The sequence below is a fragment of the Paenibacillus kobensis NBRC 15729 genome (assembly GCF_004000825.1).
Taxonomy (GTDB): Bacteria; Bacillota; Bacilli; order Paenibacillales; family Paenibacillaceae; genus Paenibacillus_T; species Paenibacillus_T kobensis.
On sequence record NZ_BILZ01000005.1, the window covers coordinates 115,344 to 173,014 of the forward strand.

At 49.8% G+C, this 57,671-nt stretch carries 45 protein-coding genes (2 of these 45 cut by a window edge); 13 read left to right on the forward strand and 32 right to left on the reverse strand.

From position 1 onward, the window contains the following. From PKO01S_RS05245 to PKO01S_RS05260, 4 genes are all read right to left on the reverse strand, one after another. Positions 1–924, reverse strand: partial view of a hypothetical protein gene (locus PKO01S_RS05245; RefSeq protein ID WP_127530261.1) — the 5' portion only. 147 nt of this gene lie to the left of the window's left edge; 924 of the gene's 1,071 nt are visible here — the first part of the coding sequence; the start codon lies at positions 922–924; the stop codon falls past the left edge of the window. A gap of 886 nt (positions 925–1,810) precedes the next feature. Next, positions 1,811–3,151 (reverse strand): ABC transporter substrate-binding protein, encoded by a 1,341-nt coding sequence (locus PKO01S_RS05250; RefSeq protein ID WP_127530262.1) that lies wholly within the window; start codon positions 3,149–3,151, stop codon positions 1,811–1,813. Positions 3,152–3,199: 48 nt separating this feature from the next. After that, the gene (locus PKO01S_RS05255) at positions 3,200–3,997 is read right to left on the reverse strand and encodes a carbohydrate ABC transporter permease (RefSeq protein WP_127530338.1); all 798 of its coding nucleotides are present in this window, start codon (positions 3,995–3,997) and stop codon (positions 3,200–3,202) included. 35 nt (positions 3,998–4,032) lie between these two features. Further along, positions 4,033–4,986 carry a carbohydrate ABC transporter permease gene (locus PKO01S_RS05260; protein WP_127530263.1) on the reverse strand — a complete coding sequence of 318 codons (954 nt, stop codon included), beginning with the start codon at positions 4,984–4,986 and terminating at the stop codon, positions 4,033–4,035. Positions 4,987–5,250: 264 nt separating this feature from the next. On the opposite strand from PKO01S_RS05260, the gene PKO01S_RS05265 reads away from it, so the two are divergent. Continuing rightward, positions 5,251–6,360 carry a cysteine peptidase family C39 domain-containing protein gene (locus tag PKO01S_RS05265; protein WP_127530264.1) on the forward strand — a complete coding sequence of 370 codons (1,110 nt, stop codon included), beginning with the start codon at positions 5,251–5,253 and terminating at the stop codon, positions 6,358–6,360. 90 nt (positions 6,361–6,450) lie between these two features. Here PKO01S_RS05265 and PKO01S_RS05270 read toward each other — a convergent pair whose 3' ends face one another. The 3 genes from PKO01S_RS05270 to PKO01S_RS05280 all read right to left on the reverse strand — a co-directional run bounded on the left by PKO01S_RS05270 (position 6,451) and on the right by PKO01S_RS05280 (position 9,366). Further along, positions 6,451–7,455 (reverse strand): mannonate dehydratase, encoded by a 1,005-nt coding sequence (locus tag PKO01S_RS05270; RefSeq protein WP_127530265.1) that lies wholly within the window; start codon positions 7,453–7,455, stop codon positions 6,451–6,453. Between the two features lie 81 nt (positions 7,456–7,536). After that, the gene (locus PKO01S_RS05275; protein WP_164779487.1) at positions 7,537–8,685 is read right to left on the reverse strand and encodes a helix-turn-helix domain-containing protein; all 1,149 of its coding nucleotides are present in this window, start codon (positions 8,683–8,685) and stop codon (positions 7,537–7,539) included. A 51-nt stretch (positions 8,686–8,736) separates the two neighbouring features. Next, the gene (locus PKO01S_RS05280) at positions 8,737–9,366 is read right to left on the reverse strand and encodes a GntR family transcriptional regulator (protein WP_281278833.1); all 630 of its coding nucleotides are present in this window, start codon (positions 9,364–9,366) and stop codon (positions 8,737–8,739) included. Between the two features lie 276 nt (positions 9,367–9,642). Here PKO01S_RS05280 and PKO01S_RS05285 point away from each other — a divergent pair, with 276 nt between their 5' ends. The 6 genes from PKO01S_RS05285 (at position 9,643) to PKO01S_RS05310 (ending at position 15,576) form a co-directional block, all read left to right on the forward strand. Then, positions 9,643–10,437: an SDR family NAD(P)-dependent oxidoreductase gene (locus tag PKO01S_RS05285; RefSeq protein ID WP_127530268.1), complete on the forward strand. Its 795-nt coding sequence runs from the start codon at positions 9,643–9,645 to the stop codon at positions 10,435–10,437. Next, complete coding sequence (locus PKO01S_RS05290) at positions 10,437–11,180, forward strand: SDR family NAD(P)-dependent oxidoreductase (RefSeq protein ID WP_127530269.1); 744 nt, start codon at positions 10,437–10,439, stop codon at positions 11,178–11,180. The genes PKO01S_RS05285 and PKO01S_RS05290 overlap by 1 nt, the downstream gene beginning before the upstream one ends. Before the next feature lie 46 nt (positions 11,181–11,226). Then, positions 11,227–12,612 carry a mandelate racemase/muconate lactonizing enzyme family protein gene (locus PKO01S_RS05295; protein WP_127530270.1) on the forward strand — a complete coding sequence of 462 codons (1,386 nt, stop codon included), beginning with the start codon at positions 11,227–11,229 and terminating at the stop codon, positions 12,610–12,612. A gap of 32 nt (positions 12,613–12,644) precedes the next feature. Next, positions 12,645–13,550: an RraA family protein gene (locus tag PKO01S_RS05300; RefSeq protein ID WP_127530271.1), complete on the forward strand. Its 906-nt coding sequence runs from the start codon at positions 12,645–12,647 to the stop codon at positions 13,548–13,550. Positions 13,551–13,662: 112 nt separating this feature from the next. After that, positions 13,663–14,571, forward strand: coding sequence for an aldo/keto reductase (locus PKO01S_RS05305; RefSeq protein ID WP_127530272.1), 909 nt, complete (start codon positions 13,663–13,665; stop codon positions 14,569–14,571). A gap of 231 nt (positions 14,572–14,802) precedes the next feature. Next, positions 14,803–15,576: a helix-turn-helix domain-containing protein gene (locus PKO01S_RS05310; protein WP_127530273.1), complete on the forward strand. Its 774-nt coding sequence runs from the start codon at positions 14,803–14,805 to the stop codon at positions 15,574–15,576. A gap of 11 nt (positions 15,577–15,587) precedes the next feature. Here the strand turns inward: PKO01S_RS05310 and PKO01S_RS05315 are convergent, their stop codons facing one another. Next, the gene (locus PKO01S_RS05315; RefSeq protein WP_127530274.1) at positions 15,588–17,111 is read right to left on the reverse strand and encodes a carboxylesterase/lipase family protein; all 1,524 of its coding nucleotides are present in this window, start codon (positions 17,109–17,111) and stop codon (positions 15,588–15,590) included. Positions 17,112–17,360: 249 nt separating this feature from the next. Between PKO01S_RS05315 and PKO01S_RS05320 the strand changes: the two genes are divergently transcribed. Next, positions 17,361–19,211, forward strand: coding sequence for a substrate-binding and GGDEF domain-containing protein (locus PKO01S_RS05320; protein WP_127530275.1), 1,851 nt, complete (start codon positions 17,361–17,363; stop codon positions 19,209–19,211). Positions 19,212–19,372: 161 nt separating this feature from the next. Here PKO01S_RS05320 and PKO01S_RS05325 read toward each other — a convergent pair whose 3' ends face one another. Together PKO01S_RS05325 and PKO01S_RS05330 are read right to left on the reverse strand one after the other, a co-directional pair. Further along, positions 19,373–20,263, reverse strand: coding sequence for an alpha/beta fold hydrolase (locus tag PKO01S_RS05325; protein ID WP_127530276.1), 891 nt, complete (start codon positions 20,261–20,263; stop codon positions 19,373–19,375). A gap of 19 nt (positions 20,264–20,282) precedes the next feature. Continuing rightward, positions 20,283–20,894, reverse strand: a complete 612-nt coding sequence (locus PKO01S_RS05330) for a DUF2239 family protein (RefSeq protein WP_127530277.1) — start codon at positions 20,892–20,894, stop codon at positions 20,283–20,285. A gap of 769 nt (positions 20,895–21,663) precedes the next feature. On the opposite strand from PKO01S_RS05330, the gene PKO01S_RS05335 reads away from it, so the two are divergent. Continuing rightward, the gene (locus tag PKO01S_RS05335) at positions 21,664–22,260 is read left to right on the forward strand and encodes a hypothetical protein (protein WP_127530278.1); all 597 of its coding nucleotides are present in this window, start codon (positions 21,664–21,666) and stop codon (positions 22,258–22,260) included. 692 nt (positions 22,261–22,952) lie between these two features. On the opposite strand, the gene PKO01S_RS05340 is transcribed toward PKO01S_RS05335, so the two are convergent. The 20 genes from PKO01S_RS05340 to PKO01S_RS05430 form a co-directional block, all read right to left on the reverse strand. Next, entirely contained in the window at positions 22,953–24,431 is a 1,479-nt protein-coding gene (locus PKO01S_RS05340; RefSeq protein ID WP_127530279.1) for a chymotrypsin family serine protease, read from the reverse strand. 609 nt (positions 24,432–25,040) lie between these two features. Continuing rightward, complete coding sequence (locus PKO01S_RS05345) at positions 25,041–25,919, reverse strand: SDR family oxidoreductase (RefSeq protein ID WP_127530280.1); 879 nt, start codon at positions 25,917–25,919, stop codon at positions 25,041–25,043. Next, positions 25,916–26,077, reverse strand: a complete 162-nt coding sequence (locus PKO01S_RS28680) for a hypothetical protein (protein ID WP_164779488.1) — start codon at positions 26,075–26,077, stop codon at positions 25,916–25,918. The genes PKO01S_RS05345 and PKO01S_RS28680 overlap by 4 nt, the downstream gene beginning before the upstream one ends. An 81-nt stretch (positions 26,078–26,158) precedes the next feature. Next, a complete protein-coding gene (locus PKO01S_RS05350) occupies positions 26,159–26,614 on the reverse strand; it encodes a MarR family winged helix-turn-helix transcriptional regulator (protein ID WP_127530281.1) in 456 nt (151 codons plus the stop codon). A 181-nt stretch (positions 26,615–26,795) separates the two neighbouring features. Beyond that, positions 26,796–27,233, reverse strand: coding sequence for a hypothetical protein (locus PKO01S_RS05355; protein ID WP_218031463.1), 438 nt, complete (start codon positions 27,231–27,233; stop codon positions 26,796–26,798). 9 nt (positions 27,234–27,242) lie between these two features. Then, positions 27,243–27,923, reverse strand: a complete 681-nt coding sequence (locus PKO01S_RS05360; RefSeq protein ID WP_307719819.1) for an ATP-binding cassette domain-containing protein — start codon at positions 27,921–27,923, stop codon at positions 27,243–27,245. Positions 27,924–27,933: 10 nt separating this feature from the next. Continuing rightward, positions 27,934–28,311, reverse strand: coding sequence for a GntR family transcriptional regulator (locus PKO01S_RS05365; RefSeq protein ID WP_127530283.1), 378 nt, complete (start codon positions 28,309–28,311; stop codon positions 27,934–27,936). A 2-nt stretch (positions 28,312–28,313) separates the two neighbouring features. Beyond that, positions 28,314–29,054 (reverse strand): hypothetical protein, encoded by a 741-nt coding sequence (locus PKO01S_RS05370; protein WP_127530284.1) that lies wholly within the window; start codon positions 29,052–29,054, stop codon positions 28,314–28,316. A gap of 200 nt (positions 29,055–29,254) precedes the next feature. Further along, positions 29,255–30,160, reverse strand: coding sequence for an ACP S-malonyltransferase (locus tag PKO01S_RS05375; protein ID WP_127530285.1), 906 nt, complete (start codon positions 30,158–30,160; stop codon positions 29,255–29,257). 2 nt (positions 30,161–30,162) lie between these two features. Beyond that, on the reverse strand, positions 30,163–32,007 hold the full coding sequence (locus tag PKO01S_RS05380) for an ABC transporter ATP-binding protein (RefSeq protein ID WP_127530286.1): 1,845 nt from the start codon (positions 32,005–32,007) through the stop codon (positions 30,163–30,165). A gap of 39 nt (positions 32,008–32,046) precedes the next feature. Beyond that, a complete protein-coding gene (locus tag PKO01S_RS05385) occupies positions 32,047–33,837 on the reverse strand; it encodes an ABC transporter ATP-binding protein (RefSeq protein WP_246070448.1) in 1,791 nt (596 codons plus the stop codon). An 89-nt stretch (positions 33,838–33,926) separates the two neighbouring features. Next, positions 33,927–43,355: an SDR family NAD(P)-dependent oxidoreductase gene (locus tag PKO01S_RS05390; protein WP_127530288.1), complete on the reverse strand. Its 9,429-nt coding sequence runs from the start codon at positions 43,353–43,355 to the stop codon at positions 33,927–33,929. Next, complete coding sequence (locus PKO01S_RS05395; protein WP_127530289.1) at positions 43,352–44,074, reverse strand: thioesterase II family protein; 723 nt, start codon at positions 44,072–44,074, stop codon at positions 43,352–43,354. Before PKO01S_RS05395 ends, PKO01S_RS05390 begins: the two co-directional genes overlap by 4 nt. Positions 44,075–44,086: 12 nt before the next feature. After that, the gene (locus tag PKO01S_RS05400) at positions 44,087–45,340 is read right to left on the reverse strand and encodes an ACP S-malonyltransferase (protein WP_127530290.1); all 1,254 of its coding nucleotides are present in this window, start codon (positions 45,338–45,340) and stop codon (positions 44,087–44,089) included. 21 nt (positions 45,341–45,361) lie between these two features. Continuing rightward, entirely contained in the window at positions 45,362–46,417 is a 1,056-nt protein-coding gene (locus PKO01S_RS05405) for an HAD-IIIC family phosphatase (RefSeq protein WP_127530291.1), read from the reverse strand. Between the two features lie 28 nt (positions 46,418–46,445). Then, on the reverse strand, positions 46,446–47,585 hold the full coding sequence (locus PKO01S_RS05410; RefSeq protein ID WP_246070443.1) for an acyl-CoA dehydrogenase family protein: 1,140 nt from the start codon (positions 47,583–47,585) through the stop codon (positions 46,446–46,448). After that, positions 47,585–47,821, reverse strand: a complete 237-nt coding sequence (locus tag PKO01S_RS05415; RefSeq protein WP_127530292.1) for an acyl carrier protein — start codon at positions 47,819–47,821, stop codon at positions 47,585–47,587. The genes PKO01S_RS05410 and PKO01S_RS05415 overlap by 1 nt, the downstream gene beginning before the upstream one ends. A gap of 56 nt (positions 47,822–47,877) precedes the next feature. Further along, positions 47,878–48,726, reverse strand: coding sequence for a 3-hydroxyacyl-CoA dehydrogenase family protein (locus PKO01S_RS05420; protein WP_281278832.1), 849 nt, complete (start codon positions 48,724–48,726; stop codon positions 47,878–47,880). A 27-nt stretch (positions 48,727–48,753) separates the two neighbouring features. Further along, positions 48,754–49,014 carry an acyl carrier protein gene (locus tag PKO01S_RS05425; protein ID WP_164779491.1) on the reverse strand — a complete coding sequence of 87 codons (261 nt, stop codon included), beginning with the start codon at positions 49,012–49,014 and terminating at the stop codon, positions 48,754–48,756. After that, positions 49,011–50,153 (reverse strand): class-II aminoacyl-tRNA synthetase family protein, encoded by a 1,143-nt coding sequence (locus PKO01S_RS05430; protein WP_127530295.1) that lies wholly within the window; start codon positions 50,151–50,153, stop codon positions 49,011–49,013. The genes PKO01S_RS05425 and PKO01S_RS05430 overlap by 4 nt, the downstream gene beginning before the upstream one ends. 394 nt (positions 50,154–50,547) lie before the next feature. Here PKO01S_RS05430 and PKO01S_RS05435 point away from each other — a divergent pair, with 394 nt between their 5' ends. Both PKO01S_RS05435 and PKO01S_RS05440 read left to right on the forward strand, forming a co-directional pair. After that, positions 50,548–51,291 carry a helix-turn-helix domain-containing protein gene (locus tag PKO01S_RS05435; protein ID WP_164779492.1) on the forward strand — a complete coding sequence of 248 codons (744 nt, stop codon included), beginning with the start codon at positions 50,548–50,550 and terminating at the stop codon, positions 51,289–51,291. A gap of 28 nt (positions 51,292–51,319) precedes the next feature. Continuing rightward, the gene (locus PKO01S_RS05440) at positions 51,320–52,324 is read left to right on the forward strand and encodes a hypothetical protein (protein ID WP_127530297.1); all 1,005 of its coding nucleotides are present in this window, start codon (positions 51,320–51,322) and stop codon (positions 52,322–52,324) included. Between the two features lie 72 nt (positions 52,325–52,396). Here the strand turns inward: PKO01S_RS05440 and PKO01S_RS05445 are convergent, their stop codons facing one another. Further along, positions 52,397–53,428 carry a LacI family DNA-binding transcriptional regulator gene (locus tag PKO01S_RS05445; protein ID WP_127530298.1) on the reverse strand — a complete coding sequence of 344 codons (1,032 nt, stop codon included), beginning with the start codon at positions 53,426–53,428 and terminating at the stop codon, positions 52,397–52,399. Positions 53,429–53,621: 193 nt separating this feature from the next. On the opposite strand from PKO01S_RS05445, the gene PKO01S_RS05450 reads away from it, so the two are divergent. Beyond that, positions 53,622–54,866, forward strand: a complete 1,245-nt coding sequence (locus PKO01S_RS05450) for an MFS transporter (RefSeq protein WP_164779493.1) — start codon at positions 53,622–53,624, stop codon at positions 54,864–54,866. Between the two features lie 217 nt (positions 54,867–55,083). Continuing rightward, positions 55,084–57,126, forward strand: coding sequence for a sugar-binding protein (locus PKO01S_RS05455; protein ID WP_174818548.1), 2,043 nt, complete (start codon positions 55,084–55,086; stop codon positions 57,124–57,126). A 143-nt stretch (positions 57,127–57,269) separates the two neighbouring features. Here PKO01S_RS05455 and PKO01S_RS05460 read toward each other — a convergent pair whose 3' ends face one another. Then, a protein-coding gene (locus tag PKO01S_RS05460) for an SF0329 family protein (RefSeq protein WP_127530300.1) crosses the window boundary here: on the reverse strand, positions 57,270–57,671 show its 3' portion. Its footprint extends 168 nt past the window's final position; 402 of the gene's 570 nt are visible here — the last part of the coding sequence; the start codon falls outside the window, past its right edge; its stop codon occupies positions 57,270–57,272.

Sequence of the window (57,671 nt, forward strand, 5' to 3'; positions counted from 1 at the left end):
TGCGTTTTTATACTTAGTAGACAGCATATAATCTGTCAGTTGCTTTTCATATCCCTTTTTCAAATATGAACTACTTGCTCTTTTAATTTCAATTAATACTTTTTCATCTTCATTTTTATTTCTATACAGTTTAAAATCTACTTTACCATTCCCTAATAAAGCTTCTCTAGTAATATCAATTTCTTCATTATAAAAATACGCATCCATAATATTCTCTAGAATTAATTGTATTCGATCCTCTAAAACTGGCGTATTATTTTCCCAAAATAATTTATATAAATTGCTATAATTTAATCTGTGTTCAATATAATCAAGCATTGTAGAGACTTCACCTGAAAGCGTCATATGGCTGGTTCTATATTCATTCTGAATATCTAATGGTAAAATGTTGTAATAAAAGTCAATATTGATACCTAGAAGATCTTCAAATTTAGTATTACCAAGCTTGCGTCTATTATATAATTTATCAATTAATAAAAAGTCGGTATCTTCGAATAAATCATCTGAATAATAAAAAAGATTATAGTAATTATCCTTATGCTCTTCCAAAGACATATCATTATATTCGTTAAAGTCTAATTGACTAGCTTCCTTAATTAATGAATGACATTTATCATCAAAATAAATATTATTAAATTCCTCCATATCCTCTTTCATATTTGCTAAATACTCAATAAAACTATACAAAGCTAACTCGTGAAATGCACTCATCTCGTGATAAAACTTATCTTCTGTCCATCTATATAATTCCTCAAAGATTTTGATGCATTTATGATATTGTTCTCTGAATAAATATTTAGGTAGTATTAATTCAAGTTTATCTCCAATCTCTTCGTCTTCATCTCCATTGAAAATCTCCGTTTCTAAAAAATGATGAACAATATAGTTATAAACCTCTAAACGATTGTTATTAAATAATATCATTTTAGCCCCCCTTAATTAACCAAACACACATCTATGTATGCACTAGATGTGAAAAGCCTGTAATGATAAAATTATAGACTACTGTAAATCAAACACAAAAGTCCCAATGGCCGCATTTACAGCTATGAACATCAAAAAATATATTAACTCTTTTAGCGAGGTGTGCAGCTATACTTAATTATGGTGAGGAACTAGTATATTGGTATTTAAGATTTAATGGATTCTTTATTATAGACAACTTTGTGCTTCATTCATCTCAACTCAACGAAGATAGAACTTCAGATTCAGATCTTCTCGGCATTAGACTTCCGCATGTGTACGAGGAAGTTGGAGGACAGCCATCTGACTGGGACGAAACTAACATTTTTAAGTATCTGGATAAGAATAGCCGTATCGCGGTTATTTGCGAAGTCAAGACTGGAAGCTTCTCACCAAACCGGATTTTTAATCAAAATCATATCGAAAAGGCTTTGGCTCGGTTTGGAATTACCAATAATCTCACAGACTATGTAACACAGATTCAAAATAATCCAGTGACACAGGTCGAGGACTTTCTTGTAGCTAAAGTATTATTTTCAAGAAGAAAAGAACCCCCCCGTAATGATTGCCTTCATATTAAGCTGGTTGATGCGAACAAGTTTATTAAGCGAAGGTTAAGAAAATACATAGACCGAAAATTCAATGATAGGATGTTCTTCCCTTCATCTCTCTTACAGTATCTAGCCTGGGAAGAATCGAAGAAGTCTCAAAGGGACTAGCTGCATCTGCTTCAGCATCTTAGCTCTCTAAATTTACTATTACCCCAAACAATTTAGTGCTCTCGATACACAGATTAAAAAAGCGGCAAACCCAGTCAGGTTTGCCGCCTTTTAATGAACCTATCAATTTACTTCCCGCCCTGCTTCTCCGCAATCGCATTCCCCGCTTTAGAAATCTCATTATAAGCCGCTTCAATCGACTTCTGCCCGAACATCACGGCATCCATCGTTTTCTTGTAGTTGTCCACCCACTCCGTCCAGCCTGCTGCAGCCGGGTAGAACGGCAGCGCCTTATCCAGCGCCGTATCGTACAACGCTTTGCCGAGCTTATCCTTCGGCTGCAAGGTAGGCTCGAGCGCTGTGTAGATCTCGTCGTAGATCGGGATGCCGAAGTTCAGGCCGTACGTTTCGCCGGCTTCCTTCTCCGTCACGAACCATTTGATGAAGGCTTTCGCCTCTTCCTTATGCTTGGAATCGGTGCTTACGCTCAGGAAGATGGTCGGCTGTGCCCATCCGCCTCCTGCAGGTCCGACCGGAATGTTGACGACGTCTACTTTCCCCGGCAATAACTGCTCCAACGCGCCCACCGATCCGACTGTCGCACCGCGCGTCATGACTTTGCCGCTTGCCATAGGGTCCGCTTGCGGATCGTTCTCCTTGAATGCGCTGACCATGTCCGCAGGAGGAACGATTTTTTCTTTCCTGAAATCCGCATAGATGCCGTAGTACTTCATGAACAGCTCTTTGTCCAGATTAAACTTCTTGCCGTCCTCTTGAATGATTGGACCTTTGCCGTTCGCCGTCTGATAGTACTGATAGAAGTCCCACGTGTCCGAATCGCTGATCGGATAGACGTCTGCCGGAAGCTTGGCGCGAGCATTTCTCGCAAAGTTGAAATAGTCGTCCCACGTCCAATCTTTCTTCGGCAGCTCGATGCCGGCAGCCGTGAGCGCTTCCTTATTGAACGCTATGCCTTGCGCATTGCGGCTGATCGGAATGCCGTACAGCTTGCCGTCTATTTTCAAATTCTCCAACACCTTATCGTCAATGACGCCGGTGAGATCGATATCGGATAGATCCTCCAAGGTGCCTCTAGTCGCATATTCTTGAATATACGCCCCGTCCATATGAAGGACATCCGGCATCGAATGGGATGCGGCCAATGTCGGAAGCTTCTTCCAATAATCGTCCCATGCCATGTATTCAGGCGAGAACGTAATCGATGGGTTCTTACTCGTATACACTTCCTGGGTTTTCAGCATCGCCTGATGCCGGATATCCGATCCTTGCCACATGATTTTGAGCTTCACCGCAGCAGCTTTGGAATTGCTCTTGCCGCTATCGGTCGAAGTACTCGAAGTGCTCGACTCTTCCTTGTCCGAACCGCCGCTGCCGCAAGCCGTCAATGCTACCATCGCCGCAAGCATCAATACCGTAAATCCTTTGGTAAGACTCTTTGTTTGCTTCATTCTCTTGTCCCCTTTACCTTATATTTGGAGGCTGGAATTGCCATGTTGTTATCCTTTTAATCCGGTCGTTGCGATTCCCTCGACGAAATGCTTCTGGGCGAAGAAGAACAATATTGTGGACGGCACAACCGAGAGCAGCGACATTGCGAGCAGCCTGCCCCATTGGATTTCGAACTGATCCACGTACATGCGCAAAGCCAGACCGACCGTAAATTTGCTGACCGAGTTCAAGTACAGCATTTGCGCGAAGAAGTCGTCCCAGCTCCAGATGAACGTGAAGATCGCTACGGTCACCAATGCGGGCTTGATTAGGGGCAAGACGATCCGGAAGAAAATGCCGTATACGGACGCTCCGTCGATCTTCGCCGCTTCATCTAGCTCCCGTGGGATGCCCCGAATGAATTGTACGAGCAAGAAGATGAAGAAGGCGCCGCCGCCGAAGAAATGCGGGAGAACTAAAGGAATGTAGCTGTCCATCAGGTGCAGCTTATTGTAGAGAATATACTGCGGAACGATGGTCACCTGCCCCGGCAGCATCATCGTCAGCAATAGAATCGAGAACCACATCCCGCGAAGCTTGAATTTCAGACGGGCAAAGCCGTATGCGACGATCGCGCTAGTGAGAACGCCGCCCAGCACGTTCCAGAATTCCATCGTGAGCGTATTGAGGAAGAACCGTCCGAAAGTGAATTCCGGCGAGAACTGCCAGCCCTTGGAGAAGTTCTCCCACATTGGTGTGGAAGGCCAGATGGCAGGCGAGCTCATCTCGGCCGTCGTCTTAAGCGAAGCGCCCACCCACCAGATGACCGGATACAGCATGAGGAGGGAGAACACAATGAGCAGCATATGGTTAGCGACGGGATTTTTGTTAAGCGATTTGTTCACTTGGACTTCCCTCCATCGGTCTCGTAGAATACCCAGTAGCGCGATACGAGGAAGTTAATGGCCGTCATAAGCGCTACGATAACGAGAAGAATCCAGGCGAGCGCGGACGCGTACCCCATCTGATAATGCTTGAACGCCTTATCGTAGAGGAACAACGCATACATATAGGTCGAGTTGATCGGACCGCCCTGCGTAATGATGAAGGCGGAGGTGAACATTTGGAAGGAACCGATAATGCCGAGCACCAAGTTGAAGAACATAACCGGCGATAGCATCGGAAGCGTAATGTGAAAGAACTTTCGCACCTTCGAAGCGCCGTCGACCGACGCCGATTCATACAGCTCGTTAGGAATCTGCTTCAGACCGGCCAGGAAGATGACCATCGTAGAGCCGAATTGCCACGTATTGAGCAGAATCAGCGTACCGAGCGAGGTATGAGGATTCGTAATCCATCCCATGCCCTCGATGCCGAACCATTCCAGCACGTGATTGAAATACCCATTCCGATTGAACATATTGCGCCACAGCGCGGATACCGCGATGCTCCCGCCAATGAGAGAAGGGAAGTAGATGGCCGTCCGGTACAGATTCATGCCCTTCACATTCTTGTTCAACAGAATCGCAACCATCAAGGAGAAGAACAGCTTAAGCGGGACGGAGAACAACACGAACATAAAGGTGACCTTGAGCGATGTCCGGAATTCGTTATCGTTCGTGAAGATGTTGACGTAATTGTCGGTTCCGGTCCAGATCGGCGCTTCGAGCAGCGAATACTCCGTAAAGGATAAATAAAACGACTGGATGATCGGCCATGCCGTCAGCAGCAGAAAACCGAGCAGCCAAGGCGATATGAATAGGTAGCCTGCCAGATTGTTCTCGTTCGCGCCTCTGAGCTTCTTCATCAACCGCGGCTTCGTTGCCGCAGGCTTATACACGGCTTCAGCCTTCATTTCACGTTTGTCCCCCCTCGCAGCATCTATATGGCTCATTTTATTGAAATCGCTTACACGTGTACATGCGGGAGAATTTAGAAATGGTTTGTTTTTTTACGGTCTTGATGCACTGTCTATTTGGCGCAACCCCTACCTATGTAGTAAAAAAGTAGCTTGTTGACATCCAATAATTAGCCTTACGGATAGTTTCGACTGCCTGGTCCATTAACGTACAATTAGGAAGAGATGGAATTATCCAACTAGTGGAGGGGTTTTTTACGAATGACAAGCAGAAAAATACTGCCTTTGGCCGAACCTTGTATTTACTCTTATTCTTCACATGCAACTGCCCTAGCTATTTTATCCAGTAATGAGGATTACTTGCCCTGGTTCCACAGTAACTACATTCAACTTTGCGGTCTCAAGGACTATAGAGTGGGTTATGATTTGCCTTTGGATTTCTATATGGGTCCGCGCAAAGATTCTAATTACTATGTCAATACCAACTGGTTAACGTTCCTGAGCACGGAAAGGCAAATAGTGGAAAGCACCTGCGGAGATATTATTAAATATGTCATAGCGTGCATTGACCAGAATCATTATGTAGCCTTGCATCTGGATGAGTTTTATATGGAAGACCGTTGGGCTTATCAAAGCACCAAATGGGATCATGAGAATTTAATCTATGGCTACGACCTGGAGAGACAAATTTTCCTCATCGCCGGTTTTAAGGGAACCAATCGTAAGTTTGAAGCATCTGAAATCCGTTTTGAAGCATTTAAAGAAGCCTACGATCAATGTGACGCCCAGAATCTTAACAGCTGGAGAAGTCAGATTATGTTGATCCGTAAAGTGGACAAAGCCGTCGATCCTTTCAAAGGAAACTATGTCTTTGATCTCGACTTGGTGATTGAATCCATAGAGGAATATCTGGAATCCAGAGATGCCTCTAAGAAATTTAGTATGTTCCAGAATCGTCTAGCTCATTTCGTTTTTGGTTTGGACGTTTACCAATCGATCATAACGAATTTGCCCGACTTCTCGAATGACTATAGACCGCTGCATGTGCTGCTAGAGCATAAAAGCTGTATGGTGGAGAGGATCCAATACTTGAGAAACAACGGGTATCTGGCTGAAGAGGATTATACTTATTTACATGAATCTTATCGTGCGATGGTTCACACCTGCATGGTCATGAGGAATACGCAGTTAAAATACATGTTTTCACGGGAGCGAGCGGCAGACCACCGCCTGCTTGACCGCATCATCACAGAGCTGGACCAGCTCGCTGTGTTCGAGCAAGAAGTTCTGGGGCATATGCTGGTTGTTCTGAAACAATCTCAAGGCAGGCAGGCCCATATGGAGAAAACCACCGTTGAAGTGCGTTCTTAACGCTTCGACGGTGGTCGGTGGAGAATGCCGTTAGTTAATTGGCCCGTTGTAGATAAAAAGCTATGCAGCCGCAGCATGCATAGCTTCGTTCTATTGAACCGCTATCCCGTCCAAGCTCCCGGCAGACGCCTTCTGTTCCGCCGCGGCGGCCTCCATCAACCCTTTGATATACCCTACGCCATATAGACGTCCGAGCGTCTCGTACCCGGGGTTCGTATTGTCTTCCCCTTTCATGGTCGGCACATGGTCGGGTCTTGCCGGACCGTCGAATCCGACCTCGACATACACTTTCATCGCCTCATACATGTCCGTCTTCCCGTCATCATGGAACGTCTCTTGGAATTTCTCCGGCGTTCCGACAACGTCGCGGAAATGCACGAAAAACAACTTGTTCTGACTCGCAAAATGGCGGATGACATCCGGAATAGGCTCGCCTGCTGTCGCAAGCGTACCCTGGCAAAGGGTAATGCCGCTGTATTCACTCGGTACGAGATCGATCGCGCGCTGCAGCGCATCTGCGTTGCGAAGAATGCGCGATACGCCGCGAATCGGGCTTATCGGAGGATCGTCGGGATGCAGAGCGAGTCTGACCTTCGCCTTCTCGGCAATCGGCACAATTCTCTCCAAGTAATAACGCATATTGTCCCACAATTGATCTTCCGTCACGATGCCTGCTTCCGTAAGCGGCGCGTTCTGCATTAAGGCATGATCGTAGCTGGACACGAGCGCTCCGCCCCTCGTGCGCGTCGTCGTCGACGTGCGGAACCAATTGAATTGCGCCATGAAGTTATAGCATAAGACCGGAATGCCGAGCGCGCCCATATTCGAGACGAGCTCCCCCATCCATTCAATCTCTTCGTCGCGTCCCGGCAGACCTAGCTTGATCTTATTCGTCGGCGGCGCCGATTCGACGACTTGCAGTTCGATCCCATGATCCTCGTAGCGCTGCTTCATATGAAGCAAATTCATATAATCCCAAGACTTCATGCCGTTCTCTTCTCTCGGCAGCGGACCGACGGCATAATCGACGCCCATCTGCTTCGCGAGATGCCATAGCTGGTTCGGATGCGAAGTGAAAAACTCAGCTAGTTTCATGACAGAACACGCTCCTTGATCGTCGTTAATAACCCCCGCAATTGTTTAATTGGTATCGTTCATTTCGATGTGATTGCTTCATTAATTAGCGTCCCGGAACCCGCTTGGCGACAAACCTACCTTCTTTTTGAAAATTTGACTGAAGTAACGCGAATCGTGATAACCGACCCGCTTCGCGACCTCATAGTTTTTCAGATGCGTATGCTTGAGCAATTTTTTGGCGTTGGAAATTCGGATGCGGGTCAGATGCTCGATAAAGGTGACACCCATTTCCGATTTGAATAAGGAGCTTAAGTAGGCAGGTGTAAGGAATACCTTCTCGGCGACATAATGCAGTGATACCCGATCATATTCTTCCTCCATCAATGTAACCGCTTTCTTAATTAGGCCGCGATTGAGGGTGTCGGAGGCGTGAGACGTCCCCCCCATTCCTTTAATCGCATCGCACACCGCGTCTTTCAGTTCATCCAGCGTGTGCAGCTGCATTAGCGCCGTAATGTTGGGCGTACGGCATAGATGGGGCTGCCCAAGTGCGGATTTGATCCGAAGCTGCAGACTGACCAGAAGCTGAAGCGTCGCGTCGACGATTTTTTTGACCGGCAATGAACCGTTCCGTGTTAACGCCTCGTAGAAGCGATTCACCGCTTGCCGGGTTGCTCTGGATTCGGTGATCGAATCGCTGGTCAGGAGATACAGGAGCTCATCCTCCACCTCTTGGGGATATTCGGCGTCGCTTGCGTACTCGGACATGCTGTTGTAGTAAATCGGCTGTGAATGGTTTTGGTAGAATCGGTGTTGCATGGCGAGGAGGGCTTGTTCGTATCCATGATGCAGATCCGACAGATGCAGATAAGGGTTGCTAATGCCAAGCGAGATCAATTGAGGGTTGAAGCTATGCTCTTCGTTGCAAATGCTGTTGTACAGCTCCGTTATGGATTCGCGGTCATCCCATGAGAAAATGACTCCGACATGCCCCTTGTCATCCGGTAGGACCGCGGTGTTGCTTGGCCCATGACGCTTGATAACGGCATACAGTTCTTCTACAGCGAATCTTCGGGACCATAAGTCCGCCTCTGCCGTACTAATGCTGAACAGAGCCAGAGCCGGGTAAGCGTAATAAGCGTGAAGCCCGTTCTCTTCCAGGCTCCTCTTCCTATCTCCGGCGGCCAAGCTGCTGCAGGTAAGCAGATCGTTCAGCGTTCGGACACGAACCATTAATCCTTGCTTCATCATCAGCACTCCTCTCTTGAGAAAGGATGAATAAGTTAAGACGGCTCCCGGCTAATCCCCGATGTAATTTTTATAGAAATCGAATCCCCTTACCAACTTCGTTTCCGTAAGTTCGACGTCGCCTAATTTGATCAGATCCAGAATTTCAGTATGCGAATCCGGAATCGAGTAGCCGGGGTGATCCTGGTTCGTTACCGTAATAAAGCGCATGATTTTCGTTTTGATGCTGTTCCAGATGTCGTATAGCAGCGCATTCCCGCTCCGCAAATAAAAGTAGCCGTGAAAGAGCATATCCAGCTCGACTAACCGGTACGGGTCCTCTCGATCGATCGCTTCCCGCATGCCGTCAATGACGCCTTCAAGGTAAGCAATATCCTTATCCTCCAGCACCTTCATCGTTGCGCGCAGCGCTTGGCCCTCGACCATCTGCCGCAGCTCATAAATATCTCGTATTTCCTGAGCCGTAATTTCGGAAACGGCCGAGCCTTTATTCATTTTGCCGACAATGAGACCTTCTTGCTTCAGCCTCTCGAGCGCTTCTCTCACAGGTGCTTGACTGACGCTGAATTGTTTCGCAATATCCAGAACGATCATGCGGTGCCCTGGCAGCAGTTCACCCTTCATAATCTGCCTCTTCAAGGTGATATAGACATGTTCGCTAAGAGAAATTGGACTTTGCACGGACGGGGCTGATTCGATGGACAAATGCTCCCACCACCTTGAATTTTGGTCATTTTTATTGGATTATCGATAATCGATAATTTGATGCTAGCCCCTTCAATCCGGAATGTCAAGATAAAAATGAAGCGCTTTAATTCCAACTCATCCACCGTAAAAAAACAAACAAAATCATAATTTTACGGCATCGCTTTTCGTTTCAATCGCTCGGTAAGATGGTCATGTAACGAGTCCCGGACATCGATGGGAATCCATGGTTCATAAGGAGGTGCACACGGTGTGCCCAGGAAAGTAGTCTTTATCGCGGATGCCGACAGCCCGTCTGGCGAGGGCCTTATCGCACGATTCAGCCAAGGCGGTTGGGATCTGATTCTGAACAGCAGCCAAGACGATAAGGAATGGGAAGACGTGATCCTTTTCTGCAAAGTCGCAGGCTCCAAGGTACTCATTACTCATGCCGATCTATGCAGCAGCCGCGACTTAACGACTATGCTGGATCAGGCCCAGGAGCTGCTTGGCCCGGTCGACGTCATGATTCACAATTGCTGCGTGATAAGACCAGCCGCTGTCGAAAGCTGCGAGGAAGCGGAATTTGTCGATATCATGCATCGAAATGCCAAATCCGCCTTCTTCTGTACGCAAGCCATCGGCCAACGAATGGCGGATAGAGGCAGCGGCAGCATCATCTTCGTCAGCTCCATTCATAGCGAGAAACCGACCGGAGCAGCCTTCGCTTACAGCACCTCTCAAGGTGCGGTGAAGATGCTGGCCCACGAAGCGGCGTTGTTTCTTGGCCGGTCCGGTATCCGCGTCAATGTCATTGAGATGGGCCCTGTCGAAGGGATGGACGTTGTTTTTCAAAGTCCTATTTCGGGACTTTATAACGACTTCCGGTACAAAATTCCCGGTACGAAGCTCGGAACAGCCAACGATCTGGCCGACCTTGCCTTCTTCCTTGCGGGAGATGAAGCCGGCTATTTGAACGGAGCAGACATCCGACTGGACGGCGGCTTCCTCTTGCATTATATGGATCATCGCATGAACAAACCTGCCGAGGGGGAGACGCGATCGTAATGAGTCAAAGCTTGACAGGGAAATCGGCACTCGTCACCGGCGCGGGAACCGGCATCGGCCAAGGCATTGCCGTCGAGCTAGCAAGACGCGGTGCCAAGGTTGCCATCCACTATAATTCCAGCAATGCCGGAGCCAAAGAAACTCAGCAGCGAATCGAGGGATTCGGCGGCCAGTGCATGACCGTGCAAGCCGACGTCGCCGATCGCGAACAGATTGTCCGCATGGTCGATGCGGCTGCGGCCGCGCTTGGCGGCATCGACATTCTCGTCAATAACGCTGCTCTGCAGCTTAATATCCATTGGTTCGAATATACGGAAGAACTGTATGACCGCGTCATGAACATCAATCTGAAGGGGTACTGGCAATGCATGCAGGCGGTTATTCCTTATATGAAGCAGCGGAATTCCGGCCGCATTATTAACATTTCCTCGGTCCATGGCAAAAGACCGACCGATTTCGACGCGGTCTACTGCATGTCGAAAGGCGGCATCAAAATGCTCGGCAGGGAAAGCGCCATCGAGCTCGCGCGGTATGGCATCACCGTCAATACGATCGCGCCCGGCGCGGTCGACGTGGGCAAGTTCAAACCATCGCATCAAGAGCCTGACCGGTTAAAATTTCCGCTTGGACGCGTCGGACTGCCTGCGGACGTCGCTTCGCTAGCCTGTTACATCGCTTCAGACGAAACCTCGTTTATGACCGGCTCCACCATTCGTCTGGATGGTGCCGGCATGTTAATGTAACGCATGTTCAAGTCCACTCCCTATACGTAAAGGAGCTATGCCCGTGATGACTCAACAGGAAAACTATGAAAGCACGTTATCCTACGTCAACACCTTCTCCAAACCTTCGGAGCTGCGCATCACCGACATTCGGTTTGCCGATATCGCTGGCGCTCCCATGCATTGCAGCTTGATCAAAGTGTACACGAACCAAGGCATCGTCGGTTTCGGCGAAGTGCGCGACGGCGCCGACAAGCAGTACGCCCTTCAGCTCAAAAGCAGACTGCTAGGCGAGAATCCGTGCAATATCGATAAGCTGTTCCGCAGAATCAAGCAATTCGGCGGACAATCCCGGCAAGGCGGCGGCGTGAGCGGCATTGAGATCGCCCTGTGGGATATCGCCGGCAAAGCCTACGGCATGCCGATCTATCAGATGCTGGGCGGCAAATTCCGCGACCGAATCCGCATGTATTGCGATACCGACGTCGACGGGAAAGATACGGGGACGGCGATGGGCTTAGCGCTGCAGAAGCGGATGGAAAAAGGTTTCACCTTCCTGAAGATGGATCTCGGCATCAATCAAATCATTCATGAGCCAGGAACGCTCAGCGCCCCGCTTGGTTTCCTTGAAGAAATGAAAACGCTTTCCAAGTCGTGGTATTCCCGCAAACATTCGAACTACTCGGAGCATGAGCTGCGGGAAATACGCAGCCGCCACTACGATATCTATAATATCGCGCATCCGTTCACAGGCATTCATGTAACGGAGAAGGGGCTCGACATGCTGGAGCAATACGTCGCCGACGTTCGTGCGGTCGTCGGCCACGAGGTCCCTCTTGCCGTCGACCATTTCGGACATATCGGCTTGCAGGATTGCATCAAGCTGGGCCGGCGCATCGACAAATACAATCTCGCTTGGATGGAAGACATGATCCCGTGGCAATACACGAAGCAGTACGCCCAGCTCGCAAGCAGCGTGACGACTCCGATCTGCACCGGCGAGGATATCTATCTGAAGGAGAACTTCAGACCGCTGCTGGAATCCGGAGGCGTATCCGTCATCCATCCCGATGTGCTGACGACCGGCGGCATTCTGGAAACGAAAAAAATCGGCGACATGGCCCAGGAATACGGCGTCGCGATGGCCATCCATATGGCGGAAAGCCCGATCGCCTGCCTGGCAGCCGTCCATGCTGCAGCCGCCACGGAAAACTTCCTGGCGCTTGAATACCATTCCGTCGATGTCGAATGGTGGGACGATCTGATCGTCAGCAAGCTGCCGAAGCCGCTCGTCCAGAACGGATTCATCCACGTGCCGGATGCGCCGGGTCTTGGCATCGAAGAGCTTAACGACGAGGTCATCGCACAGCATCTGCACCCGGAAATTCCTGGACTGTGGCTTCCGACCGAAGAATGGAACGGCTATTATTCGAACGACCGTCTCTGGAGCTAAAATTAAAAGAAAACATGGGAGAGGTGTCTATTATGAAATTTAATAATGCCGAGGATACGATCCAGCTGTCACCGCTGTGGGAAGGCGAACGTTTCCCGGACGGCCGTCCCAAAGTGCCGTCCAGCGTACTCGCCCGTCTAGGCCGAATTACGCTGGAGGAAGCATGGGGCCCGCTCTGGTCGAGAGGGTACCACTATCAATTCGAGGGCGATTTCAAAATCATTCACCCGAACAAAGTCATGGTCGGCCGCGCAGTTACAGCCGTCATGGTGCCGAAGCGTCCGGATCTGCACGACACGCTTCTGAATTACGGTCATGAGCAAGAAGACCGCAGAGGCTTTTTCAACCAATGGGTGATCGACTCGCTGGAGGAAGAAGACGTCGTCGTCGTCGATATGTTCGATAAAATCTATCAAGGCACTTACGTCGGGGGCAACCTGTCCACGGCTATATCCACCCGCACGAAGACCGGAGGCGCCGTTATTTGGGGCGGAATACGAGATAATCAGCAAATCGCGGAAATCGAAAATATTAATGTGTTCTATCGGGGCAGCGACCCGACTGCAATCGCCGACGTCACGATGGTCGGCATGAACGTTCCCGCCCGCATCGGCCGGGCTGTCTGCCTCCCGGGTGACGTCGTACTCGGCACGCCGGCAGGCGTTATCTTCATCCCTGCCCACTTGGCGGAATTGACGGCCACCCATGCGGAGAAATCGCAGGTACGCGACGTGTTCGGATTTGCCCGCTTGAACAGCCAGACGTATACGACGGCGCAAATCGATGCAGCCTGGACGACGGCCATGTGGGACGACTTTATCCAATGGTTCGAATCCGACAAGGCCGCAGCGCCCTATCAGCATTTAACATGGGAGGAAGAAGTGGACGAAGCTCGCAAGAACGAAAGCCGGGGTCCTTCCAGTGACGTCCGGTTGTGAGATAGCGGCTGCTGCAGTTGCACGTCTATCATTCGAAAAGATAGAAAGAACAAAGATAGAATGGTATAACATAGATGTGCTGTTATTACCATGAAAGATAGGAGCTGCAACGATGGATAAAGCGATGCTAGGCCGTACCGGTTTGCAAGTCACGAAGCTGAGCTACGGCGCTATGGAAATTCGCGGACCGAGAGTATGGAGCGGAAGACCGGTCGAGGACGCCGATGCGGGACGTATCCTGAATGCCGTGCTCGATGCAGGCATCAACCTCATCGACACCTCTTACGATTACGGCCGCAGCGAGGAGTTGATTGGCCGATTCATCAGCCACCGCCGGGACGAGTTCATTCTGGCGACCAAATGCGGCTGCTGCGTCACCGACTGCGGCGATCATGACGAGACGTCCCATATTTGGACACGCGATAATTTGCTTCATAATATCGATACGAGCTTGCAGCGGTTGAAAACCGACTATGTCGACGTCTGGCAGCTGCATGGACCGACGCCTCAGCAAGCCGAGGAAGGCGCGCTCGTCGACGTGCTGAAGGAAATTCAAGCAACCGGCAAAGTCCGTTACATCGGCGTATCCTCTTACCTTCCGAACCTCCCTCCCTTCGTGGAATGGGGAACGTTCGACACGTTCCAACTGCCCTACTCCGCTCTGGAGCGCGAGCATGAGGATTGGGTGACGAGAGCCGCCAATACCGGCGCCGGCATCATCGTACGCGGCGGCGTCGGCCAAGGCGAGCCCGGCATCGGACGCGGCTCCTCGGATCGCTGGGGCGCATGGGAGCAAGCGAAGCTCGACGATCTATTAGAGATTGGCGAGACGCGGACCGGGTTCCTCCTCCGCTTCACCTTGTCCCACCCTTCCATGACGACGACGATCGTCGGCACCAAAAACCCCGCCCACCTTGCGGAAAATGTCCGTTATGCTGAGCAAGGTCCTCTTCCGAAGGACGTGTACGAGGAAGCGAAGAAACGTTTGGATGCTATAGGGCGGACGGCGGTCGGGAAATAGGCATAACATACTGCTTCAAAACATAAAAAGCATGCGAATGCTCGGATAGAGCGTTCGCATGCTTTTTGTCCTTCTTCGCCTGAGGCTGGAAGCCTTCCATATAACGGGTCATTCATGGTGAACGACGGAGCCGTGCGACGATTATGCTCTTGCTCTTGTTCCTCTCGGCAGCACCTAACCTTTTAAATAGGTTATAGTATAATTATTATATTCTTGTCGGGAGGGGTACAAGTGGCAGACATCCATTATGTTGAATGCAATATGTCGCATTCCGATAGCTTCGTAGTCGACGTACCCGAGGGCTATCAGTGGCTCCTCGTGATCACCAAGACTCCCGCGCAATTCTGGGTAGACGGCGAGCTCAAGGTGTATCCCGCTCATTCCGTCGTCCTCTATCGTCCCTCACAGAAAGTCTATTACCGGGCCTGCACTGAACAATTCGTCAATGATTGGATCCGATTCGAGACCGATGAGCCTTATATCACGGAATCGCCGTTGCCGACAGGCGTCCCATTCGCCTTGATTGATCCGGAATACTGCCGCAAGATGTTCGAACTGCTTGTCATCGAACACAACAATAATCGGGATTATAAGAAGTCTTCGATCGACCTCCTGCTAAGGGCGTTGTTCAACAAGCTGTTGGAATCTTACTTCCATGATGCCCTGACGCCCCAATACTACAATCTGTTAAGATTGCGTACGGCCGTTCAGCATAATCCGGCCGCCGGCTGGTCGGTCTCCAGTATGGCGAGCTTTCTTCAGATCAGTCCGGGGTATCTTCAGAACCTCTACAAGAAAACCTTCGGAATATCTTGCATGGACGATGTCATCAGCAACCGTATTCGAATGGCCCAGGAGTACTTGCTTCATAACGCGCAATCGATTGCCGAAGTCGCCTCCCGTTGCGGATACCAGAATGTAGAACACTTCTGCAGACAATTCAAACAGGTGACAGGACATACGCCGAGAAGCTTTCAAAAGAACAAAAAAACTAACATCTTATAATGAGTCCTATCTCAATGCCGGTTCTTGAAATATTGCTGCACGAGAAACTTCATGAGCTCGCTCGGCCCCTCCTTGGAGAACTCCGCCCGATCCGCGAATAGCATCCCGTAAGGCGCAGCAGGCGTGCAAGCCCCCCACTTTGGCAGCTCCTCCCCAGTAACATCCAGTCCGTTCGGGTCTCCGGTACGGATAAAGTTCACCCAATAAAGGCTCATTTGGCGGGCCAAGTCGTAATGCTTGCCGACGAACGGGCGCCAGCACTTGGCGAGCGTCTCGAAGAAAAACCACAAATCCACCGAGTGGAAGGTACCGGGATTATCCCACCCAGGTATTTCGGCATCGAAATTATAATAGTACAGCGGAGCGTTCGCCCCTGTATCGGCATTGGCCTGCACGGCAATGCGAATCGCATACTCGATGCTGCTTATCGAAGCGTTCTTCTTAACCTGATCGATCTCGTTCGCCTGGCCGCTGCATAGCTGCAGGAACGTATCGGCATCTTCGCCGAACTTGTCTGCGGCCATTTTCCCTAGTTCCTCCAACGACTCGACATTCGGTGCGCTGAAAAATTCGGAGGACGTATGGCCGAACATGACCGGCACCATCCAGCGCTTATTCTGCAGGAACAATTCGAACGGATTGCCCACGTTAAACACTTGATCCTCGACCGTGCCCCAGAACCCTTGGTAGGCCACCGCCTTATCGCGCAGCTCAACCGCATCGAGCTTCCGGGCTTCCGCGAGCGAGGACACGCCCAGATAGTTGAAGAATTGTACGCCTTCCTGCTCGGCTTCCGCCAATTCTCTCCAGAACTTGGGCATCCCGATCCCCGGATAAACGATCGACATGACACCGCTTTCAATAATCGCCCGTTGGAAGAGACCCTCGTTAAGAGGCGAGGTGAGCTGGCTCAAGACGCTCCCTCCGCCGGCGGATTGTCCGCCGATCGTCATATTGTCCGGATCGCCGCCGAATGCCGCAATATTGCGCTTAACCCACCGAGTTGCGGCCTGCTGGTCAAGGTGTCCGAAGTTCGCCGGGGCTTCCGGAGCTTCCGCCGTAATTTCGGGATGGCTCAGAAATCCGAATACGTTCAGACGATAATTGATCGTGACCACCACGATTCCTCGCCTCGCAATGCGTTCACCGTCGAACTCCATCTCCGCCGTATGGCCAACCTGAAGTCCCCCGCCGAAATACCATACGTATACCGGCAATTTCTCATCGGTCCGTTTGGCTGGCGTCCATACATTCAGATAGAGGCAATCCTCATTCATGGCGATGTCCGGTTCTACGGCCCATTCCCGGGTATAAATATTGTTGTCATCAATCTCTTGTCTGACTTGCATGGAAATCGGCGCGAACTCGAAGGCTTTAAGCACGCCTTCCCAATCTTCCGCGGGCTGCGGAGCGCGCCAGCGGTTCTCTCCTACTGGAGGTGCCGCGAAAGGAATTCCCTTGTAGCTTGTAATCCGGGGGTCGGCTGCCGGCAATCCTTGAACCATCCCATTCTCGACCTTGGTTGCTCTAAGCATAAATGAACGCCTCCTGTATACCTCTAGTTGATTCCAATAGTTTTCACCCAAAGTATAAAAGCCGAGCCCATCCAAAAACAATGATGCATGCACACTTCCTATTGATGGATTCTAATATTGATTCTAATATTTATATTTTCCGGATGAAGCAGCGGGACAACGACCTCGTGATTAGTATAGAAATCGCCTGAACAATATAGTATTGTTTAGACATTAAGTGCGATCTCCAACTTAGAAGGAGCGACAGTAATGCGTCAGAGATCCCGGATTCAATTGGTCTCACCGTTTCTTGACGGCAACTATTACGGCAAAATTTTCTTATCGCTGCTTCACGAAGCGAAAAGACGGGATATAGACTTGTATGTTATTCAATCGCTGGTCAACTTTCCGAACCAAACTCCGTTTCCTCATCCGGTCGGGCTCGAGTCGACTGACGGCTGGCTGCTGCTGACCAATCCGAATTCCCCGCTTCCATTGACGGCCGAATTGCTCCGCGCGATCGAGCGCAGCGGGAAACCAGTCGTTACGATCGGATATCGGGAGAATGCCCTGCCATCGCACGCCGTTGTGGTGGACAACCGCCGGGCTGCACGCGAAGCTGTCAATCATCTTATTCGGAATCACGGACATCGGCGGGTCGCCTACGTAGGCAGCAAGGAGCATGTCGATTTGCTCGAGCGGTTCGAAGGTTATATGGAGGCGCTTTCGGATAATGGCATTGATTACGATGATTCCCTTGTCTACTTCATGAAGGACGCCGTACAGCCCGCCGGATTGTCGGCAGGCGAATCGCTGCTGTCCGACAACGTTACTTTTACGGCGGTATTCGCCGCGACCGATCTCATTGCGGCAGGTTTGATGGAGGCGCTTCAAGAGGCTGGATTGCGATTGCCCGAGGACATTGCCGTGATTGGCTTCGACGATCTTCCATCGTCGGCTTCTCTGACTCCGCCGTTAACGACGGTCCGCCAGTCTTTCGCCGAATTGGCGCTTCTCAGTCTGGACCGACTTGACCGCTTGATCCGCGGGCAAATCTTTCCCGAATGCATCGATTACCTTCCGACTAAGTTGGTAAGCAGGTCATCATGCGGCTGCCCAATTGATGCCGAGCATGTATCGACTTCTGCCGAGATGCACCGAAGGTTGCTTGCTGATATGGATGTGGTCATTCAGCGCCAATATCGGCTTGTAGGAAGCTGGAACACCGTCGCCAGGGAAGACTCCTTCGATCTCGAGCAGATGTTCGGCGACTACTACCCGTGGGGCTGCGTTGCGATGTGGGACGATCAAGAGGGCCGCAGCGGGCGGTTAGTCGTGAAGCAAGCCTATAGCCGCAACGGGACGTCTGTCCCGAAGATCGGGTCGGTCATCCCGATCGAGCAATTTCCTCCTTCATCTTGGTATCCCGGTATTGCGGCGAATGAATTCCCGCATGTGCATGCGATGCGGAACGACAAGAAAGATTGGGGATTTATCACCGTCATTCGCCCGGTCGACCCGTTCATCCATATTCCGGCCGCGGACTGGGCACAGACCGGATTCGCAATTGCCCAAGCCGCCTTGGAACGAGACGACTTGATCCGGCAAATCCGGCATATGGCCTATCATGATGGGTTGACCGGGCTGGCGAACCGTCAGATGTTCCAGACATTCGCGCAGCAATGCATCAAGCAAGCCGAGACACATGGAACGAAGTTCGGCATTCTGCTGCTGGACCTTGATCAGTTCAAACTGGTGAATGATACGTGGGGCCACCAAGCCGGAGACGAACTGCTTCAGCAAGTGGCCGCATTACTCAACGACGAGGCGCAAGTTGCGATTAACGACGCTAAACGGCATCAGCAGAATATGGCATCGCGTCTCGGCGGAGACGAGTTTATACTGCTGCTTGCCGATATTGACGGTGAGACGGATATTCATCAAGTTATTGACCGGATCAAGCTTCGGTTCGAAGAACCGTTCACTGTGCTTGGACAGGCCGTGCACACATCGTGCAGTGTCGGCTATGCCGTCTACCCCGATGACGGGGATGACATCGGAGTGCTGACGCGCTGCGCCGATATGAAGATGTACAGCTGCAAGAAACGAATTGAACGATAATGCTGCAATAAAGTCCTTGGCTAGACTGCTAGACAGCGAAATAATGGATAAATCATTCGAATGGCCGAGCGGCTCACAGAGCCCTCGGCCATTCTTCACTTCTGTAAAGCTTGGGAATCATGCTGTCAGCCAAAAAGCGGAAATAATATGGTTAGCGCGTGTCAATTGCGACGAGCCGTTCGCTCTATGCCATCAACGGTTACTTTGTAGAGTTGATGCGGCAGGTCGTGTCCCATGCCGTCAACCAACATGAGCTCGGCGCCCGGAATTGCAGAAGCCGTGTCCTCGCCACACGCCGGGACGAACAGGGGATCTTCCACCCCATGAATGACAAGTGTCGGTGCTTTTATTGTCGCCAGCCGCGGACGACGGTCACCGGAGACAGCGATCGCAGCAATTTGTCGTCCGAAACTGCCTGGATCGTAGGCTCGCCGAACTTCCTCCATGATGAGCACCCGATAAGCATCCTCTTCAAACGGATAGCCGGTGCCAGCAATGCGCTTGGCAAAAGTGAGACTATGCGCCAAAAATCCAGCTTCATCCTCAAATGGATGTGGCGCCGGTTTAGTCATCAATGCCATGGCTTCCTGGGAAGCTTGCGGAAGGTTCGGATTACCTGAGCTGGACATAATAGAGGTGAGTGATATTACCCGTTCAGGGTACTCACTGGCTACAAGCTGGGCGATCATTCCGCCCATTGATCTGCCGACAATATGTGCCCGATCAATGGAAAGCGCATCGAGCAGTCCGATAACGTCTGTGGACATGTCATCCAGAGTGTACGGTATATCCGGTCGCTGTCCCGACATGAGAGCAGTCGCCAGTGCGTCAAAATTCAGCGTAGGATAATGGCTAAAGTGTGTCGAGCAACCTACATCGCGATTGTCAAAGCGGATGACGCGAAAGCCCCGTGCTGCCAGCATCTCACAAAACGGAGCCGTCCAACGAATCATTTGGGTTCCAAGTCCGGCGATTAATATAATAGCCTCGTTATTTTCGTTACCGAAACTATCATAAGCCAACTCAACACCGTTGACTTTTAGAATATTCATGATTGTTACCTCCTTCCATTCATAAGTTCCCTTCGGAGAATGCATTAGCGGCTAATTTTTTGATATGGTTTCTGATATCAGGTGCCCAGTCATCGATGTAGTGGTTAAAACGATCCAAGTCACCCGCATACAGTGCCCGCAGAGCTTCTTCGTATTGATCGAAGTTCCCGGCCATAGCTGTCATAAATTTATATGTTACTTCTTGTGACTCTCGGATAATGCTCTGTTTCTCTCCAGTATGGCGAGCTGCATCAATCAGTTTCCGTAATGTAACCGATGCCCCCCCAGGTTGACTCTTGAGCCATTCCCAATGCCGTGGCAATAAGGTAACCTCACCGGATACAACTCCCAGTTTGGGTCGACCGGCCTGCCGTGCAGGCTGGTGATTCACGTCTGTAGCGGGTAAGTCACCAACCGGTTCTCCTAATCGTTGGAGCACATCATCTGTCTTCCCACGAAAATCAATATCGATTGGCTTACCCGTGGAATCGTCAAATAAAAGCAACTGTGCGAGTTCTCTGTCATCCAGAGCATCCTTCACTGTAGTAACAACGTGCTGTAACAATCCACTGGCGACAACTCTCACACCCAGAAATGCCGTGCAGTAAACGTGCGTTAGAGTATTACTCATGTTTGACCTCCTATTCATTTGTTTTATTGATTATACCCGGGTAAAAATATAAAATCAATATTACCCGGGTAAAATTTATTTTCTCGATCGTTATAGAGGGAATACATGCACAAAAACACGGTCTAAGAGGAACCGCGCTGTTGAGGGCTAGTTTTGCTTTCACGAAGCCGTCTGCCAAACTGATATTGTTTTAAGAGACTAAAAAGAGAAATGGAAAATAGCTACGGCTAAATCCATTCCTCAAATTTTTTGCCTACTTATGATACGGATCGGCTTAACGGGGGCATCGGCGAAAAATTCCCCCTTAGCTTTCGGATACAGATATGTTTCTCCTAGTTCGTTGCATTAATCATTCTGTAACAGACTGACAACTAATTTCCCGGAACCTGATTATCCATTCTCTACAAGTTCCGCATTCAGCTTATCTGTTACGCTGGTGCTATGAATCGGAATTACAAGATCTAATATCTGTACCGACTGAAGCCTATGGCTGCCATCTGTTAACGCTGGCAAACATCTGTTTATTGAATTAACATCATCCGCGAAGGAACCATAATGCCTTGCACGATCTATATGGACTTGAACTTCATAGTCGTATTCTGTAGGGCAAAATGTGCTTTTAAATCCTTTTTGGTTTATTGAAGTAACGGGCAGTGTAGTTGTGTGTGAAATAATTACCATTAGAATAAATTACTAGCTTCTGCGATAATCTAGGTAATCATTTGAACTAACGAAATTTCATTTTCCAAACAGAAAGGTTGAGGTGAAAATGATCATCAAAAAAGCGATATTATTTTTGGCAAGTACCGTAATTCTAGCTGCTTGCGGAGTAGCGTCAGAACAGAAAACTAATATAGTCGCACCTCAAGTCAAAGAGAAACAGGAAAGTCAATGGGACAAGAATAATGCGTTCCAAGCTGAAGTCATCCCTAAGTTCGAGGCCGCTGTAGTCGCTGAATATAACACAAAAGTGGGGGACAAAACGGTAATTGACATTAAAGCGGCGAAAGAAGATATGGATTATTACATAGATAACGATAATCAAAAGCTGGTTATTCTCGTCGATAAAGATACCACTAAAGTGGGTAAGATCAAACAAGAACTCACAGATGAGCTGGGAACAAAGATTCAAATTAAGAAAGCCAAGTATAACTCAAACGAAATGGAAGCCCTAGTGCTTGATGTGAATAAGACCATTTTAGGAATGAACCTTGATGCTTTTGAAGGTTGCTATTGGAATCTCGAGGAACAGAAGATTGATGTACGCGCAGACTTGAACCAAGATCAAATCCAAGAACTCAAGGATAAGTACGGCACGGATAAGTTTAACATTACCATAAGCAAGCTCAAGCAGGAAGAATTCTAATAAGAATTTAAATAAAACCGCACCCAAGAACCGTTCTATTCGGGAGCCGTTCCTCTAACGGGACACGATAGCGAAATCAAGGTTGCCTACTGGCATGACTCTAACGTGCAACCCGTCTTTTTCAAGAGCAGCTTCCTTTTGGTTTATTGAAGTGTAAGCGTCAAATAGCCCCCACCTGTAAATCAGATGGGGGCTAAGCTATGCTTGAATTAGGTGGAGCAATCGCGAAGGGTAAGGGACCATTACATCAATTGGCTGCATCTATTCTTGGGTCACCGTGCAACACGAACCGTGTAGCGTCGTCGACGAATGTGACGAGAAATTCTTGCTTCATTGCGCTGCCGGGACCAATGGGAAAGTACGGCCCACATTTCAATTCCGAATGCCACAGCCCGATTACAGTTACGTTGTTGAAAACGCCTTGGTACAACGCTCGATTCGGCGTACATGTGCAAGTGGCGCGTGCTGTTACCGTGAGTTGCCCCGATACTTCGCCAAATACCTGCGAAGCGTCCGCTCTGAGTGTCTTATCTGCTCCAGATCCTGGACTTGATTTCCTGTAGAGATTAACATGTAGTGGATACACTCAGGTAAAGGAAAGGTGGGGCTTGTCAACGTATGCGACTGTACCTTTTCTCTGTATCGACAGGTTGAAGACCCTTTACCCCACCTTAACCATTCTGTGATTCCCCTTATCCTTGATAGTTCATAATCGGCTGGTCGGTAGAACCCATCCACGGAACAAAGTTGCTTCCGAGGATTCTCGAGAGACTTACGGAATCAACCGGCTCAACATATGCGGAGGTTCCGAAAGTTAAAGTTACACCTTGACCGCCCGATCCGGATTTTGAATATGAATTATTCCCACCCGATACAATACCGATAAGTGCATATCCGCCAGACGCTCTGTATACTGTGGTACCACTATCTCCGCTTCCTGCCATAATGTCTCCAGCCGTATGAACGCTATCGTGCCATCCGAGTCCCGAAACAGCCTTAATTTGGAGTTGGACAAACGTGGTGTCATCTTTACCATCTCCATTGGTATCTGCATTGTGTGGATATGCGGTAGATACCACTGTACCTGCCGTAATACCTGAGGTTGGACCCGACTTGCTTACTTGTGTTCCCTGAGTAGTCCAAGTCCCGTCTACGGTTACAGCAGGAAGTAGCTGACCATCAATCGCCCCATCGGAACTATTGTTCTTAGTCCAGAATCTACTGCTAAAGTAAATCCCATTCATAGCCGTTCCGCCCATACGAATCAAGCCGAGGTCTTGGTGATTATAGGTATCAAATCCGCTCCAATGGCCTACGCCAATGGCTCTAGCCATAGAAGAACCAGAACTTAAATTACCCTGGTAAAAATTTAATCCAATATTCTCGGCTGTTACGTGACCTGCGGTAACCATATATACTTGGTTATTTTTTACTGCGAAGAATCCAGAGGCAGCATTGTACTGGAGGTCTGGGTCTCCATTAGGCCAAGAACTAGAAGTCGTTTTCGACCTCATATTTTCAACTATCCATTCGCTAATCATCATGCCGCCGCCCATATTATTAAAAGCGTAATTTCGGGCATAAAATTCTTCTTGCTTGAGCTTGCTTACGGTGATGTTTAACTTATCCGCGCCGTACTTATCCTTGAGCTCTTGGATTTGATCATGGTTCAAGTCTGCGCGTACATCAATCTTCTGTTCCTCGAGATTCCAATAGCAACCTTCAAAAGCATCAAGGTTCATTCCTAAAATGGTCTTATTCACATCAAGCACTAGGGCTTCCATTTCGTTTGAGTTATACTTGGCTTTCTTAATTTGAATCTTTGTTCCCAGCTCATCTGTGAGTTCTTGTTTGATCTTACCCACTTTAGTGGTATCTTTATCGACGAGAATAACCAGCTTTTGATTATCGTTATCTATGTAATAATCCATATCCTCTTTCGCCGCTTTAATGTCAGTTACCGTTTTGTCCCCCATTTGTGTATTGTATTCAGCGACTACAGCGGCCTCGAACTTAGGGACAACGTCATCTTGGAATGCATGGTTTTTATCCCATTGAATCTGTGCAGTGGTTTCCTCTGCGTGTGCTTGTGGCATAGCTTTCGGGACGAACTGCATACCTGTGAAGAAAAGACCTGTTGCTAAGGCGGCAATACCAACGCGTTTAATCATTTTATAATAACTCCTGTTCTCTGTTTAATTTAAAGTTGCTTTTAAATAATAATAGGTATTTAGACCTAATATCAACGAACACATAATGGGAATTAGTCCTGATCAGAAACTTCAAATTGGGTATAATTACGCTGTGATATTCCTCTCGGCAATTGGCCCATGTTCTCTTAACATCGCCAATTGACAAGAACTTGAGCCGATAAATGAAAAAGCCCGCGATCTACGCGGACTTTATTCGGCCCTTGTTCTTGTCATCCAACAGAATTGTAACTAAGCGCTTATACATCGTCTCTTCCCAATCTAGCACCTTCAAAGCACGCCTTCCTCGGCTTTATGTATGAGCATTGGTTTGCTTCATACCAATTCTAACACTAGCACGGGTTGACATTTTAGCATTATGAACCGACTGGAAACAACAAATAAACCGCCGTAGAAGGCGGTTTCATCTGAATTATCGTTCCCCGTCGTAATCGTTCACCTTTTTGAAGTCCACCATGAAAATATATCTTCTAACATCATTTCCCAATTCAAACCGTCAGGGCTTATCGGTATAGTTGAACTGCCTGCGACAGCCCACACTACCTGAGTGCCTATTCGTCTATAACGTAATCAACCTTGTTGATGAAGAATCGATTCCTTCAGTACCGCTCTAATACTCACCGGGGGTCGACCGATCAAATGAGCTAGAGTGGGATCGACTTGCGCGTAATCGCCCTGACGGCTCGCTAGAAACATCCCCATCCGCATATTTACGCTCGCTTCCGGTACACCTTGAGACAGCATGCGGTCCCGAAACTCTTCGTCCGACACAACGATTCGACGGATGGTCCTCCCCAAGATCTCGGAAGCGATTGTCGCAATCCCTTCCATGTCAATGACTTCGGATGCCGTTAAATTGGGAGTCATGCCATCTAATTTCTGCTCGCTTAAGATCACCGCCGTAGCTTCGGCCAAGTCGGAATGGACTGTCCAGGCAACCGGGCCGTCTTCAGGAGCGATCAATTCCCCTGTTTTTATGGCTCCGCCAATCAACATGAGTGCCGCTGCAGCGTAATAGCCATTACGGAGCGACGCGAAAGGCATACCTGAAGCTTTCAACAGTTCTTCGGTAGCCGCGTGGTGAATCATGGGAGCGAAGCGTGATGTTGGGGAAGAGCCCATGTGACTTGTGTATAGCACCCTGCTAGCCCCTGCCTTCTTGGCCGCATCAATCGCTGCTTGATGCTGCCGAATACCATGCGGGATACCGGCCTCGCCCATGATGCCGGTCGATACGATGAGAACCTGCGATGCCCCCTCAAAGGCCTGATATAGACTCTCGGCCTCGTCGAAATCGCCTCGGCGAACACGAACCCCGCGTTCCTGAAGCTCTCGTGCCTGGTTCGGATCGCGGACGCTGACACCGATCTGATTGGCAGGTACACGCTTAAGCAGCTGTTCTACCACTGCCCGCCCTAATTTCCCGTTGGCTCCGGTAACGATAATCATGACAATAACATCCTTTCAATTTGTAATAAAAAATAACGGGATGTAGCCGCCTTTGCGGTATGAATGGCGGCAATGCCGGCACTTTTGACAACCTCATCGATATGACCGCAGCCGAGTCCGATTCTGGATAGCTGCAATCCGTCTCGTTGATCCTTCATCCTAACAACCTCCTGACTATTACTTCGCTAAATATGTAGCCATCTACACATTTAGTTAAAAAAAAATCTATGGCCCATTCATTACTTCAACATCTGTTTTTCGACGTTTTCAAAAGCACGTGTCAACAGAGAGGCAAACATGGCTTTTTCGGCATCAGACATCCCTTGCGTGATCAATTCTTCCGATTTCGAGAAGGCATCGCTTCTCCCGTTAATAAATTGTTTGGCTTTGGCCGTGACATCAATACGGAGGTTGCGTCCGTCGGTATGGTTGCTGCTGCGCGTGATAAATCCGGATTTCTCTAGACCGTTCAACAAATTTGTCACGGACGGACCGCTTAGAGCCATTGTTTGCTCAAGAAACTTGCGGTTAATCTCGATTTGCTCCTCTAAGGATTGATGAATATGCGACAGAAGAATCGCTTGCGAGCTATTCAAGCCGTGTTCCTTCAGAAGCTGGTCGATGATCTCCCGAACCCTTTGCGCGATAACTTTAATGTATAGACTGTAGGGGTACTTGTCGAAAACACTTGGCATAGGTTTCTCCTTAAAATCATGTAGATGTCTACACTATATGTTCGATTATCCGTTTTGTCAATGATAAGTTTCCAATTTACGCCGTTACTTATGGTACAGTTCCCCCTATCAGGCTAACAGCGAAAATTGAAGGCTCCCTTTCGGGAGCCTTCAATTTTCGCTTAGCGATGAACTAACCGGCTCAAACCCACCGATCGCCGCGCTTCTTCGCATAGTTTGCAAACACGAAACGCCAAGGAATGACGAAGGGAAATATCAGGACCAACAAGCAGGCATTAACCGTCCCCATTGTCGAATCGTCCATCTGACCGGATGCCCAAAGCGGGAGCGCAACGACGATCAGCCAGACCGACTTCCACGCCACCTCCCATAGAAGCACAGGCAGCATCTGCAGGGGATATCGCAACCCGAGGACGCATAGCGCCCAGAAAGCGAACAACATGCATTGCACCACCCCCTCCTTCAGCTCCCATGATTCTGACCGGTTGATGAATTCAGGCCATAACGTGATACCAAGGCCTACGACGACAAGAAGGTAACCCCCTCTCAACAAATAAAGACGCAACAACGAGACCTCATCTGCTGATCCCTTTTTGGAATGCTCCGTCACGTTCATCATCCTTTTCCCCTAGATATAAGCCTTCTTCATCCAATCGGCGATGCGAAGAGCCTCTGTTTCATGCAATTCCTCCACATCTGCCATTTTGAGCAGAGAACCGTCTTTAAGCGCAATGAAACTGTCTATTAAGGTTTCGATTTCCGCAACCTCATGGCTTGTCATAATTAGGGTTTGAGATTTCAAGTCAACATATGAAATCATTCCTTTCACGATTGACTCGCGTACCATCGGATCAAGTCCGGACAAAGGTTCATCCATCAGAATGTAGGGTGCTTCTCTAGCCAAAGTAAGCACGATTTGTAATCGACCGCGATTTCCTTTCGAAAGCGCTTTGACTTTCATATGTGGATCCAACCGCATAAGCTTCATGATTTCTTCCGCTTTAGCAAGGTTAAAGTCAACAAATTGCGATGCTTGAAAACGCATTGCTTCTCTTACCGTGAATATGGGATAAAAGGAACTAAGCTCGGAGGAGTAAGAAACGACTTTACCGGTTTTTCGATTGGCCTTCTCTCCATTTACCGTCACACTACCGCTCGTAGGCAGTGAAAGTCCGGACATTAACTTCAATAACGTTGACTTCCCGCTGCCGTTACCACCCACAACACCAATGATTTTGCCTATAGGCACCGTCAATGAAATGTCCTTAAGCGCAGTCTGTTTTATATATTTCTTCGTAACGTTCGTCATCCGAATCACGTCACTCATCGCCTTTCTCAACGTTGTTTAGATATTCCTTGAGCCCTGATAGGATCTCCGCTGCACTATATCCCATTTCTCGCATGACGCGAACGAATTGTTCAATTTGTTCTTGCTTCAACTTATCACGCTGATGAATCAGACGATCTTGTCGTTCCGAAACGAACGTGCCTTGGCCTCTCTTCGTTTCCAAGATCCCTTCGCGCTCCAGCTCGCTGTATGTGCGTTGAACGGTGTTGGGATTCATGTTGAATTTGAGCCCCATATCGCGGATTGAAGGAAGCTTCTCGCCTGCTTTCAATTCCCCGCTTATAATTTGCCGGTGTATGCGATCCGCCAATTGCAAATAGATCGGCTTTGATGCATTAAATTCATCCATCGTTATCCCTCAACTTTGTTGTCCACGAGCCACGCGGTTAATATGAATAATCCAATGATAATGATGAAGTCGTATATATACCCTCCTGCAAAGGTCTGTATCGGCTCCGATAATATCGTAGGAAATTGATAGGTAATGCCTCCCCATTCCGTAACGTACCGATACGGATCAGAAGTTTTAAACAAAGCATTTAGCCCTTCAGAAAGGACGGCCGCGCCAGCAACCACTGCCCAGCTCCAACGCCCGATTTTCAGTTTGAGGTACTGGTATATGGCCCAAAGAACCATCACCCATGTGCAAAGCTCAATAGATATCCAGATCATGTGCGGAAAGATGAACCATCCCATTCTCCAAGTATCCGTCCAATACGGTTCAATCAAGCTGAAGTTCGGCTCGATCAGCAGTCTGGATAGCGCATATAACATGGTCAACGAAATGACCATCATCATCAAACCGTTCGCTATTTTACTCAGCAACAATTTATAAGCCGGCTGGGGATTGTTCAGCCATAGATGCAAATGGTTGCCCTCCGACTTCAAATCGATAAATACGATAAGAGGAACGTAGACCACATGAATAGCAACGGCAATCGCTAGAGGTACGAACATAAGCAATGAATCGTCCGCTACCCTCCCCATGTACAGCGTTAGCATAGCAATCAATACATTCATGACGAGTCCTATGAAAAACACGGTTCTTGTTAACTTGAAATCTTTAATAAATAAAGCTGACCATTGCCTCATATCCGCCTCACCCTTTTTGAGGAATTTAATCAAACACTCAGTGCACTAATGAAATAGTACACTAAGTCACTATGGCATGTAAATGGGTATTAGAAAAAAAAGGCAAAGAGGGAATCCCCTCTTCGCCTTCACCTACTTATGAAGTTTGATCTACCCATCTTAAGAGCCGCTTGACCGGGAATGCCCTGCTCTCCACCCATTCAACTCGTTCTCAAAAACATCGTTTGCTTGCGGTCGATGCCGAGCGTCTCGGTAATCATGCGGCACAGCACACTGTTCAAGCCGCATTCAACGTAATGCTCGAAGCCTGCTGCGTGCATATTCTTCATCGTCTTCGTCCAGAGAACCGGCGCATGCAGCTGACGCACGACATGAGCTTTAATCCTGTCCCCATTCGTCTCTGTCTCACCGGTCACGTTCATATAGATCGGGATAGCCGCATCGGAGAATGCAATGGATCGTATTTCATTCTGATACACTTTCGCCGCAGGCTCCATTAGGTCGCTATGATAAGGGAAATTCACCTTGATCGGGATCACTTTAATGCTGCGTGCAGCAGCTATCTCGGCGAACGACTCCAACCCCTTCCCGTCGAAGGCAATAGTCACCTGACGGATCGAATTGTAATTCGCCACCCTTACATAGCCGTCTTGTACCAAGTCGCACATGCTCTCGCACATCTCGGCCGTCGTATTCACGGCTGCCATGCCGTAAGTTCCTTCCTGCTTGAATCCAGATTCTGATGCCAGAACCAGATTCTTCACAAGCTCGAACGAATCAGGCAGCGAAACGACCCGCGCCGCCACTAACGTCGCATACTCGCCAAGCGAAAAGCCTGCTACTGCTTGAAACGTAAGTCCTCGCTTAACCGCCAAGGTAAAAGCGCACAAGTCAATGGTCAGCATAACCGGCAAGGAGTAGATTTCCTTCTCATATAGCTCCGCTTGTCCGTCAAAGCACAATTCCGCCATATCGTAGCCCATGACATCGCTTGCGGTTTTGAATATTTGCCGGCAGTCTTCATCCAAGTCATAATAGTCCTTGCCCATGCCGATATACTGCAGCCCCTGTCCGCCGAACAGGCATGCCGTCTTTCCTCTGTTCATCGTTAGGAAACCTCCAAATTTTTATAAAACTCCGCTTGTGTCGTATAGAGCCTGTAGTATTCGCCCTTCTCCTGCATCAGCTGCTCGTGGCCTCCGAGCTCCACCATTTCGCCCATGCTCATCACGACGATCCTATCGCAGAACCGGCAGCTCGACATCCGGTGGGAAATGTAGACGGTCGTCTTGTTCTGCGTCAAATCGTAAAAGTTCGAATAGATCTCGTATTCCGCCTTAGGCGACAGCATCGCCGTCGGTTCATCGAGAATAATAAACGGGCAGTTCTTGAACAGCGCCCGGGCGATGGCCAGCTTCTGTTGCTGTCCGCCGGACAATTCGATCCCTTCCTGATTGAACAAGCGGCCAAGCTCAGAATGCAGACCATTCGGCAAATGCTCGACCGTCCGCTTCAAATTCAACCGGTCGATAACCGATGTCATCTCCGCATTCTCATACGGCTGATCGAAGACGACATTATCCAAGAAGGAGAAATTGAGAATATTGAAATCTTGGAAAACAGCCGTAATATTTTTCATATAGTCGTCCAAGCTGATGCGATGGATATCGATGCCGTTAATTAGAATTTGCCCCTTGGTCGGCTTGTAGAACCGCAGCAGCAGCTTGACTAAGGTCGTTTTCCCCGCGCCGTTCTCGCCTACAATCGCAAGCTTCTCATTAGAGAAGATGATCAGGTTCAAATTTTTGATCGTATACTGCTCCTGATTCGGATACTTGAACCATACATTGACGAACTCGATCTCAATTTGGTCAGAATCCAGCTTGAAGTCGGCAATATAATCTTCATCCTTCTCCGTCAGCCCGCCCGACGATACCATCGTCAAATAATTGAAGTACGTGGACAAGTGCATGCCAGCTTTCTGAAGCGATATGATGCAGGCGGACATGCCGAACAAGGCTGCGACAAAGACGCCCAAGCTGGTGATGTACACCACGATTTCCGACATCGAAATGATGCCTTTGTAGGCGAGCCAGCCGATGTAGAAATAAACAGCGCCATTCACGATCACTTGCAGCGTATTCGCTATGATGCTCATAAACGTAAAGGCATGAACGGCATCGGTCACGTCTTTGCGCATGGTCTTGAAATAGTACTGCATTTTATCGACGATCCACTGCCCCAGCTTATTGATCCGCATTTCCTTCGCATAGGCGAAATCGGTGGACAGCTCCTGGTAATAACCGATTCTGCGGCCGATGTGGACCAAGGAATGGCTCCAGACGTTAAACTCCTTGTCGGCTGCCGCCGTGTTGAGCACCACGCTAATAAAGTAAGTCACTAACAGCGCAACGAATACGATCGGGCTGAGCGTCACGAGTATCGCAATGACGCCGACAAATTGAAACGTGTTGACGACAAGCTGTTTCGAGTCGATAATCGTGTTCTTCAGATCCATGAAATGAGCTTGGCCCGGATAAAAGATTTCCATCGCCTTTTGCCGGTCGTTGATGATGCGCGGATCTTCGATTTGTTGGTAGGACAAGCTCATCGTTTTGACATTCACTTCGTTCAGAAACGCCGTTTTGAAATATAAAATTTTCTTCTGTTCATAGGTCCAAAAGATGCCGTCCGCGAAACGAAGCGCCAATTCGATTGCGGACATCAGCGCGACGAGCATCAGCGTCTGCGGCCATCTCGCCGATTCGGTCAACTCACTCACGATCAAGTTCAAGAAGATCACGCTATTGAAAGGCTGGGCCGATCGCAGCGCAATAATCAGAATGCTATTGATCACGTATGGTTTATCGAAGGTCCATATCTTTCGGTAAAGCAGATAAATATTCCGAAAATAAAAGAGCCTCTTGTTGGCTAACGCAAGCCACTTCCCCAAGTCGCTTCCCTCCGCTCGTCAAAGCGTGCACTAGACCGCTTATACCGTTTCCTTGTAATATCGCGCTTGAATTTCATACATGCTTTGATACAGCCCGTTCTGATTCAAAAGCTCAAGATGCGTCCCGTATTCCGCAATTTCGCCGTTATCGAGCACGACGATTTTATCGCTGATCGTGGAGCTGCTCAGACGGTGCGAGACGAAGACGGTCGTCTTATCCCGAATGATTCTGGCGAACGTGATGTACATCTCGTTCTCGGCGATCGGAGACAAACTGGCGCTTGGTTCATCCAGGATAAGAACGGGACTATTCTTGTACATCGCCCTGCAGAAGATGAGTCTTTGCGCTTGCCCGCCGGACAGCTCTACGCCATCATCCTCGAACCTTCTCGTCAGAATCGTATGCTCCTGATGAGGCAGCGTCTGAATTTTATCCCATAGTTTGTTTTGCTCCAGCAGCGAATAGACAACGTCATCGGAATCAGCACCATAGTTGGCGTCTTTGAACGTAATATTCTCGGATATGCTTGCGGAAAAGATTTTGAAATCTTGGAAGACGCTCGATAATGCGTGCATGTAGCTGTCATAATCATAGTCCTTGATATTGATGCCATTATAAAGAATAACGCCAGACGTGACGTCATACAGCCGCATGAGCAGCTTGACTAACGTCGTCTTCCCAGCCCCGTTCTCGCCGACAATGACAAGACATTCGCCCGGTTCGATGGTTAAATTGATATTACTGAGAATGAGCCTCGGATCATTCGGATAATGGAACGAGACGTCGATAAACTCGAACCTCCCCGGTGCGCTGCCAGGCTCGATAAAGATCGGTTTGGTCGTCGCCCTCAGCTCGCTCTTCCGCCTCATGAACACAAAGAAATCATTAATATAGTTGTTAATCGTGTACAAATTGACGATATGGTCGAACAGTCCCCGGAAGCTGATGCTGAACTGCCGAATGCCGTTCATTAACACGATAAAGTTACCGATCGTCAGCGCACGGAAGACGACGGCATAGGCAAGAATGACAAGAATGCCGAATTCCTGCGCCACGTTGATGCTTATGCTCGCGATCAATCCCCTTCTCTCATTCGTATTCGTCCTATTGAAATAGGAGAAAAATTGTTTGCGGTTGTCATCCCCCTTGCCCAGCACGAAATTCTTAAGTCCGAAAAGCCGGACTTCCTTGGCAAATTTCAATTCGGTCGCCAATTGAATGATATAACGCCATTTGCGATCGATAGGCAACGATTCCCGGTGGATCTGATAGTTCTTTCTCTGCACACGCAAACTAATGACCGCGTTCACGACCGACACGGCCAATACTAATAGAACCAACAGCGGATTTAACAATGTAGCCAAGTAGGTAATGAAGGCCAATTGGATGAGCGCAATGAAAATCCCGTTGACTGCCTCCAAATACCGTTCCAAATTATCGCCATTGGCGAGCACGAAAGAGGCTCGATTCATCTCCTGAATAATCGTCTGGTCTTCCGTGCATTTGTAGTCCATATCGATCGATTTCTTGCAGAACATGGCGGTTAGCGGAACGAGCAGCCACTTGGAATGGAGAGTCGTGGAGCTTTTCGAATAAATCTGCACATTGGTGACGACCAAGTTGACAGCAAACATGATCAACGTAATCTTTACGATATAATGCAATCCGTAATGCAGTTGAAGCGCATCGAATAAGTACTTAAAATAAACGATCGTAACAAACGGGGCGATGGCATTGCTTAAAATATGTAGTAACGATACGAACAGGTAGAACTTGTTGTTGAGAAACACCAGTTTGTATAAGCTTCCCATGTTTTTGATAATATTCATCTTCACTCCGCCAGCCTCCATCAACCCTCGAAGGGGAATACAGCCGGGCGGCTGCATTCCCTGCGAAGGATGCGTCTATCCCATACGTGTTATCCCTCAACCATATGGAATTTCTCCAACCTGTGATTCAAGTTATCGTTCTTAAAATCGTCCTGCAAAGCGGTAATCATCCGATCCAATATGGCCGCCGCCTCTTCATCGCTAACGTACTTCTTCTTGTACGAGGCGCATACCTCATATTTCTGGTTCACGTTTTTGATTACGACGTCCAAAGCGAATTTCGGAATATTGACCGCATGAGGAATATCCTCCGTGCTTCTGAACTTCTTGAGCGAGCTGTCTTCGAAATCCAAGTAAAAGAAAAAGGCAGGGTTCGCGCTTTTGAAATCTTTGACGAGATGGTTATACGGATAGTATTGATTTTTAATTCCATCGACTGTCGTCTTCGACACATTCTTAATGTAGTCGCCTAATGACTGCTCAGGCTGAACATCCAGCCGCAATGGGATCAGGTTCGTGAACACGCCGATCGCATTTTTGAACTCCGGCAAATACCGGTTCAGCATAGGCGTCAGAACAGCAAGATCATTCCTTTGCGTCAGCTCCTGAAGCGCGATCCCGTAGGAAGCCAGCAGCATATTGAACATCGTCGTCTTTCTGGATTTCGCGAATTTGTGCACCGTATCGGTCAGTTCATCGCTCAGCACGATCGTCTTATGGCCGCAGGCCGCCTCGTCCGCCTCTTTGATTACAAGAGGATTCGAGAAATCAAACCCTTTCAATCGTTTCGACCAATAATTGGACATATTCCTATATTCTTCACTAGCAAAGAAATTCCTTTCGAACTCTACATATTTCGCGTAAGAGTATAAAGGCGGCGCTGTCGATTTCGAGCTATACGCCTCCATCTGCTCGAGAAAAATCGTGGTCGAATACCCGTCCAGCAAAATGTGGTGCACATCGAAAAATAGCAATTTGCGGTCCGGCGCCTCAAATAGCGTCAGATTAAACAGCGGGTATTGGTCAAGCTTGAACGTCTTCAAATGCTTCGAGTAGTCGATATCCGCAACGGACGCGACCTTGACACGCTCGATGGTGACCGGCTGAATCGGATGGACGACGCGCACGAGCTTTTTGTCCACCGGCTTGAAGGTGCTTCTCAGCATCTCGAACCGGTTGAAGAAGTCATTCGCGTTCTCGACCATGTTCTCGTACGTATCCTCGGAATGATCCGATACGAACCCGATGTTGTAGATCTGCTTGTTCGGCGACAGCCGGTAGTCGGCATAAATCCGTTCCTGCGGATTGCTCATCTCGCAATACTCGTAACCGGCTGGCTCTTCTTGGAGCGGACCGGGCTCCTGCGGAGCAGGCTCCTGAGCGCTCGGCTCTTGCGACTTGGACTTTGCCGCCTTCTCCAGACGGGTCGTGATATAGTCCGATAGGGTTTGAACCGAATCAAACTCGAATAGGTCAGCGATTTTGACGATATTCGGATGCAGCTTATTGATGGTCTCGTGCATTTCGGTCAGCAGGATCGAATCGCCGCCCATTTCGAAGAAGCCTTCATAAATGTCCACTTCGTCGTAGCCGAGAATCGAGCAGTATATGCCGCCGATGTCCTTCTCGACTGGTGTGTAAATGCCCTCGACATTGCCTGTCAACGTATATTCCTTGGTTGGTGCCGGTGCAGGTGCTGGTGCTGCTGCTGATACAGGCGCCTCCAAGGGCTCCGGCTTATCTTCGATTTTAATCTTCGGCGCAATATATTCGGCTAGGCTGTGGATCGAATCGAATTCGAACAGGTCGGCGATTTTCACGGTACCCGGGTATTGCTTGTTAATGATTTCATGCATCTCGGTCAGCAGAATCGAGTCGCCGCCCATTTCGAAGAAGCCTTCGTAGATATCGACCTCTTCATAACCTAGAATTGCGCCATAAATGCTGCCGATCTGCCGTTCGACCGCCGTGTACGTGCCTTCTACATGGCCTGTCAGCTTGACCGTCGTTTCCGGTTCGCGAATCGGGCTCGCTTCGGGCTTAACGACAGGGATCTGCATCGGCGCCAGACAGGCTGCCGCTGCGGCCACCTCATCCGTCTGTTTCGCATAAGCGGCCTGATAAAGCTTCGCCGTAAAGCCGGACGCCACCTTATTGCGGCTTTGCTTCACCAGCGAGAGGAGGTCGACGCTTTCATTGAACTGGCCAATGACGACGCGCTGCGGCTTGCTGCTCAGCAGCTCATAAAGAGCCGTTGTTGCATCGTGATTCGTGATCGCCTTCGTCGTCGTATCGTAGTTCGTCCCTTGTTTGTGGGCCATGCCGGTCTCTTTCCACGCGACCCAGTTGACCGCATACGCAGGCTTGCCTTGTGCATTCAAGTAATCCGTATACGAATCCAAGAAAGCATTGGCAGCCATGTAGCAGCTTTGGCCCGGCTCACCGGCGTCGGTCACATTGGAGGAATGCAGCAGCATAAAGTCGAGCTGATCCTGCTGCGTAAATATATCCAGGTTCCACGTGCCGAGCACTTTCGGAGCGAATACGTTCAAGAAGCTGCTCTTCTCTTTGCGAAGAATGAAGCCCGGTTCGATGACGCCCGCGCAATGGGCAATGCCGTTGATTCGGTTGTACTTGTCCCGAACGGTTTGCAGGACGCGCTGCACATCCTCGCTGTTGCTGATGTCGCATTTCATAATCTCAAGCGTTGCCCCGTTGTTCTTCATCTCTCTGAAGTCCTTAATGATTTCCTTGTAGCCGTCCTGCTCTTCGTAAGCGTTCCACTGCGACTCGTCAGGGAAGCCTTTGCGGCTTAACAGAATCAGGTTGCATTTCGCTTGTTTGCTGAACAGCTTAGCGTTCTGAACCCCGATCCCCGAAGTGCCGCCCGTCACGATGTACGTTCCGCCATCGACTAAGCGATTGGCCGTCTCCGGCGCAATTTCCGCAGCATCGAATTGCTCCACATACGCTTTTCCTTGGCGCAGGCCGATGACATGCATATTATGATCGGCAAAGAGCTGATCGATGATGGCCTCGATAGACGTCTCCATATCCGTATCAATGGCACGGCAGCGAATATTCGCATTCTCCTGCTCAACGCTCTTGCCGAAGCTGAGCACGGTACCGTTGTGAGGCCATATGTCCCGCTCTTGACCCGAGATCGTTTGAGCGCAGGAAGCGACGATCGCAAGCTCGATATCCTGGTCAAGACGAGCTTTCACCACGCCTTTCACCAGATTGACGACGTTAAAGAATCCATGCTCGAATTCGCCGTACAGCTCGTTCGCATCCTGCACCTTATGGTCGCGGTACGCGCCTGCATGGACGATTCGGCCAATCGGCTGCTCCGCGAGCTGCGAGAACAATTGTTTGAATTGATCGACGCTGTTCTCGATCCGGAACGTATCCTCGTCTGCTTGGACGAAGGAATCATTCGCTGCGAATACGTCCACGACCCGGACTCCCTTGGCCCGCAAGCCTTTCGAAATCGGATGGTTCCCCGCTTCATCGCTATGGACGACTACGCAGGTCGTCCCCTGTGGCGGCAGACTGACCGGTACCGCATCCATCGGCACCCATGTTTTATGATGGAAGAAATGTTCATACGGGCTTTGTTCCTTAGAGGCCGCCTTACGGACCGCTTTAGGCGCCACCGGAATTTGATACCATGCATGTTTTCTCGCATACGGATATGTCGGCAGATGAAGCTTACGGTAAGCTTGGTTGTATAAAGACTTCCATTCAATGTTGGCGCCTCGAACGTAGCCAAGAATGATGGTCTGCCGTTCATCGTCCTTAAGCTCGCGGGACAATCTGCAATAGTGGTTCGATTCCTCGGACAGCTTCTGCTGTTCCTTCGACGTCAGCTCGTGCGGGAATTTTTCTTTCTTGCTCTCCGGCACGATGGCATAATGGCCGCTGAAGCACCAGTTATTCGCAATTCGGGCAAATGCGCCGTACGGCTGCAATTCGGTCAGCTTCGCGATTAGATCCTGTTGGCTGTAATAGACAAAGGCTAAGCGGTGCGCGTAATGCTTCCTGCCGATATTCAGCGTCGCCGCGAAGTCCGTCAAATTCACGTTTTTATGGTCGAGCAGATACGTGCGATACGAAGCGATTAATTGGAACACCTGCGCTTCGGTTCTCGCCGATACGGCAAAGATAAGCGGTTGTTTGCCCGCGCTTTGATTGTGGATTGGCTGTGCCTCCGGCGCTTCCTCCAGAATGAGATGCGCATTCGTTCCGCTCATGCCGAAGCCGCTGATGCCGACGATCGCTTTGCTGCCTTTCGGCTTAAGCGGCGTCGGTTTGTCCACGACATACAGTGGCGAACGAATGAAGTCAATGTTCGGGTTCGGCACTTGGAAGTGCAGCGACGGCGGAATGACTTTATTTTGGAGCGCGAGGATGATTTTGAACAATCCGCACATGCCGGCCGCTTCGTTGGCATGGCCTAGATTCGTCTTCACCGATCCGACGCCGCATATTTGCTTATCGCCTGTTACCGTTTCGAACGCGTGGCTGATTCCTTTAATCTCGATTGGGTCGCCAAGCTGCGTGCCGGTGCCGTGCGCTTCAATGTAGCTAATGTCGGTCGCCGTGATGCCAGCATCCTTCCAAGCCTTCTGGATCACTTCCGATTGAGCCAAATAATTCGGCGCGGCAATGCCGAAGGAGCTGCCGTCCTGGTTGATCGCGCTTCCTTTGATGACGGCATAGATGGAGTCGCCGTCCCGCTTCGCTTTCTTCAGCGATTTGAGCAATACGACGCCTGCGCCTTCCGCAATCGCCGCCCCGCTTGCCTGATCCGAGAATGCCCGCGTCTTCTCTTCCGGCGATTCGAAGCCGACGCCGCTGCCATCCGCCAGCGGCGTGCCCATTAAGGAGGCTCCGCCTGCCAGAACCATGTCGCATTTGCCGAACCGGATTTGCTCGCATGCCATGTGCAGTGCGGTCAACGACGATGAGCAAGCCGTGTCGACGACCATGCTCGGCCCTTTCAAATCAAATACATACGCCGCGCGACTCGCAGTCATGCTCACTTGCCCGATCGGCAGCGCGTCGTTGAACAGCTTCGGATCGATTTCATACAGGAACCGGTTGTACGCATTGCCAAGATTCGCCGTGTAGCCGAGGAAAATGCCGGTATTCGTTCCTCTTACGCTGTCCGCGCCATAGCCGGCATCATCGATGGCATTCGAGCAGCATTGCAGGAAGATGCGCAGCACAGGATCAAGCAGCGCCGCATCCCGAGGCGAGATGCCGAAGAAAGCATGATCGAACGTGCTCACTTCGTCGAGATAACCGCTTCTGCGGAACTTGATATGCTCCTCGTCCATGCCGCGGAAGAGCAGATGATTCGTAATGTCGGCGGCACGCTCCGACGGAATGTCCCGAACAGCGTTAATGCCGTTGATCAGCATATTCCAGTAGCTGTTCAAATTGTTGGCGGAAGGAAGCTCCATGCCCACGCCGATAATGGCAACGCCGTCTTCGTCGTCATATTCATCACGACGTTCGTCTCGGCGGCTAGACTCAGGCTCCGCCTCTTCCGATCTCGCGGAAGCAGCCTCTAACCGCGACGGACTAAGCACCAGGCTGTCCACCAATGCCGGCCGCTCGCTTGCACAAGCTGCGACCGATTCTCGGCTTGCCATCGGCTCGACTGCTGCTTCGCTACGTTCCGGCGCCGCATCTCCTGCTAAACTTCCGTCAAGCAGCAGCTTATTGTGGATGTGATCCGCCAGCAGTTGGACCGTCGGGCAGGAGAACAGATCGGTGACCTGCAATAGGCCGGGATAGATGTCATTCAAATCTTTATATATGATGGACAACAGAATAGAATTCGCGCCCAACTCGAAGAAATTGTGATGGACATTAAGCTCGGTATATCCGAGGTTTTTGCAGCAAACCTCAATTAATGTCCGTTCGATGTTGACGTAATCCTCGCTGTCGCTCGCCGCGCTCGTTCGAACGGCGCCCGCGTCGCTGGCAGCCGCTTCGAGCGCCGCAGCGATTGTCGATGAGAGCTGCATCGGATACGTCTTGAGCAGCATCGAAATTTTGCTCTTCAGATTCAAGCGTGCGACGACGACAGAGCCGCTGCTATTGTGCAAGACGGCGAACAGCGCCGAGATCGCTTCTTTGGTCTTAACCGCTTGAAACAGCGTATCGATCGTGAAATTGGATTTGACCGCCATGCCGATCTCCATCCATGTTGCCCAGTTGACCGTGATGCTCCGGCTGCCCGTTTCCTTGTTGCGGTAATCGCTGTAGCTGTCCAGATAGATGTTCCCCGCAATATAACCCGGCAGGTCGGCGCTGCTGAAGATAGTCGAGATACTGGAGAACATGAGGAAGAAATCGAGATTCTGCGATCTCGTCGCCTGATCCAGTACATTCGTTCCCACCAGCTTAGGTCCCAATATGCCGGTGAAATGCGCTTCGTTCAGCTGCTCGAACGTAATGCCGCCGCTTATTCCCGCGCCATGAATGACGCCTGTAATCATGCCGTACTTCGCGTTGATCGATTGGATCAGCGACTGTACCGCAGCGTCGTCTCCTATATCTACCGCATAATATTCCGCATGCTTGGCCCGGGATTGAAGCGACTGCAGGCGCTGGATTTTCTCTGCCATGTCACTGTCCGGATGGCGGCGTACGATCGCCTCCCATTCCGACGAGTCCGGAAGCGGCGTACGGCCGACCAGAATAACCGTAACATCCTTCGCCCGGTTCGCCATTTCCATCGCCGTCTCGTAGCCGATGCCGCCCAAGCCGCCGCTAATGAAATAGACGCCTTGATCTTTAATGACGAGCGAATTGCCGCTTGTCTGAACCTTCGCCTCCTGCAGCCCTTCGAAGAACCGCTGGCCGCTGCGGTATACGACGATATCCTTCTGGACGACGGCGTTAATCTCATCGACAATGGTCTTCCATTCCGTTACGGAATCCGTATCGATACAGCAAGAAACGATATTGTTGAACATCCGGTTGAGCGATTTGCATAACCCGAATACAGGCGCACCGTTCGGATTCAAGTACGTCTCTTGTCCGGTTACTTGGAAGCAGCTGTCCAAGATCGGAACGATTTTGATTTTGTTCTCATAGTTCGAGAACTTGCGATACAGAGCGACGATGCCGAGCAGCGAGATATTGTGCAGCTGGAGCAGCTCTTCCTGCGAACGCGGTTCATTGCGGCCGAGCTGATTCGTAATGACGATATGCGTAATATCGTTGTAGCCGATATTGGCATACAGCTGGTCGAAATATTTCTCAATGCCGATCCGCTTTGCTTCGTCGGTATTGACGGTAATCCGGTCTACATTGTAAAAGCGCTGCTGCAAGCTGTCATACAGCGGCTCGGAAGATGCGGCCGACGTATAATCAAGGAGCAGGCATCTCCCCGGATTCGCGTTCTTGACGATAGGGTCCGCCTGTACGAAGATTCTTTCGTAATACATGCCGTCAAGGTCTTCAGCAGGCACTGGCGACAGCACCGGCTCCGGCGACGCTACAGGGACAGGCGACGACGCTATTGTGCCTGATACAGCAGCCGGCTTTGCCTCCGCTGCTTTCGTCTCTGCTTGCGGAGACAGCTTCCGTTCCAGCTCCGCCCAGTCCCTTTGCTTCTCTTTCTTCGGCAGCCAGCAGCGGGTCGGCTTGAACGGATAATACGGAATCGGAATATGGATCGGTTCGATTCCTTGATAGAATATGCGCCAATCGATCTTTGCCCCATTGCTGTATGCGTCCGCCAGAAAATCGAGATCGGCTTTCATTTCCTCATGGACCGATGCCGATTGCGGATCCCCGCCGATGCCCGCAAGACAGGTATTGCAGCGCTTCAACGCCGCTCGAATCGCGCCGTAGTCCATTTCTTTCGAAGCGTTGCCATCGTTATAATAGACGCCCGCAATCCTGCTCCATTGGGATTCCTCGCTGCTTGCGAGCCGCGTTAACGCAGCTGCCAGCTGATTGCGGTTCTCGAATGCGACGGCAACCCGCTTCGGATAATGCGCCCGGTACAAATTGGCATTCGCGGCAAACTGATTCACGTCGACGCCTGTCTCAGAGAATTCCTTGTATTGCGCAATCAAGGAAACCAAGCTTTCCATCGACTTGGCCGAAATAAGCAGCAGATCTTGGTCCGGCCCTTTCGCCGGTTCCGATTGATTGTCATACTCCTGCAAAATAACATGCGCATTCGTTCCGCTAATGCCGAATGCGCTGATTGCGCATGTTCTCAAGCCGTCCTTATGCCAATCACGCGTTTGATTATTGATATAGAAAGGCGAATCGCAGAAATCGATCTTCAGATTCGGGACGTTGAAGTGCGCAGCGCCCGGAATCTTCTTGTACTTAATGGCGGCCAACGCTTTAATAAACGATGCCACGCCCGCGGCCTCATACAGATGCCCGATATTGCTCTTCGAGGAGCTTAAGCCGCAAAATTGCTTGTGGTCCGTAAATTTCTCATAAGCGCTCGTCAGCCCCCGGAACTCGATCGGATCGCCCAGCGCCGTTGCCGTACCGTGGGTCTCGATGTAATCAATCTCTTCCGGCGAAATGCCGGAGGCTCGAAGAGCTTCCAGAATAACCGTGGCTTGCGCCGCCGGGTTCGGTGCCGTAATGCTCGCGGAGGTGCCGTCATTATTAATTGCGCTGCCTTTGATTACGCCGTATATGTAATCTTTATCTCTCTGCGCATCCTTCAGCGGCTTCAGCAGTACAACGGCGGAGCCTTCGCCGATTGCCGCGCCGCTCGCGGTATTGTCGAACGTTCTCGTTTTGTTGTCGTCCGTCTCGAAGCCTACATTCATATCGTCGTAAGCGACAGGGAATGAGTGCAGCCTGATGCCGCCCGCAATCGCCATCGAGCAGGTTCCGTTCTTGATGCTGGCGCATGCGTCATGAATGGCGACGAGCGAGGAGGAGCAGGCCGAGTCGATGACCATCGTCGGTCCCCTGAGGTTCAGCAGATACGAAGCGCGCGATGGGAGCATGCACGGCATGTTGCCCACGTTCGAGTATTTGATGAGCTCTGGATTGTTGTGAAAAATGTTGGTGGAATAATTGTCTTTCGTCGAGCCCGGCGTATAGCCGATATAGATGCCGGTCTTGGTGCCGCTCAGCATGTCCGCCGTATAGCCAGCATCGTCGAACGCATGGAAAATCGTTTGCAGCAAAATTCGCTGGACAGGGTCCATCACCTGCGCCTCGATCGGCGGCAGCTTAAAAAACTCGTAGTCGAATTCATCGATTTTCTCTAAGTAACCACACTTGTTATACGAAATCTTACCGTTCGCATTCGGCATCATCAGCGCATAAATGCGAGCCAAATCCTCGACGTCGTCCTGCCGGTTCTGCGGCAAATCGCGAATAAGGTCGATGTTATTCTCGAACACTTCCCAATATTGTTCCAGGCTGCTCGTGCCGGCAATTTGCAAGCCGATGCCAATAACCGCTATATCGTCCTCTTTATACGACGACTGACCGTTCTGGTTATGATTCATGGGCAGATCCCGCTTTCTTTATATTTTTGTAACGTTGTGTTTATCACGTTGACCGTTTTCAACGGCTCCTCCGTCGGAAAGAAATGCGTCGTTCCACTCATTTTCACAAAGGTAAGCCGGCTCCCGGCGGACCGCTTCCATGAATAGATGTCCTCATCCGCAATGTCCGGTTCATTGTCGCTCCACATGGCGGTCATATCGGAATAAATCGTCTGTGCGCGGACAGCAGGGGTGCTTTGAATCAACCTGTAGTCGGCAAGCAGCACGCCCATGTAATAATCGAGCATCGGCTTGTTATGGACGAGCACCTCGTTAAATCCGCCCATCTTAATAAGCCGCTGCTTGCTCTCTTCCTCATTGTCCAAGTTAAAGTACGCTTTCGGATTATCGTGATAAGGCGGCCAACGGCTCGAGAAGAAGAGATGCTCCGGAAGCTCGCACCCGTCCTCTACTAGCCGGAAATATAGAAAATATAAAAGCATCCCCCCCATGCTATGGCCGAATATGGCATATTTCTCATGCGCTTGCAGATTGTTTTTCAGTGATTGATAGAGATCCTCCACCGCATCCTTTACATCGTGACATATCGGTTCCTGGTTTCTGGGCATATGGCCCGGCAGATCAAGCGGAACAAACGTAATATGATCATTCAAATGCTTTTTCCAAGGGAGATACGATAGCGTCGAACCGCCGGCATGCGGGATGCAAAATAGCTTCATTGCGGCATTCCCCTACAAAGCCTGCAGCACATGGTCGAATTGGTAGAACGCGTTCGTTTCGTCCAGCAGCGCTTTCACGCAATGTTTAATTTTTTGAGGCTCTAGCTTTTTGATCCGAAGCGCCTTGATAAGCATTTCTAATGCTTCGGCATGCGTTTCTTGCTTAACGCTTTCCCTCTCTCCTGCCGAGGCATTGTATCTCGTCTTCATTTTCTCGTAGATTTGAATGACTTCCTTATATTCGGCTTGATTCCGGTTATGGTTCTCGGTCGCAACCAGAATGCTGAGGCATCTGCCTGCGAAATTAGGCATATCCTTCGCAAAGTTCGTGTCGCTTTGGAACAAGCTGTCGAGCTTCTGCTTGTCTTGGAACAGGCCGTAGCAATACGTTTTCATTTGCGGCAAGCTTTCTTTCACGAACTCCGACAGCAGCAGCTTCGGACTCATTTCGATCGTTGCGGTGACGCCGAACCGATGGAACAGGTCGATAGCCGACGTGAACAACACCGGTTTGATCAAATGGTAGGTCATGCTTTTGGCGATTTGGTTCGGGTCGGAAAGCGGAGCGCCCGTCTGGTTGGAGATGACTGGGAAGTGGAAGGGATAATACGTAAAGCCGTTCACGAATTCCAAATATTCCATGCACATTTCGTTCATGAGCGGGGAATGCATCGGCGGGCCGTTAAACAGCGGCGATACGAGGGCGCCCCGGTCAAGCATTAGCTGCTCCACCTCATCAAGCTTATCGTTCGCTCCGCTGAGCGCGAACTGGCTGCTGGAATTGAAGCAGGAGATGAAGACGCTCGCTTCGGCATCGGCCTCTCGAATGCACGCTTCGATCGTTTCCTTATTGGCTTGCTCGATGATGGCCATATGGCCGATATTTTTGTTCGTGATGCCGTTTACCAGCTCGCCGCGCTTCATCATAATTTTGACCGCATCTTGGAAACGAACGGCGCCGGCGCTTACCAACGCGGCATATTCCCCGATGCTGTGGCCGACTGCAAATTGCGGATACACGCCGTAGTCGTCCATGTAAGCTCTGAAGATCGCAATCTCCGTCGTCAGAATAGCAAGCTGCATATTCGTAAACTCATTGATGCCGCTAATGCTGCCGTTGAAGATCAGCTTCGCCATATCGATGCCCGAAACGTCGCTCGCTTCCTCGAACGTTTGTTTCGCAATGGCATATTGATCGTAGAACGATTTGCCCATCTGTAAGAACTGGGTTCCTTGCCCTGGAAATATAAAAGCAAACTTATCCATTATCGATTCCTCCTTGAATTTTTAGGGTTCGACAACCAATGTAACGTGTGGAGACAACGGTTGCAGCGATGACAAATCATTTTCGAATAGGACGTAATCCCCCTCCTCCTGAATTTCCTTGAACCCGGCGAATTTGTACGTGACGTACATCATCCGGTTCTTATCCGTCGAGACGAACTCGGCGCGCAGCGTTGCGCCGGCCTCCTTGGCCAGATGCATCAGATGGTTGATCATGACGCTTCCTACGCCGCGCGACATGACACGGCACGACATCAAGAGCAGCTTGATCGTCCATACGTTGTCATTCATCTCTACCAGGGTAAGTCCGATCTTGCCGTAGCTGCCGTACTTGTCTTCCAATTCGGACACGAGCAGCAGGTGCGAATCGGATTGTCTCAGGGCGTCTAGCTCCTCATAGGAATACGTATAGCCGGTCGTGTTCAACTGGTGAGTGCGCACGGTCAGCTCTTCCGCCCGCTGCAGGTCACCCTCGCCTACCTTGGCAATAGTGAATTTCATATTAAGCGATGCTAGAAACTCTTCTTGTGTCCCGACGAATTGTTCTTCTAAGTTGTTCCGTGTAATATCGCTCATGTACATCTGCCTGCGGTTCTTCGAATCTTCCGTAATAAAACGCGGATTCATTTCGGGCATGTCCAGCAGGCCAGGCAATTCCGTTACATCGAGGCAGAGCACGTCCGGATGCACGAAGTTGACTTCTTCCCGTTCGAAAGGCTGATCGTCTACAAAGGCCAGCGTGTCGATGCCGATGTTGATTGAGCCGGCAATAGCGGACAGCGAAGACGATTTCGAATTCCAATTGATCTGCGGGTAAATAAAATATTCCGCAAGCCCGAACGCTTCGAGCTTGTCCATGGCGCTCTTATGCTCGTTCTTGCTTGCAATGGACTGCAGAATGCCGCGGCTGTCCAGCGCCTTAATGATGTCGACAATGCCCTCTCGAAGGGAGACGTTGACGTCCTCCAGCAGAACGCCTTCCCAAACCGTGTTGTCCAAATCCCATACGACGCATTTCACCTTTTGCCGTACTTTTGTTCCAACGCTTTCATTTGTCATCTCTAATCACCTCAGATTGGATTGATCGTTACGTCGCACTCAGCATGTTTCTGGCGATGAGCATCTCGTGCATCTGCGTGGTTCCTTCGATAATTTCATTGATCTTCGCATCGCGCATATAGCGCTCTACCGGATAATCCGAGCTGCAGCCGTTCGCCCCGTGAATTTGCACCGCGTCGCTTGCCGCCTTATTGACCATTCCAGATGCAAAATATTTGGCTGTCCACGTCTCCATGATGGAATCGGGATCCATCATTTCTCTTAAATGGCCTGCGTGGCAGCATAACAGCCTTGCGGCCTTTACATTGACCGCCATCTCCGTCAGCATCTTCTGAATGAGCTGATTGTCTCCAAGCGGAGCGCCGAATTGCTTCCGCTGGCTTGCATATTGGAGCGACTGCTCCAGGCAGGCTTGTCCGAGGCCTACGCAGCCGCAGGCGACCGTATATCTGCCATAGTCGAGACAGTTCAACGCGACATGCGATAAGCCAATCCCCACTAAGCCCAACAGATTTTGTTGAGGGATGACGCAATCTTCGAGGCGCAGCTCAGCCAGCATTGAGCCTCTGACGCCCATCATTCCCGTAATCGGCGTCCGGCTGAAGCCGGGGGAATCGCTTGGGACTAGAAAAGCGGTCGGCTTGCCCTCGCACTGTGCGAAGAGCAAATAAACATCTGCGATTTGCCCCATCGTGATCCATTTTTTACGCCCGTTCAGCACGTAGCCGTCCTCCGTTAGAACCGCCGTCGTCTGCACGCTCTTCGCGTCGCTTCCCACCTCCCGCTCCGTCAGCGCGAAGGCGCCAACGAGCGACCCGTCAGCCAGCCCAGGCAGCCATTGGTGCCGCTGCTCATCCGAGCCCCATCGAAGAATAGCCAATGCGGCCATTCCGTGTACGGTCAGCAGACTCCGGATCGAAGAACAGCCGCGTCCGAGCTCCTCGTTCAACATCCCGACCGTCACCCAGTCGAGTCCCATGCCGCCGTATTCCTTCGGCAGCATCGAACCCAGATAGCCCTTTTCTTTCAGCTTCTCGATCAAAGAGGGCGCTATCCGCTCCGTCTTGTCACTCTCGGCTGCGCTCGGCGCCACGACCTCGTCCGTGAACGCCTTGAATTCGTCCTTCCACTGCAGTTGCCGCTTCGTCAGCTCAACCGTCGTCATCATTAGCTGGCCTTCCGCTCAATAAACTCGCAGATCGCGTTAATGGAGCTGAAATTTTTCATATCGAGATCCTTGTTATCGACGCGAACCCCGAATTCTTTCTCCAGAAACATGACGAGCTGCATCGCAAACAACGAGTTGACGTACCCGAGCGCAAAAATATCATCATGATCCTGCAGCTCAGCCTTTCTAAAAAAACGGTTCAAAAACGCCTTAATCCGATCCTTTGCCTCATTCATTACAAAATTCCCCTTTCGATAATTGGATGATAGGGAGGCCCTATGCCTCCGGAATCTTAAGAATAGGTATAAAAACCTTTGCCGGTCTTTCTGCCGTGCAGGCCAGCGTCCACCATCTTACGGAGCAGCGGGCAGCAGCGGAATTTGGAATCCTGATAGCTTTCGTACAGGACGTCGAGCGAATGGACTACCGTATCCAAGCCGATCAAATCGGCGGTTTCCAGCGGGCCCATTTTATGCGCATAACATTTTTTGAAAATATCGTCCACTTCCTCCGGCGTAGCGACCTGATCTTGCACGACGAAAGCAGCCTCGTTCATCAGCAAATGGGATAGGCGGTTGGACACAAAGCCGGGATAGTCATTCACAACGATCGATTCCTTGCCGATGGATTCCATCAACTGCTTCGTCTGTTCGATCGTCGACTCCGTCGTATGATAACCCCGGATCACTTCGACCGCATGCTTCATCGGCACCGGGTTCATGAAATGAACGCCGATAATGTGGGACGGCCGCGCGGTCAGCGCCGCAACCTTCGTAATCGAGACGCAAGACGTATTCACGAGGACAATGCAATCGTCCGGACAGATCGAATCGATCTTCGTGTGAACGTCCTTCTTGATCTCCCAATTCTCCGTCACGTTCTCTACGATAAAGCTCGCATCTTCCAGCAGCCCGTAGTCGGCAGAGAATGTGATTCGGTCCAGCACCGCCTCAGGCTCGACCGAATGGCCGCTCTTTTGGAACAGGTTCTGAAACCGGGCGTTCGTATAAATCTCGTCGCGCGCTTGCTCCAGCGCACGCTCATCGATATCGATAAGCACAACCGGATAGCCGTACTGGGCGAAATTTTGCGCTACCCCTCTCCCCATTACGCCGGCCCCGATAACACCGATTTTGTTCACGTTTGGAACCTCCATCTGTTTTGAAATTTACGGCTGCACGCCATATTTATGCGAGAGCAAGGCTGAAATCTTGCGTATGGTGGAGAAGGTATCGACCAACAAATCCTGGTCGTCGATTTGAATGTCGAAGTTGACCTCCAAATTGACGATTAGCTTGATCGTTACGATGGAATCCAACCCTTCCGAGCGCAAATCCGTATCCGGATCAAGATTCGCTTTGTCGCCGAGTAAGTCGCGCAGCTCCTGTGCGATGAGTTGTTCCAACGAAGACGCTTGGTCTAGTTTCAAACTAACAACTCCTTCTCGATTTGGTTGTCCGGCCATTGGGATAAGCTGCGCCCATGAACATCGATGTAAGCCTCTTTCCATCGGTCCATGCCGAATGCGACGCAGCCCGACTGCAAGAGCGCATCGGCAGTATCTGTAATCTCGTACTTGGAGCAGAGCGTATCCGCGCAGTAGTTGAAAGAGGCGATCGATACTTCTTTATTGCTAGAGGTGGTGACGAGCAATTCGTATTTGGCGTTGCTCATCATCTGGTAGGCTCCCTTAGTCTTCAGATCTTGGCTGAAAAAGAACGGGTCGGTCGCCGTTGCGATTCTCCCCTTCATGCCTAACGATTCAAAAAAGCGCCAGACATCCTCCATAATCTGATTGCGCATCGTGACGACCCAATCTTCCTTACCGACATATACAATTTCCCGCATCGTAAATTCGTTGCGTCTAAAGTTATTTTTCCGCCATTCGATCTCGTGCCGGAAGCATCTCCCTTTGCCTGTCAATATGGTTTCAGTGGTTAGCTTCTTCCCTTGAAGCTCCTCGTAACAGTGATAGCAAATGCACGGCTGCAGTACATCGCCATGGAAACACAAGGAATCGTCATACGACTCCTGCTGCGCATTGGCACGGAAATGGTTGATCGATTGGTAATTGTGCGGCACGGAGACAACGCCGTAAATATTTTGCGGAAAATGAATATGGTATTGATTGCGGTCCATATTGTTCTTATTCAATACCGAAGGATAATCTCTTAATGCCGCGCCATAGCTCATAGCGATGCGCAAAAATTGTTCATCCAATTTCTCGAGCAAACGAATATCGAATTCGTCGTAATAGCCTTGCGGGGCTGCATCCGCCTCCGTTGTCGCAGCAGTCTCCATGGAAGACTCCTCGCCGATGTTGCTCTTCACGACTCGTTCTTTGATCACGCGCGTATGTTCAAGGCTGACGCAAAGCTCTTGATAGGACGCCCGCAATTCATTCAACGGCGCCGAATGCTGATCGCAATCGCTGACGGTCAGATGGACGGCATGCGCCTCTTTGTCATATGAAACGGCCGTTATCATTTCGGATAAATACGGAATGCGGTCTAACAAGATTCCGGCTTTGTCAACCAGCTTTCCTGGTATTTCAAGCGTTACATCCATTACCTTAGCCCCTCTCGATTAGATATGTGCCGATATTTCGACTTCAACCAGTTTTATCTTTTCTGTACCACCGCCTCATGTTATTATTTTACATACCATGCAGAGGATAGCTAAAATAGATTGTGTAAACAGCTGCACAACGCCTAACAACGCTTCTCATCGACGCCCGCTGCTGGCAATCGCCATACAGTCAACGGCTAGTTCAAGAATGAATGAAAGTTATGGGAGCGAGTTATCCTCAGCAGGCTTGATAAGGGGGGGATGCGGGTAGCGTTGCGGCTTTGGGGCTAGCTTCATGATACAACTTACTATCTAGCCCAATTGCAAGCAATAGAATCTGTAGAATAAACACGCATGTAAAATGTTAGCCCATGTCGAAAAGAGAGGGACGATCGTGAAATTCAAAACAATCATTCGTGACAGCATCTTATTTCCGGGGGGGTTCGTAAAGTGGTCGCTTTGCAAATATGATTTTATATTTATTAAATCCGATGAGGTCGTGGAAGTTGGCTTCAACCGTACCGATGCCAAGTTAAGCGGAGAGACAGCCGGACTATTTCAATGCAGCTACGGTCCATTCTCCATTCGAGCCGCTAGCAACCGTTCCGTCCGCATTAAAGGCATTACCTTTTCTTGCGGCATGATTTTGCATAAAAATTTTTTTACAACCGATTTCGATCAAGCACCCTTTCTCGCCATGCTGCAAGAGAGCGCACCGCTCGAAGCGTGCCGTTCCGGCATCCTCAAGGCGATGGAAAATTTCAATCTCCCCCAGCAGCAGCAAGGCAACCGGGAACGGATTGACCCGAGATTGATTCAATTGAACCGGTACATTCGTACAAACTACACCGCGCCAATAACCCTGCAGGACTTAGCAGATTTTGTTGGTGTTCACCCTACCTATTTAAGCAACACCTATTCGAAAGTATTCAAGATTTCTCCTATTTTTTATGTGAACCAATTAAGAATGAATGCAGCCAAGGAGCTGCTGATTCAATCGGACAAATCGATTAATGAAATCGCACATACGGTCGGCTATAACAGCGTGTCGCAATTCAGCTTAATCTTCAAACGATTCCATTCGAAGACCCCGAGCGCGTTTAGAAGAGAATCCATGGAGTCCCGGGAAACCGACTAGATCATTTAAGTGCAAAGGAACGTGTCCAATGGAGACGAAACAGTTGCCGGTTAACGATCCCTTCCTGAAAGGCTATGTGCATCATGCCTGCTGCTTCTCCATCATCGATCCCCTCAATAATGAGCAGGATGCGCTATGGTTTGCCAATCAATTCATTCAACTCACTTGCCAGACAAACATTGGCCTGAACCGCAGCGCGCAATTGGATTTCGTGCACGAGACCTTTTTTGCCGCTTATGATTACTTATTGACCATACAAAATTTGCACAAAAATATAATTAAGAAGTATACAGGCGGCGTCATTGGATTTGTAATTGACCGGATTAATGAAGATAACTATATCGAGCTAATGGTGAATGAATTTCATCTTCCCGGCTCGCCGTCGTATCAAATGAAAGACCATAATCACAATATCTTTATTTACGGCTACAACGTGAACGAAGAGCTGGTTTATGCACGGTATATGCACAATGGCAGCTTCTCAGATGCTGCGCTTCCTTATCGCACAATTGAAACGGCTTTCCAAACGACCAATGATAGATCCGAATGGTCGCAGTATACGAAGCTTTACAAAAAGAAAACAGGGGCCATCACATTCGACGGCAAACGGTTTTTCGGCTACATTGCCGACTATTTGAATGCCTCCTGTTACTTCCGAGAAGACGACGATAAAGCCTATGGAATAGCCGTTTATCATTACATAATCGACTATTTTGACCGCTTGGAACACAACGAGACCTCCGACGATATCCGGATTCTCCATCTCTTATGGGAGCACAAAAGAAGCATGTCCCATAGCATGCATTACTTATCGAACAATCGCCTGATGGATATTGAATCCGCCGTGATCGAACAAGTCGATACAATCGAGAATCAGACGCTGCTATTACGAAATTTGCACCTCAAAAAACAAATCAAACAAGACAAGCTTTCGATAAAGAAAATCAAAGAGCAGCTAATTGCGATCAAGGAAAGGGAAACGATGCTTTATACGAGATTGGCGGAAAAGCGGGATAATTTGGTTATCTATTAAAAATAGCAGCGCTAGGGCGAATGTCCCTGCGCTGCTATTTCAATTCCATTTTATTGAATGATGACACTGATACTAAAGCTCTTGGACGAATCCCCCGCAAGATTCGCGGAAAATGAAAGGCGTCTCGAACACGACCGCTTTCGGCTTAGTCAAGGGATCAAGAATCCTTCCCATTGCCAAGCGGATACATGCGGCGGCCATCTCTTCCACGGGCAGCTTGACCGTCGAAAGGGACGGAACGCTGTATTTCTCTGCATCATGGTCGCCGTACGTCAGAATCTCCATCTCATCGGGAATTCTGATATTAGCGCGATGGAATACAGGAAGAGCTGCGACAGCCATGGTACCGAGCGGGAAAAACATGGCCGTTGGCAGTTCGCCGCCTCCCTCCACGATCTTCCTGGCCGCCGCATTCCCGCCCTCCATCGTCATCGGAGCAGCTTGAATATGATGTTCCTCGAGTTCGAGTCCGTACTTGGCGCACGACTCGACGAATCCCTTGAAGCGCAAATTATTCTCCGACCTCACAAGATGGTCAGGCACAATTGTACCGACCTTCTTGTGCCCCCGCATCGCAAATAATTCTGCCGACTTGCGGCCGATCTCGTAAGTATCGACATGGACGCAGCTATAGGACCTGCTATTGCGATTGAACAGCACGGTCGGCACGCTTAGCGGATTGTCTTCGAGATAACGCTGATCCTCAGCGGAAATGCCCGTTAGAATCACGCCATGGTACATGCCGCTATCGCATATTTCTTTTATTCTATGGATGTTCTTCCGCTTGAACGGCTGGATCGTCATCTCGAATGCGTACTCTTGCTCCAGAATCGAACTTTGAGCACCCAAGAAAAAACGCCCCAACAAGTCGGAAGAGAGGTCGGACGGCCAGAACGTCGCGATGACCGGGAGGCTGCGAACGCCGGATTGTCTTAACCGTCTTGCCGACATGTTGGGTACATAACCGACGCCTTGCGCAGCATCCAGGATCAACTGCTGCGTTTTTTTCGAGATGCGCATTTCGTCTCCCCGGCCGTTGAGCACGATCGAAACCGTTCCCGCGGAAAGTTTCGTTTTCTCGGCGATTTCTTTTATCGTAGACATCCCCACCTGTCCACTCCTCATTCGTAATACTCCATTAATACGGAAAAGCACCGGCAATGTCAATCGCACACTTGCTTCGTCGGCTTGGATGGCCATCAATATTGACTTTAGTCCCAATCCCCCTTACGATCTAATAGCCAGATTGCTAAAACGTAATTGCAATAGTGCATTATATCCCTCAGGAGGTCAGCGTATGACATCACCACCCGTCCGTGCAATTGATGAACCATTAACGGATACGAGAATTTGGACGGCAGATTTTATTAAACTGACGATTGTGACAACACTGCTTCGAATCTGCACGCAAGTCCAGATTACATCCATGCCGCTGTTCTTTCTGCATCTGGGAGGCAGCCATGCATTAGCCGGACTGTCCATGACATTCTTTACATTGGCCGCGCTTCTGACGAGACCGCTTATCGGCGTATCGCTCGACACTTACGGGAGAAAGCCCATCCTTCTCTGGGGGGCTGTCGTGTATACGATCTCGACCATATTATACGGCTTAGTAGCCTTCATACCTGCGCTGATCTTCTTGAGAATCATGCACGGCATTTCTTTCTCGGCAAGTTCGACGGCAACCAGTACAATGGTCTCAGACGTCCTGCCGGAAGATAAAATGACGCAAGGCATCTCTTACTTCGGACTCTTCGGAACGCTGGCCGTGGCGATTGCGCCTTCTGCCACGCTTTATCTATTGGAGGTTTCCGACTATGCCGTACTCTACTACTTGACCGGTGCCGTATCGCTGCTAGCCCTGCTGATCAGCGTACGTATCGAATCCGAGAAGAAGAGAAAGCGCAAGGAACTGGCAGCGAACATCGTAAGTCCGCCGTCGAAGCAGCATTCACCGGACGCGGCAGGACATTGGCACAAATTCGTGGAGCTTCGTGCCGTTCCCCCTTCGGTCGTCGTCTTGTTCGTATCGTTGGCAACCAGTGCGGTCATGGTATTCCTCCCGTCATTCGCGATCGGGAAGGGCATCGACCATATCGGCGTAGTTTTCGTCGTTCAGGCCTCTGCACTGGCGCTTTCCCGTTTCATCGTTGGAGTATGGACCGCAAGGATGAGTCCGCGCTTCGTCATCCCCATCAATTTAATTGCGCTCGGGATTGCGCTTGGCGGAATCAGTTTTTCAAGCACATTGCGGGAACTGATCCTTTGGGCCATCTTATTCGGATTCACGAGCGGCTGTCTTATCCCTCAGCTTAATGCGATGGCCATTACGAACGCGGACCAGGCCAACCGCGGCAAGGCTAACGCCACATTCTATATCGCGCTCGATTTCGGAATCGGCGCCGGTGCCGCAGGTTGGGGGCTCTTGTCCGATTTCATCGAAATGCGTTGGATCTTCCTGTTCGCCGCCTTCCTCATGATTTTCGCTTTGTCGGCGTTCGCTTACATGGAAAGTTCACGGCGGAGGAATGCGGGCAATTAACCCCAATTTATGGTTGACTTTTTAGACAAGTAGCGTTAAGATTCACGCGTAAACTATTATTTGCTAAAACGAAAATGCAATGATGGAAGGCTGTGATCGATGCAGGAAATCAAGGGGCAGCGCGAGCGACCCGAACATGGCGGTAAGACATACTCGCAATGTACAAAAGGAGGAGATTGTTCTGAATAGGGGAAAGAAGCTGTTGTGGCGACCCATTATGATGATCTTAGCGATTGTATCTTTGTTATCTGTAAGTTTTCTCGGTCCATGGCCTGGCGTTTCTGCGGCTGCTGCCAAAGACAAGCCTGCATTTAAACAGAATGGCGCCATCGTACTGTCGGTCGGCGAATCCTATTCGCTTGAGATCGTCAATAAACCCGCCGGTGCGAGTTATGTCTGGAGCAGCGACAAAAAATCAGTGGCAGCGGTGGACCAGAACGGACTCATTAAAGCCACTTCAGCCGGGTCTGCGAACATCACTTGCAAAATAGCAGTCAACAATAAAACGGAATTACTCGCCGTGAAAGTCATCGTCAAGGAGGCTCATGTGAACCCATCAACGGAACCAGCTAAAGTACCTGTCGACAAGAACGGATTCGATACCAGCGGAAGAATGGTTGCCTACTTCGGCTCGCCGGTCATAGACGGCAATACGGATCCTGTATGGAATAAAGCGCAAGCGGTTTCACCAAAACATACATCAAGCAATATCGACACCACCGCAACATTTAAGGCATTATGGGACGACCGCGCGCTTTACATTCTTGCAGAGGTGAAAGACCGCGACTTATCCGTACAATCCGGAACGCCTTACATGCAAGATTCCGTGGAGTTATTTCTTGACGAGAACAATAACAAATCGCAGGAATACGGCGTAGACGATTTGCATTTCCGCGTGAATTATGAGAATTTGCTGTCCGTGGACAACGGAACTTCCGAACGCTTCTACACAGCGGCAAGAAAAACGGCAGACGGATATATCATTGAAACAAGAATTGCTTTGAATGCGAAGCCGGACAACGGCAAGGTGCTTGGCATCGAATTACAGGTGAACGACGCAAAAGGATCGGAGCGAGTCGGCACTATTAACGTATTCGATTCGACTGGCACCGCCTGGAACGATACGACGAAGTTCGGCGAAGTATTGCTCACGGGCAAGGCAAAGGGCGATGTCAGCGGGCTGAATCCCTACGATCTCATCAATTTGATCAAAAGCACGCTGAAGCTGGATCTCAAGCTTTATAAAAATGCAAATATCGTTACAGATGCGATTGCCAAGGCTTTCGCCGACAATGTACTCAAGGAACAAAAGGTTACTCAAGAACAAATCGATAAACAATATGCCGCCATCAAAGAAGCGATCGGCAAGCTGGAAATGACGGATGAAGCGGCGAACGAGAAATATTTCAAGCCGGTTCCAGATGAATATCGCCAGGATAACAGCAAAGCGGGGACGATTGAAAGCTTATCGTATAAAGCGGCTAACTTAACCGGCGGTACGGACGACAAGAAACTCAATGTTTATCTTCCGTACGGATATGACTCTTCCAATCCCAATAAGAAATACAATGTCCTATACTTGATGCATGGCGGGGGCGAGAACGAGAATCTTATCTTCGGCGGGCCCGGCCAGAGCAAAGAGATGAAGAAAATACTGGACAATATGATTGCAAACGGTGACATCGAGCCGCTTATAGTCGTGACCCCTACGTTCTACGGCGGCAAGGATGATGTTGCGCTCTTCCATGAGGAACTAATCAATAAGGTTGTTCCGTTGGTGGAAACCAAGTACAATACCTATACCAAATCCGGAAGCTTGGACGACTTGAAAGCATCCCGCGAGCATCGGGCATTCGGCGGATTCTCCATGGGTTCGGTCACGACGTGGTATACCTTTATCTACGCTCTTGACTACTTTAAGTACTACTTGCCGTTAAGCGGCGACAGCTGGGTTCTCGAGCAGAGAGGCGGCGGCCTCCAGCCGAAGGAAACGGCGGCATACCTTGCCGACGTTGCGAAGAAGTCCGGGTATAAGCCGCAGGATTACTACATTTTCAGCGCCACCGGCACCCAGGATATTGCGTATCCGAACTTGAAGCCTCAGATCGACGCGATGAAACAGTTAACCGATACCTTCGTCTATTCTTCGGATACGAAGAAAGGAAACTTCTACTTTATCGCTGCCGATGGCGGCACGCATGCTTGGAACTGGGTCAACCAGTACATTTATGACATATTGCCGGATCTCTTCCGCAGCTAAAGAGCGGTTGTTAACAGGTTGATTTTCTCGACATCGACTTACAGATGATATCGCCAGAATGGCCGAGCAGCTCACAGAGCCCTCGGCCATTCTCTTCTTCGACTGTCCGCCGTTATCGTCTTTTCTTTCGTTCTCTTGTATTTTCATAACTTACTAAGCCGCAGCTCATAAAAATACTGAACAATGGGATGCTTCAGCTTGACCCTCTCGCCCATGTTTAATATCCGCTTTTTCCCGACCCGTCGGTCCACCAATGCTAGAATATTCAATAAGATATCGTTGCTTTCTAAGCTTTCCTCTATCGAAAGGGATAAAAACTTAGTTGCTGCGACAGTAAAGTTAGATTTGCTTAAGGCTGACTGTGCTGACATGAGGTCCTTGGCAACCTCAGATATTTTCCTGCCTCTTGCAATGACTTTAAGACGATCCTCCGGCACTAGCCCCTTGGTATCTTTCCTGACCGCTTCAATTTCTTCATTGCTGATCGGAATCTGGATATCCGGGTCATTCTTAATTTCCATCTCCGTCTGATACCATTTGATTAA

Coding starts and splice junctions, on each gene's coding strand:
- PKO01S_RS05250 (WP_127530262.1), bottom strand. CDS start 3,151: ATGAAGCAAACAAAGAGTCTTACCAAAGGATTTACGGTATTGATGCTT.
- PKO01S_RS05255 (WP_127530338.1), bottom strand. CDS start 3,997: ATGCTGCTCATTGTGTTCTCCCTCCTCATGCTGTATCCGGTCATCTGG.
- PKO01S_RS05260 (WP_127530263.1), bottom strand. CDS start 4,986: ATGAAGGCTGAAGCCGTGTATAAGCCTGCGGCAACGAAGCCGCGGTTG.
- PKO01S_RS05265 (WP_127530264.1), top strand. CDS start 5,251: ATGACAAGCAGAAAAATACTGCCTTTGGCCGAACCTTGTATTTACTCT.
- PKO01S_RS05270 (WP_127530265.1), bottom strand. CDS start 7,455: ATGAAACTAGCTGAGTTTTTCACTTCGCATCCGAACCAGCTATGGCAT.
- PKO01S_RS05275 (WP_164779487.1), bottom strand. CDS start 8,685: ATGAAGCAAGGATTAATGGTTCGTGTCCGAACGCTGAACGATCTGCTT.
- PKO01S_RS05290 (WP_127530269.1), top strand. CDS start 10,437: ATGAGTCAAAGCTTGACAGGGAAATCGGCACTCGTCACCGGCGCGGGA.
- PKO01S_RS05295 (WP_127530270.1), top strand. CDS start 11,227: ATGACTCAACAGGAAAACTATGAAAGCACGTTATCCTACGTCAACACC.
- PKO01S_RS05300 (WP_127530271.1), top strand. CDS start 12,645: ATGAAATTTAATAATGCCGAGGATACGATCCAGCTGTCACCGCTGTGG.
- PKO01S_RS05305 (WP_127530272.1), top strand. CDS start 13,663: ATGGATAAAGCGATGCTAGGCCGTACCGGTTTGCAAGTCACGAAGCTG.
- PKO01S_RS05315 (WP_127530274.1), bottom strand. CDS start 17,111: ATGCTTAGAGCAACCAAGGTCGAGAATGGGATGGTTCAAGGATTGCCG.
- PKO01S_RS05320 (WP_127530275.1), top strand. CDS start 17,361: ATGCGTCAGAGATCCCGGATTCAATTGGTCTCACCGTTTCTTGACGGC.
- PKO01S_RS05325 (WP_127530276.1), bottom strand. CDS start 20,263: ATGAATATTCTAAAAGTCAACGGTGTTGAGTTGGCTTATGATAGTTTC.
- PKO01S_RS05330 (WP_127530277.1), bottom strand. CDS start 20,894: ATGAGTAATACTCTAACGCACGTTTACTGCACGGCATTTCTGGGTGTG.
- PKO01S_RS05335 (WP_127530278.1), top strand. CDS start 21,664: ATGATCATCAAAAAAGCGATATTATTTTTGGCAAGTACCGTAATTCTA.
- PKO01S_RS05340 (WP_127530279.1), bottom strand. CDS start 24,431: ATGATTAAACGCGTTGGTATTGCCGCCTTAGCAACAGGTCTTTTCTTC.
- PKO01S_RS05345 (WP_127530280.1), bottom strand. CDS start 25,919: ATGATTATCGTTACCGGAGCCAACGGGAAATTAGGGCGGGCAGTGGTA.
- PKO01S_RS28680 (WP_164779488.1), bottom strand. CDS start 26,077: ATGAAGGATCAACGAGACGGATTGCAGCTATCCAGAATCGGACTCGGC.
- PKO01S_RS05350 (WP_127530281.1), bottom strand. CDS start 26,614: ATGCCAAGTGTTTTCGACAAGTACCCCTACAGTCTATACATTAAAGTT.
- PKO01S_RS05355 (WP_218031463.1), bottom strand. CDS start 27,233: ATGATGAACGTGACGGAGCATTCCAAAAAGGGATCAGCAGATGAGGTC.
- PKO01S_RS05360 (WP_307719819.1), bottom strand. CDS start 27,923: ATGACGAACGTTACGAAGAAATATATAAAACAGACTGCGCTTAAGGAC.
- PKO01S_RS05365 (WP_127530283.1), bottom strand. CDS start 28,311: ATGGATGAATTTAATGCATCAAAGCCGATCTATTTGCAATTGGCGGAT.
- PKO01S_RS05370 (WP_127530284.1), bottom strand. CDS start 29,054: ATGAGGCAATGGTCAGCTTTATTTATTAAAGATTTCAAGTTAACAAGA.
- PKO01S_RS05375 (WP_127530285.1), bottom strand. CDS start 30,160: ATGAACAGAGGAAAGACGGCATGCCTGTTCGGCGGACAGGGGCTGCAG.
- PKO01S_RS05385 (WP_246070448.1), bottom strand. CDS start 33,837: ATGAATATTATCAAAAACATGGGAAGCTTATACAAACTGGTGTTTCTC.
- PKO01S_RS05390 (WP_127530288.1), bottom strand. CDS start 43,355: ATGAATCATAACCAGAACGGTCAGTCGTCGTATAAAGAGGACGATATA.
- PKO01S_RS05395 (WP_127530289.1), bottom strand. CDS start 44,074: ATGAAGCTATTTTGCATCCCGCATGCCGGCGGTTCGACGCTATCGTAT.
- PKO01S_RS05400 (WP_127530290.1), bottom strand. CDS start 45,340: ATGGATAAGTTTGCTTTTATATTTCCAGGGCAAGGAACCCAGTTCTTA.
- PKO01S_RS05405 (WP_127530291.1), bottom strand. CDS start 46,417: ATGACAAATGAAAGCGTTGGAACAAAAGTACGGCAAAAGGTGAAATGC.
- PKO01S_RS05410 (WP_246070443.1), bottom strand. CDS start 47,585: ATGATGACGACGGTTGAGCTGACGAAGCGGCAACTGCAGTGGAAGGAC.
- PKO01S_RS05415 (WP_127530292.1), bottom strand. CDS start 47,821: ATGAATGAGGCAAAGGATCGGATTAAGGCGTTTTTGAACCGTTTTTTT.
- PKO01S_RS05430 (WP_127530295.1), bottom strand. CDS start 50,153: ATGGATGTAACGCTTGAAATACCAGGAAAGCTGGTTGACAAAGCCGGA.
- PKO01S_RS05440 (WP_127530297.1), top strand. CDS start 51,320: ATGGAGACGAAACAGTTGCCGGTTAACGATCCCTTCCTGAAAGGCTAT.
- PKO01S_RS05445 (WP_127530298.1), bottom strand. CDS start 53,428: ATGTCTACGATAAAAGAAATCGCCGAGAAAACGAAACTTTCCGCGGGA.
- PKO01S_RS05450 (WP_164779493.1), top strand. CDS start 53,622: ATGACATCACCACCCGTCCGTGCAATTGATGAACCATTAACGGATACG.
- PKO01S_RS05455 (WP_174818548.1), top strand. CDS start 55,084: ATGATGATCTTAGCGATTGTATCTTTGTTATCTGTAAGTTTTCTCGGT.